Raw genomic sequence first — 56,048 nt, forward strand, 5'->3', positions numbered from 1 at the left:
TTTCGCGCGGACCCCGCCTGAAGCGAGCACCGCAGGTTGCCCGAAGCGAAGCGCAGGGACGCGCACAGTGGGGTCGCCTTTCTTTTGCTTACTTTTCTTTGGCGACCCAAAGAAAAGTAAGTCGCCCGCCGGGGCGAGTCCCGGCCAACCCCCTCACCAAACCCCCTCACCCCAACACCCACATCACAGTCCCCAGAGGAGGCAAAGTCAGAACAACAGACTCCCCCTGCCCATGCCACCCAACAGCTTCACTACTCACAACCCCATTCCCCACCCCACTCCCCCCATAAATCAAGTTATCGGTATTAATAATCTCCCGATAAACCCCAGCCAAAGGCACCCCCACCCGATACCCATACCGAACTTCCGGCGTGAAGTTGCAAACCACCACCACGAACCCCCCTTGCGCATCCCGCCGCAAAAACGCAAACACCGACTGCTCCACGTCGTCATGACAGAGCCACTCAAACCCCCGCGCCTCGCAGTCCAGCTCATGCAGCGCACCAAAGTGCCGGTACACGTTGTTCAGGTCCTTCACCAGCCTCCGAACCCCTTGATGAGAAGCCTGCTCCAGCAGGTGCCAATCCAGCCCGCGATCGGCATTCCACTCGGCCCATTGCGCAAACTCGCCCCCCATGAAGAGCAGCTTCTTCCCCGGATAAGCCCACAGGTAGCCGTACAGATTGCGCAGCCCAGCAAACTTCTGCCAGACATCGCCCGGCATGCGGCCGATCATCGAGCCCTTGCCATGCACCACTTCGTCGTGCGACAGCGGCAAGACGAAGTTCTCCGAATGCGCATACATCAGCCCGAAGGTAATGAGCCGATGGTGGAACTTACGAAAGACAGGGTCAGTCCCGGCATAGGCCAGCGTGTCGTTCATCCACCCCATATTCCACTTGTAGTGAAAACCAAGGCCGCCACTCTCGGGAGGACGCGTCACGCCCGGGAAGCTGGTCGATTCCTCGGCAATGGTCGCGGTGCCGGGCCGCTCGACGCCCACGACATGGTTCATGCGGCGCAGGAAGTCGATGGCTTCGAGATTCTCGCGGCCGCCCTGTGCGTTGGGCACCCATTCGCCGGGTTCGCGGCTGTAGTCGCGGTAGAGCATCGAAGCCACTGCATCCACACGCAAGCCGTCCACGCCATAACGCTCCAGCCAATACAACGCGTTGCCGACAAGGTAGTTGCGCACCTCCGTTCGCGCGTAATTGAAGATGAGCGTCTGCCAATCGTTATGAAAGCCCTCGCGCGGATCGGCGTATTCGTACAGCGCGGTTCCGTCGAAGGTGCCGAGGCCGTGCGAGTCGGTCGGAAAATGCGCGGGCACCCAATCGAGGATCACGCCGAGTCCGGCCGCATGTGCCGCTTCGACGAAGGCGCGGAAATCACCGGGCGTCCCAAAGCGCGACGTCGGCGCGTACAAGCCGATCGGCTGATAGCCCCATGAACCGTCGAACGGATGCTCGCTGATCGGCAAGAGCTCGATGTGGGTAAAGCCCATGTCGTGTACGTAGGGCACCAGCGTTTCGGCCAGCTCGCGGTAGTCGAGCCATTCGTGGCCGTTCTTGCGCCGCCAGGAGCCCATGTGCACCTCGTAGATGCTGATGGGCGCGTTGCGCGCATTGGCCTGGGCGCGGACGATCGGCACTTTGGCGGGCGGCGGCAGCGGCTGAACGACGCAGGCGGTGTCGGGGCGCAGGCGCGCAGAGAATGCAAAGGGATCGGCCTTGCGCAGCACATGGCCGTGGGCCGACAGGATTTCGAATTCGTAGCTGTCGCCCGGCGCGACATGGGGCGCGAAGATCTCCCATACGCCGCATTCGCGCCGGAACCGCATCATGTGGCGACGCCCATCCCATTGGTTGAAATCGCCCACCACCGAAACGCGGCGCGCGTTCGGCGCCCACACCGCGAAAGCGACGCCGCGCACGCCATCCATTTCGCGCAAATGGGCGCCGAGTTGCTCGAAAGGCCGCAAATGCGTGCCTTCCGCCAGCAGCCAGACGTCCGTTTCGCCCAGGACGGGCGGAAATCGATAGGGGTCTTCGAGCAGCGAGGTGTGCCCGCCCCAGTCGATGTGAAAGCGATAGCCGAGCCGGGCTTCCGATGCAGGAACGAGCCCGGCGAACAGATCGCTGCCGCCCTGCCGGACCAGTTCCGCCAGCGGCCAGCCTGAGCCCGACTGCATGACCGTCACGAACTTCGCGCCCGGCAACAGCGCGCGAATCTCGAGCCCCTCGTCCGTCTGGTGCGGACCGAGGACGGCGAAGGGGTCGCCATGCTCGGCACGCATCAACGCACCGACTTCGGCATCAGGTGTCATGGAGCGGCTCTCCGGTTCGTAAATCATTGTGGCACGCGAGAAGTGCGCCATGCCTCTAGCCGCGATAATCCGCCTTCCCCGGCCGCCTGGCGCCGGCCTTGCCCAAGCCTAATGAATCCCAGCTACAAACCCAGTGACGTCGAGTCCGCAGCCCAGGCCTACTGGACCGCTGCCGACGCCTATCGCGTGACCGAGGACGCGCGCAAAAAGAAGTACTACGCCTGCTCGATGCTGCCGTACCCCAGCGGCAAGCTGCACATGGGCCACGTGCGCAACTACACCATCAACGACATGCTCACGCGCTACCTGCGCATGAGCGGCTACAACGTCCTGATGCCGATGGGCTGGGACGCCTTCGGCCTGCCGGCCGAAAACGCTGCGCTCAAGAACGGCGTGCCGCCCGCGCAGTGGACGTACGAGAACATCGGCTACATGAAGACCCAGCTCCAGGCGATGGGCCTGGCGATCGACTGGAGCCGCGAGATCGCGACGTGCGATCCGAGCTACTACAAGTGGAACCAGTGGCTGTTCCTCAAGATGCTCGAAAAAGGCATCGCCTATCGCAAGACGCAAGTCGTCAATTGGGACCCGGTCGACCAGACGGTGCTTGCCAACGAACAGGTGATCGACGGCAAGGGCTGGCGCACCGGCGCCACGGTCGAGCGGCGCGAGATCCCGGGCTACTACCTCAAGATCAGCGACTACGCCGAGGAACTGCTGGAGCACACGCAGAACAAGCTCCCTGGCTGGCCGGAGCGCGTCAAGCTGATGCAGGAAAACTGGATCGGCAAGAGCGAAGGCGTGCGCTTCGCGTTCAAGCACAAGATCAAGGACGAGAAGGGCCAGTTGATCCAGGGCGGCCGCATGTACGTCTTCACGACGCGCGCCGACACCATCATGGGCGTCACTTTCTGCGCCGTCGCGCCGGAGCACCCGCTGGCGCTGCACGCCGCCAAGAACAATCCCGAGCTCGCCGCCTTCATCGAAGAGTGCAAGAGCGGCGGCACCACCGAGGCCGAACTCGCCACCCAGGAAAAAAAGGGCGTACCGACCGGCCTGACCGTCACGCACCCGCTCACCGATGAAGAGGTTCCGCTCTGGGTCGGCAACTATGTGCTGATCAGCTATGGCGACGGCGCGGTGATGGGCGTCCCCGCGCACGACGAGCGCGATTTCGCGTTCGCCAACAAATACGGCATCGAGATCATCCAGGTCGTCCTGGTCGACGACGAGCCGCATTTCGACTACCACCGATGGCAGGACTGGTACGCCGACAAGCAGCGCGGCGTCACCATCAATTCGGACAACTTCAGCGGCATGTCGCACATCGAGGCCGTCAAGGCCGTGGCGCACGCGCTCGAGCAGAAGGGACTGGGCGCCCTTCAAACCACCTGGCGACTGCGCGACTGGGGCGTGAGCCGCCAGCGCTACTGGGGCACGCCGATCCCGATCATCCATTGCGAAGAGCACGGCGCCGTGCCGGTGCCCGAGCAAGATCTGCCGGTGGTCTTGCCGACGGACTGCGTGCCGGACGGATCGGGCAATCCGCTCGCCAAGCACGAAGGCTTCCATGCCGGCGTCGTGTGTCCGGTCTGCGGCAAGGCCGCGCGGCGCGAAACCGACACGATGGACACCTTCGTCGACAGCTCGTGGTACTTCATGCGCTACTGCGATCCGAAGAACGACGACGCCATGGTGGCCGAGGGCGCGAAGTACTGGATGCCGATGGACCAGTACATCGGCGGCATCGAGCACGCGATCCTGCACCTGCTCTATGCGCGCTTCTGGACCAAGGTGATGCGCGACCTGGGGCTCGTCAAGGTCGACGAGCCTTTCAGCAAGCTGCTCACGCAGGGCATGGTGCTCAACCACATCTTTTATACGCGCGGCGAGAAGGGCGGCAAGGACTACTTCCCGCCTTCCGACGTGACGCCGGTGCTCGACGCGCAGGGCCGCATCACCGGCGGCACGCTGGCTGACGGCACGAAGCTGGAATACGGCGGCGTGGGCAAGATGGGCAAGACCGAGCGCAACGGCGTCGATCCTCAGGACCTGATCGAAAAATACGGCGCTGACACCGCGCGCCTGTACACGATGTTCACGGCGCCGCCCGAAGCGACGCTCGAATGGAACGACGCGGCAGTCGAGGGCAGCTATCGCTTCCTGCGTCGAGTCTGGAATTTTGGCGTGGCGCTTCAGGGCGCGGAGCCCGCCGCCGCGACCGGCAAAAAGGAAAAGGCACCGGTCTTCGGCAAGGGTGCCAAGGAATTGCGACGCGAAGTGCACACGGTGCTGCGCCAGATCGACTACGACTACCAGCGCATGCAATACAACACGGTGGTGTCGGGCTCGATGAAGCTGCTCAACGCGCTCGAAGGGTTCAAGCCCGAGGCTGCGGACGCCGGCGACCGCGCGGCAGTGCGCGAAGGCATGGGCATCCTGTTGCGCTGCCTCTATCCGGCGACGCCGCACATCGCGCACCAGCTCTGGCACGAGCTTGGCTACGACAAGGACATGGGCGATCTTCTCGACGCGCCTTGGCCGGCGGTCGACGTCGTTGCGCTGGAGCAGGACGAAATCGAACTGATGCTGCAAATCAACGGAAAGCTCCGGGGATCGCTGCATGTTCCTGCAACGGCCACGAAGCCGGAAATCGAGAAGCTCGCGCTTGCCAGCGAGATCTTCGTCAAGCATGCGGAGGGCGCGCCTGCCAAGCGGGTCATCGTCGTGCCGGGGCGGCTCGTGAACGTGGTGATATGAGCGGCATGACCCCGCGACACGTTTTGCCGCGCCGCGGCTTCCTCGCGGCTGCTTCGGCCGTGTTCGTGCTGGCCGGATGCGGATTCGAGCTGCGCAAGGCGCCGACCTTTTCGTTCAAGACCATCGCCGTGGTGCCGAGCACCACGCCGTTTGCCAATTACGTGCGTCGCAATCTTCGAGCGACCGGAACCGTCGAGGTGCTGCCGGCCGACCAGGCAGAGAAAGCCGAGGCCGTGCTCGACATCCTGGCGGAGAACCGCGAGAACGTCGTGATCTCGACCAACTCGGCGGGCCAGGTGCGGGAGATGCAACTGGTCCTGAGGGTGCGCTTCAGGTTGCGCGGAAAGGGCGGCAAGGAATTGCTGCCACCGTCCGAGATCCAGCAGTCGCGCGACATCACCTACAACGAAACCGTGGCGCTGGCGAAAGAATCGGAAACCGAACTGCTGTACCGGGACATGCAGACGGATATTGCTCAGCAGCTTCTTCGGCGTCTCGCTGCAGCTAGACAGATATGACCCCCCAGGCTGCGCGCACTGCGTGTCGCTTCGCCTACCCCCCGCGGGGGGCAACACCAGCGGCCCGGCAAAGCCGGTTCCGCGGTGTTCTGCGGGATCGGCTCGCTTCACTTTGCTCTTGGATATGCAACTGACCAGCGCGCAGCTTTTGGGGCATCTGGCTCAGCGGGTGGCGCCGCTCTACGTCATTCATGGGGACGAGGCATTGCTGGCTCAGGAGGCTGCGGACGCCATTCGGGCGGCGGCTCGGGTGCGGGGATACACGGAGCGGAGCGCCTATACGGTGGCTGGGGCGCATTTCGATTGGAGCGCGGTGCTGGCGGCGGGAGGCTCGTTGAGCCTTTTTGCGGATCGGCAGATTGTCGAAATACGCATTCCTTCGGGGAAGCCGGGCAAGGACGGCAGTGCGGCCCTTCAGCAGATCGCGGAAGCAGCGCAAGCGAATGACAGCACTCTTACTTTGGTGATGCTGCCTCGTCTGGACAAGGCGACGCGGACGGGCGCCTGGTTCTCGGCTCTGGAGAACAACGGGGTCAGCCTGCAGATCGAGACGATCGAGCGGGCCGCTTTGCCGCAATGGATCGCGCAGCGGCTTGCGCAGCAGGGGCAGCGGGTCAAGAGCGGGGAAGAGGGTCAGCGGACGTTGCAGTTCTTTGCCGATCGGGTGGAAGGCAATCTGCTCGCGGCGCATCAGGAAATCCAGAAACTGGCGCTGCTCTACCCCGAGGGCGAATTGAGTTGGGAGCAGGTCGAAGGTGCGGTGAACAACGTCGCGCGCTATGACGTGTTCAAGCTGTCTGAAGCCGTGCTGGCCGGCAATCCGCAGCGCGTCGCGCGGATGCTCGAGGGATTGCAGGCCGAAGGCGAGGCCGAGGTGCTGGTCCACTACACGCTTGCAGAGGACATCCGCGCGCTGAAGCGGGTGAAAGACGCCATGGCCGCCGGACGGCCCTTGCCCATGGCGCTGCGCGAAAACCGGATCTGGGGTCCGCGCGAGCGAGCTTTCGAGCGCGTGTTGCCGCGGGTCGATGATCGCGCGCTGACGCGTCTGCTGCGTGCAGCGCACGTGGTCGACGGCATCGTCAAGGGACTGAAGCAGCCGGACTGGCCGGCGGACGGCTGGCAAGCCCTCCAGCGGCTGGCGCTGATGCTTTGCCGCGCGTGCGCAAATCCATAAGCGCACAGGAATGGTGCGGACTCGTCCCTTCATGCCCATTGCTCTTCATGGGCGCGGCACAATCCTCAAATGAACATGCTGAATGTCCCCGACTACGTGCGGGCCCTGGGTGCGCAGGCCAAGCACGCCTCGACCCTGATGGCGCGCGCGGACGCCGCCACCAAGAACAAGGCTCTGAAGGCTTTGGCGCGCCGTTTGCGCGCTGCTGGCGGCGTGCTCGCCGAAGCCAATTCCAAGGATCTCTCCCGCGCCGAAGGCGCCGGCCTTTCTGCACCCATGGTTGACCGGCTCAAGCTGACGCCAAAGGTGATCGAGACCGTCGCCCTGGGCTGCGAGCAACTGGCAGCCATGCCCGACGTGATCGGCGAAGTGATCGGGATGAAGCAGCAGCCCAGCGGCATCCGCGTCGGCCAGATGCGCGTGCCGATCGGCGTGTTCGGCATGATCTACGAGAGCCGTCCGAACGTGACCATCGAGGCGGCGAGCCTGGCGATCAAGAGCGGCAACTCCGCGATCCTCCGGGGAGGTTCGGAGGCCATTGAATCGAACAAGGCGCTGGCTTTGCTCGTCGCCGATTCGCTTGCCGAGGCGGGCCTGCCTGCCGAGGCCGTCCAGCTCGTGCAGACCACTGACCGCGAAGCCGTCGGCCAGTTGATCGCGATGCCCGAATTCGTCGACGTGATCATCCCGCGCGGCGGCAAGGGGCTGATCGAGCGCATCAGCCGCGATGCCAAGGTGCCGGTGATCAAGCATCTGGACGGCAATTGCCACGTCTACGTCGACGACACAGCCGAACTCGACATGGCCGTGAAGATCGTCGACAACGCCAAGACGCAGAAGTACAGCCCCTGCAATGCCGCTGAGGGCCTCCTGGTGGCGGCATCGATCGCCGACGCCTTCCTGCCCGAGATCGGCGCCATTTTCGCGGCCAAGGGCGTCGAGATGCGATGCGACCCTGCCGCCGCGCGGATCCTGCGGGAAAGCCTGGAGACGAGTGGGAAGGCCGTAGTGGATGCGGTCGAATCGGATTGGTCGGAGGAATACCTCGCCCCAGTGATCAGCATCAAGGTCGTCGAGGACGTCGACGAGGCGATTGCGCATATCAATCACTATTCGAGCCATCACACCGACGCGATCGTCACGCGCGACCACATGAACGCACAGCGCTTCCTCCGCGAAGTGGATTCGGCCACCGTGATGGTTAACGCCAGCACGCGATTCGCAGATGGTTTCGAGTTCGGACTCGGCGCTGAAATCGGCATCAGCACCGACAAGTTCCATGCTCGCGGGCCGGTAGGAATCGAGGGGCTGACGTCCCTCAAATACGTGGTGCTGGGCCAAGGCGAGACCAGAAGCTGACCCCCAGGCTCGCGCCCGGCAAAGCCGGTTCCGCGGTGTTTCTGGTCTGGTTCCCGGGGCGGGATGGGTTGTCATTGGGGCATTGGGCCCCAAATCTACAATTCGCTCTTAGCTCAAGCTGCAAATCAAAGAAGGCCGCCGCATGGTCCCCCATCTCGTCACCGCCCTGAACGGCCCGATCAACGAACTCGAGCAACGCATTCTCGATTCAACCCCGGCCATCGAGCGCTGGTTTCGACTCGAATGGATGGAGCACACGCCGCCGTTCTACAGCTCGGTGGACATTCGGAACGCCGGCTTCAAGCTGGCGCCGGTCGACACCAACCTGTTTCCGCGCGGCTGGAACAACCTGACGCAGGAGATGCTGCCGCTGGCCGTGCAGGCGGCGCAGGCAGCCATCGAGAAAATCTGCCCCGAAGCGCGCAACCTGCTCGTGATCCCCGAGAACCATTCGCGCAACACCTTCTATCTGGCGAATGTTGCTCAACTCGTACGCATCTTCCACATGGCTGGGCTCAATGTCCGGGTCGGCTCGATTGACCCAGCCATCAAGTCGCCCAAGAAGATCGAGCTTCCGAACGGGGAGACGGTGTGCCTGGAGCCGGTCGTTCGCAGCAAGCGCCGTCTCGGGCTCAAGCATTTCGATCCCTGCACGATCCTGCTCAACAACGACCTTATCGCCGGCACGCCGGGCATTCTCGAAGACCTGCACGAGCAGTACCTGTTGCCGCCGCTGCACGCCGGCTGGTCGGTGCGGCGCAAGAGCAATCATCTTCACAGCTATGAAGAAGTGTCCAAGCGCTTCGGCAAGTTGCTGGGCATCGATCCGTGGCTGATCAATCCGATGTTCGCCAAGGCGGGCGAAATCAATCTCTCGACCGGCCAGGGCGTTGACGTACTGACCAGCCACGCGGACGCGCTTCTGACCAAGATTCGCCGCAAGTACAAGGAATACGGCATCAACGAGAAGCCCTTCGTGATCGTCAAGTCCGACAACGGAAGAGACGGCTTGGGCGTCGTGACGGTGCGCGATGCCAAGGAAATCGAAGCGCTCGCCCGCAAGTCGCGCAGCAAGACCGGCTCGGCCAAGGAAGGGCAGGAGCCGAGCGAACTGATCGTGCAGGAAGGTGTGCTCACGAACGAACGCGTGCATGACGGCGTCGCCGAGCCGGTCGTCTACATGATGGACCGCTACGTGGTCGGCGGCTTCTACCGTGTTCATGCAGAGCGCAATCCCGACGAAAACCTCAAGCTGCCGGGCGCGAGCTTCGTGCCGCTTGCCTTTTCGGAGAGTGCGCACTTACCGCAACCGGGGGCAAAGCCCGGCGCCAGCGCACCCAACCGCTTCTACATGTACGGGGTGATCGGGCGCTTGGCGATGGTCGCGGCGAGCTACGAACTCGAGGCCACGAACCCCGACGCCGAAATATATGAATGATTTCGGAGTACATATTGCAGGCCCCTGCGGCGGCGGCAAAATAGCGACCCCATAGCAACGCAAAACGAGGGCGGAGGCGACCGGCGACCATCAACGTCGCTGGCGCGCACGGGTGCAGCACCCCAACGCCCTCTGCATCGACTTCGTGTCCGCCCCAAAATCCTCCTCCCTTGCGTTGATCCTCGCTGCGATCGGCGTCGTCTACGGCGATATCGGCACCAGCGTTCTCTATGCGGTCAAGGAGGTCTTCGGCCACGGCCACGTCCCTTTCACCATCGAGAACGTCTACGGCATCCTGTCGATGTTCTTCTGGACCCTGACCGTCATCGTCTCGATCAAGTACGTGGTCCTCGTGCTCAGGGCCGACAACGAAGGCGAAGGCGGGCTGGTCGCGATGCTGGCGCTGGCATCGCAGGCGGTGGTCGACAAACCGCGGCTGCGCAGCGTGCTGCTGGTGGTCGGCATCTTCGGCACTTCGCTCTTCTATGGCGATGGCGTCATCACCCCGGCCATCTCGGTGCTCTCGGCGGTCGAGGGCCTGGAGGTCGTGTCGCCCGAGTTCCGGCACTATGTGATCCCGATCACCCTCGTCGTGCTGTTCTGCCTGTTCGCGGTGCAGAAGCGCGGCACCGCAGGCATCGGCCGGTTTTTCGGGCCGATCACGTTGACGTGGTTCCTGGCGATCGCGCTGCTCGGCGTGTCGCAGATCGTGACCCACCCCGAGATCCTCAAGGCGATGAGCCCGCACTATGCGCTGCGCTTCATGTGGGGCAATCCGCTCACCAGCTTCATCATCCTGGGCGCCACGGTGCTCTGCGTGACCGGGGCCGAGGCGCTTTACGCCGATCTCGGGCACTTCGGCAAGCGGCCGATTCGCGTCGCATGGTTCTCGGTCGTGATGCCGGCGCTCACGCTCAATTACTTCGGACAGGGCGCCCTGCTGCTCGAGAACCCCGAAGCGGTGAAGAACCCCTTCTTCATGATGGCGCCCGAATGGGCGCTGTTGCCGCTGGTCTTTCTTGCAACGGCGGCCACGGTGATTGCATCGCAAGCGCTCATCACGGGCGCCTTCAGCGTCACTCGCCAAGTGATCCAGCTTGGCTATCTGCCGCGCCTGAACATCGAGCACACCAGCGTGCGCACCACCGGGCAGATCTACATGCCCTTCGTCAACTGGGGCCTGTTCGTCGCCATCGTGCTGGCGGTGCTGATGTTCCGCTCGTCCAGCAACCTGGCGGCTGCATACGGCATCGCCGTGACGACCGACATGCTGATCACGACGGTGCTGACCTTCTTCGTTATCCGGTATGCATGGAAGTACCCGCTGATCCTGTGCATCGGCGCGACCGGGGCCTTCTTCGTGGTCGATTTCATGTTCTTCGCGTCGAACCTGCTCAAGCTCTTCGAGGGCGGCTGGTTCCCGCTGCTGATCGGTGGGTCGATCTTCATGCTGATGTTGACCTGGAAAGAAGGCCGGCGGCTGATGGGTCAGCTGCAGTTGGCCGAAGCCATCGACCTGCGCAGCTTTCTCGACTCGGTGTTTGTCAGTCCGCCGGCGCGCGTCGATGGCACGGCGGTGTTCCTGACGGCGGAGCCGGGCGTCGTGCCGAATGCGCTGCTGCACAACCTGAAGCACAACAAGGTGATGCACGACCAGAACCTGTTCGTCACCGTGCGCAACCACGAGGTGCCCTGGATTCCCATGGACAAGCGCATCGAGATGGAACCGCTCGGGCATCACTGTTGGCAGATCATCGTCCACTATGGTTTCAAGAACGACGTCGACCTGCCGCGCGCGCTGGAACATGCGCGCTTGCGCGGATGCCAGCTGGAGGCGATGACGACCAGCTACTTCCTGTCGCGCGACGTGGTGATCCCCACGCTGGGCAGCGGCATGGCCCCATGGCGCGAGAAGCTCTTTGCGCAGATGCATCACAGCGCCAGCGGCGCTGCGGACTTCCTTGGGTTGCCTAACAACGCTGTGGTGGAGCTGGGCTCGAAAATCGAGATTTGACTCGCCCCCAGGCTACGCGCACTTCGTGTCGCTTCGCCTACCCCCTGACCGGGGGCAACACCAGCGGACCGGCAAAGCCGGTTCCGCGGTGTTTCTGGAATGGGCTCGGGGGCCGGCACAATCTCTGCCATGCGATTTTTCAAGGACCTTAGTCTTTCGGCTTTTACTGCGGGGTTTGTTGCGGTGCTCGTGGGGTTCACGAGTTCGGTGGCGATCGTTTTTCAGGCTGCGCAGGCGTTTGGGGCTACGCCGGAGATGATTTCTTCGTGGATGTGGGCGCTGGGGCTTGGGATGGGGTTGGCTTCGGCGGCGCCTTCGCTTTGGTGGCGGAAGCCGGTCATGATTGCCTGGAGCACGCCAGGGGCGGCCGTGCTGGCGGTGGCAGGGGCGGGGTACTCGATGAATGAGGCGGTGGGGGCGTTCATCGTTTGTGCAGTGCTGATGACGGCTGCGGGCGCCACCGGATGGTTCGAGCGGGTGATGAACAAGATTCCGATGGCGCTGGCTTCTGCCTTGCTGGCGGGGGTGCTGGCGCGGTTTGGGCTGCAGGCCTTTGTGGCAGCGCAGACGGCTTTGCCGCTGGTGCTGCTGATGCTGGGCACTTATCTGGTGGGCAAGCGGGTGCTTCCGCGCTATGCGGTTCCTCTCACGTTGTTGGTGGCGATTGTTTTCGTTGCCGCGCGCGGCGAGCTTGCCTGGGGCGCGGTGCATTTCAGCGTGGCGATGCCGGTGTTCACGACGCCGGTGTTCAGTTGGCAGGCTGTGGTCAGCCTCGCGCTGCCGCTGTTCGTGGTGACGATGGCATCTCAAAATCTCCCGGGCGTCGCTGCCATTCGGGCGGCCGGCTACGAATTGCCAGTGTCCAAGCTCATCACGATCAGTGGACTGACGACGCTGGTTCTGGCGCCTTTCGGTGCGTTTGCGCTCAATCTCAGCGCCATCACGGCGGCGATCTGCATGGGGCGCGAGGCGCACGAAGATCCGGCACGCCGCTACACAGCGGCGGTGAGTTGCGGCGCGATCTATGTGGTGATCGGCTTTTTTGGCGCGGCGGTCACGGGGCTGCTGACGGCGTTTCCGAAAGAGCTCGTCGCCGCGATCGCCGGCTTGGCGCTCCTCGGCACGATCGGCGGCGGGCTTGCTGCCGCCGTGAAGGACGAATCGCATCGCGAGGCGGCGCTGATCACCTTTCTCGTCACGCTCTCGGGTGTGACGTTGCTTGGCATCGGCTCGGCCTTCTGGGGCGTGGTAGCCGGGGCGATCGCACTGGGCATTCAGCAATTGGGGCGCAGACCTTTCGCGGGCAAGGACATCGCCGCTGCCCGCAAGATCGAGTCCGACAACGTTCGAAAGACTTCCTGAATGCCAGCACTTTCCCAGATTCGCCCACTTCGTCGGGTCGCTACCTTCTCTTCAAAGACAGCCGCTGCGGCGCGGCAAGGCCAATTCGTGCGCGTCGCGCAGTGGAGCAACTGACATGCACATTCTTTTCGTCGCCGATCCGCTCTCCCAGTTCAAGATCTACAAGGACACGACCTTTTCGATGATGCGGGAAGCGCAGCGCCGCGGCCACGCCATCTCGGTCTGCGAACCGCGCGACTTGGGCTGGCAGCGCGGCCGGCCGGTCACTGCCAAGGCGCGTGCGATCACACTGACCGGCTCGCCGGACGACTGGTACCGCGAAGAATCCGTTGAAGAGCGCCCGCTGCACGGCTTCGACGTCGTTCTGATGCGCAAGGACCCGCCCTTCGACGCCGAATACATCTACGCGACGCACCTGCTCGAGCAGGCCGAGCGAGAGGGCGCCCTCGTCGTCAACAAGCCGCGCGCATTGCGCGATCACCCGGAAAAGCTCGCGATCATGGAGTTCGCAGAGTTCACCACGCCCACGCTGGTGACCCGCGATGCAGCCGCGGTGCGTGCATTTCATGCTGAGCACAAGGACATCATCCTGAAGCCGCTCGACGGCATGGGCGGGATGGGCATCTTCCGCGTCACGTCAGACGCGCTCAACCTCGGATCGATCATCGAGACGCTCAACAAGGACGGCGCGCAGACCATCATGGTGCAGCGCTTCGTGCCCGAAATCTCACAAGGCGACAAGCGCGTGCTGGTGATCGGCGGGCAGGCGGTACCCTACAGCCTCGCGCGCATTCCTCAGGGCACCGAAGTGCGAGGCAATCTGGCCGCGGGTGGCAAGGGTGTGGCGCAGCCGCTGACGGATCAGGACCGCCGGATCGCCGAGGCCATCGGACCGGTGCTGAGCGCGCGCGGACTGCTGCTGATCGGCCTGGACGTGATCGGCGGCTCGCTGACCGAGATCAACGTGACGAGCCCCACGTGCTTTCAGGAGATCACGGAACAGACGGGCTTCGACGTGCCGGCGATGTTCATCGACGCGCTCGAAGCGGAGCTGAAGAAGGCTTGACCGAGTCGGCGGCCCCGGCGGCCTTGGTCGCCGCTCGCCGTGCGCCCGGCCTTCCATGCCCAAGCTGCGCCTGGAGCAGGCGGGCCCGGCGTTTGCGCGCCCAGATGACGATGCCCGTGACCGACAGCATCGCCACCATCACGCCCATGAACGACATGAGAATGCGCCCGGGCAGCCCAAGGATGCGTCCCGAGTGCAGCGGGAACTGCAACTGCACGAAGATATCGGCCGCAGTTCCTTCCCATGGACGGTTCTGGCTCAGCACGCGGCCGTCCTGCGCGTCGATGTAGAGATTGCTCAGGCCCATGCCGGCCTCGCCGTGGTCATCGTCGGCTTGAAAGAACGACACGTTATAGAAGCCGCTGCGCTTCTCGTAATAGATGCCGCCGAGCGGCGTCGTCCATCCGCGTGCCCTTGCTTCCGCGTCGGCGATGCGCACCACCTCGGCAAAGCCGAGCTTCGGCGTCACTTCCTGGCCCAGTGGCACCATCGCGCGCGTCTCGTAAGGGCCGGGTGTGGTCTTGGACACCAGCGACAGCACGGGATAAAAAACTTCGCGGTAGAGGTTGAGCGAAAAAGAAGTGAAGGCGATGACGATGATCGCCAGCCAGATCCACAGCCCGCCCGCTCGGTGCAGATCGAAATTGAGCTTGTAGCCGCCGGCGCGCCAGCGCATCAGCCAAGAGGGCTTCCATCGCGCCCACCAGGTCGCTGCGTCGCGATGGTGCGGTGCACGGGAGCCCGCCGGAACACGCCGGCGTCGCGGCATGGTCAGGTAGAGCGCCACGAAGCTGTCGAGCAGCCACACGAGCGCGACGGTGCCCATGATCCAGTAGCCGATGCGGTCCGTGCCCCACATCGCCGGAATGTGCAGGCTGTAGTGCACGGTGCGAAGGAAGGGCATCAGGTTCTCGCGCGACAGCGAGACAGCGTGCGTGTCGCGCCGCCCCTTGATCTCACCCGTCACCGGATCGACGTGGACCTTGTCGTAGCCGAGCAAGTAGGGCTGGCCCGTGGCCGGGTCCATGCGCGGCTCGACAAAGTAGCCTGCGGTATGACCTTTCTCGAAGCCGAGCGAAATGTAGGAGACCTTGGCGCGCGGATCCGATGCCTCGACGGCGGCGGCAAGCGCCATCGGATCGCGGAACGGTCCCTGGCTGTCGGTCAGATACAGATCGCTGTTGAGCCACTCGTCCAGCTCGTGGTCCCACGAGGTGACCGCGCCGGTGAGGCCGGCGACGATCAGGAAGAGCGCGACCGCCAGTCCCAGCCAGCGATGGACCACCGTCCAGAGTGCGCGCATGGCCGTGCCCCTTCGCTGATCAGAACTCGACGGAAGCGGTCAGGCTGAAGGTGCGCGGGTTGCCCAGCACCAGGTAGCCGGCGCCTGGGTAGCCGCCGACGGACGCCCAGTAGTCGCGATTGGCGACGTTGTTGACGCGCGCGCGCAGCGTCACGAGTTTGCCGGCGACGCCCGTGACATAGCGGGCACCCAGGTCCAGGCGGCCCCAGCCGGGCACGCGCAGCGTGTTCAGATCGTTCGCATAACTGCCGCCGGTGGCGATCACGCGGCCGTCCAGCGTCAGGCCGGGCACGCCCGGCACGTCCCATTCGAGCCCGATGGTGCCCTGCTGGTCCGGCACGCCGATGACCTTGTTGCCGTTGGTCGCGATGTCGCCGGTGTTTCGCTGCACGGCGTCGAGGAAGGTCACCCCGCCAAGGACGCGAAAGCCCTTGACCGGTTCGCCAAACACCGTGAATTCGAGACCTTGGTGGCGGTCCTGGCCCTCCGCTACGAACAGGCCGGCCGAATTGCGCAATGCGCGCGGCTTTTCGATGGAGAACAGCGCTGCCGTGGCGCCGAGGCCGGCGCCTTCGTACTTGACGCCGATCTCCTGCTGCTTGGCGACGTAGGGGTCCAGCGTCTGGCCCACGTTGACCACGGGAAGCCCGCCGATCTGCGCGGGCGCCGTTTCGCCCGGAGCGAGGCTTTCGACGTAGTTCGCGTAGGCGGACACTTCTTTGCTGAACTTGAAGACGACGCCAGCGGCAGGGCTGGTATGGCTTTGGTCGCTGCCGCCTGCCGCGGCGCCGGTGTCGTATGCGAAGTTGTCGACGTTGATCGTCTGGCGGCGTGCGCCCAGGGTGAACAGCAGCGTGTCATCCATGAAGGACATGGTGTCGCCGAGAACATAGCTCGTCAGCCGCTTTTCTTGCGTGAGCGCGGGAGAAGCCAGGTTGTTGCCGCCAAGCGAGAGAGGGCCGAAGGCCGGCAGCGGCGAATAGACAGGGTTGTAGAGATTGGTCGCCTGCGTGTTGAGGAAGTCGAAGCGATAGGCGTTCTTTCGCTCCGAGTTGAAGTAGTCGTACGACGCGACCAGCGCGTGCTTGACCGGGCCCGTCTTGACGGTGCCGCGAATGCCGACCTGGCCCGCCTTCACGTCTTCTTCGCCCGTATTGTCGAAACGGTACGTGGTTCCTGCGCCGGTGAATGCGTTGTCGACGGTGATGTTGGCGAGCGAATTGGCTTCGCTGCCGCTGCGCGCGCCGGCGGCGAACCAGCCGGTGACGTTGTCGCTGAAGTCGTACTCGCCGCGCACCGTGCCGAAGGTGTCGCGTTCGTTCGAATAGGTCCAGGGCTGTGCCCAGTTGGTCTTGGCGTCCGGCGGTGACGGCACGCGGGTGAGGCCGCTTGCCAGCGTGACATTGGTGCGGGTCTGGCTCAGGCGATGATCCTGATAGCCGACGTCGGCGGAAAGGCGCGCATTGCGACTGCGCCAGTCGAGACCGACGGATGCGACGTCGAGGTTCACGCCTTCGTTGTCGACGCCCGTGCCGCCCTCGCGATGCGCGGCGTTGACCCGGATGCCCGTGCTGTCGTCAGGTCCGAAGCGGCGCGAAATGTCCGCCGCGCCATAGAACTCCGAGCCCGTGGCGCCTCCCAGCGTGATCTGCGTGAGAGGTTCGTTGCCCGCTCGCTTGGGCGACAGGTTGACCGAGCCGCCGATGCCGTCTCCACCGGGCGCCGAGCCGTTCAGGAAAGCGCTGGGGCCGCGCAGCACTTCGACACGCTCGAAGAGCTCGGACGAGATGTATTGGCGCGGCAGCAGGCTGTAGATGCCGTTGTACGCGATGCTGTCGGAGCCCAGGAGGAAGCCGCGGATGAAGTACGTCTCCTGGAAATTGCCGAAGCCGCGCGCAACGCGCACCGAAGGGTCGTTTAACAGCACGTCGCCCACGCTGCGTGCTTGCTGGTTCTGGATCAGCTCGTTCGTATAGCTCGTCGCGCTGAAGGGCGAATCCATGTTGTCCAGCGTGCCCAGAACCCCGAAGCGTCCACCGCGCGCGACCTGCCCGCCGGCGAACGGCTTGGCCAGGCCGGCAGCCGATGCGTCTGCGCTGGCTTCGACCGTCACCGTGGCCAAAGTCCCGCCCGATTCGGCCGGTGCGGCTGGCGTCGTTTGCGCGGTTGCGATCAGCGCCTGCAGGGCGAGAGTGGTGGCAAGAGCGGCGGGACGGAGGGGAAACCTGACTGGAAGCATGAGGGGGCTCGTTTTTGGCTACGGAAATGAGAATGATTATTATCTCCGCCGACTTGCGGACGAAGGATCCCACCCGCCCCAAAAGAGCCGGACACGTTGTTTTCATGTCAAAAAGAGTTCGGCGCAGCCGCGGACGCCGACCTCAGCCGTTGCGGCGGCCGTCCACGAACACCGCCAGCTCCTGCGGCGCAAAAGCCGTCCAGGTCTCGTTGGTCGTCAGCGGCGCCGTCACCACGACCGCGACGCGATCGTTCGGGGTCGTGTGCTCGGCGAAGTCGATGCTCAGATCTTCGTCCGACAGCTCTGCCGTCACGAACGGATGCTTGCGCTCCACATACCAGAGATGCGTTGATGCGTGCGCCCACAGCGCCTGTCCGTTCGAGAGCATGAAATTGAAGGTGCCATGGGCCGCAAGGCGCGGCGCCAGTTCGCGCAGCGTGAGCGTGAGTTCACTGACGCTCGGAACGCCAGCATGGGACTTGGCAAGCTCTTGCATGATCCAGCAGAAGGCGTGTTCGCTGTCGGTGCTGCCAACGGGATGGAAGTTGCCGTGCAGGCGGGGCCTGAAATCCTTCAGGTCGCCGTTGTGAGCGAAGACCCAGTAGCGGCCCCACAGCTCCCGCACGAAGGGATGGCAGTTCTGCAGGTTGACCGCGCCCTGCGTCGCCTTGCGGATGTGCGCGATGACATTGCGGCTCTTGATGGGATAGCGCCGGATCAGTTCGGCCACGGGTGACGCGCAGGCCGGCTGGTGATCGACGAAGTGCCTCAGCCCGCGATCCTCGAAAAAGGCAATGCCCCAGCCGTCCGCGTGATGGTCGGTTCGCCCGCCGCGCTGCGCGAAGCCCGTGAAGCTGAAGGTCACGTCGGTGGGCGTGTTGCAGTTCATTCCCAGGAGCTGGCACATGGGGTCTAGCTTACCCGCGCGGCCATGCGATTTACTGCACCGGCTGCTCGCTCAGCGCCTTGGGAGCTTTTTCGCGCAATTGCAGCGCGGCGCAGATGGCCAATGCGCAAAGTGCGGCCAACATGGCGAATACCTCGTCGAAGGCGGCCAGGCGGGCGGCGCTGCTCACCGGATTGCTGAGCGAATCGCCATGAGCGGCCAAGCGCCACTCGAGAACGATCGCGCAAAGGCTGACGCCGGCGGCGCCGCCCAGCATGCGCAGAAAGTTGATGGCGCTGGCGCCTTGCGGGATCAGCGGCTTTGCGAGCGGGCGCATCGATCCGAGATTGAGCGACGGAAGGATGAACCCCAACCCGAGGCGGCCCACGATGGCAAAGGCGACCAGCAGCCAGATCCCGCTGTCGAGATGCAGCACCATCATCAGCGCGAACGACGCGGCCAGAAGCACCAGGCCGATGCTGACCAGCAGATAGGTCGGATGCCGGTCGGCGAGCCGGCCTACGCCGGCAATCGTCAGGGCGAGCACGATGCCGGCGGGCAAGAGGATGGTGCCGACGTGCGATGCGGAAAGCTGCAATCCGACCTGCATATAGACGGGCAGCAGGTAGGTCGATCCGAACAGCGCAGTGCCGTAGATGAAGGCGACGATGCTTCCCATGGCGAACTGCCGGTACTTGAACAGCGCCAGGTTCATCAGTGGCGCCCCGCCGTTCGCCCCCAGCCGGGCCTGCCAGGCCAGGAACGCCGCGAACGACACGGCAGCGGCCACCAGCAGCGCGGCCGCTTGCAGTGGGGCGTCGCCGCGCAGTTCAACCAAGCCGTTCAGCAGGCACAGCGTGCCGACGGTGCCGAGCGTCAGGCCTCGCCAGTCCAGCCCGCTGCCGCGCTCCGCGGCCACCCCGCCCGGCGCCGTGGTCGGCACGAACTTGAAGGCCAGCCAGATCGAGGCGATACAGAACGGCACCACCATGAAAAAGATCGAGCGCCATCCAAAGAGGTCCACCAGCACGCCGCCGATGCTCGGCCCGATCGCCGGCGCCAGCACCACGCCCATGCCGAAGATGCCGCTCGCACGGCCTTGCTCATGCGGCTCGAACGCGCGCAGGATGATGATGGCCGGGATCGGTTGCACGACGCCCGCAGCCAGCCCTTCCGCGACGCGTGCGAGCAGGACGAGCGAAAAGCTGCTCGCCAGCCCGCCCGTCAATCCGCCCGCCAGCAACAGCACCATCGTCCCGACATAGGTTCGGCGGTAGCCGTAGCGGGACAGCAGCCACGGCGTCGTCAGCATCGAGACCGTCATCGCCACCATGAAGCCGGAGCTGACCCACTGCGCGCGCTCCTGCCCGAGCGCAAAGTGGTGGCTCATGCCCGGAATGGCCACGTTCACGATGGTGGACGACATGATCGAGGCCATCACCCCCACCATGACTGAGATCAGCAACAGCCAGCGATATCGCTTGCCGTAGCGGATGCTGAGGGCGTGGGGAGGTGGGGAGGTCATCAAGCTCAAGCGGGGCGATTCAGGCGTCCTACAAGGATATCGGCGTTTTGGTGCCGATACGCTTCCGACGCCCCGGCCACAATGGGCCATGCAAACCCAAGACCAGCAAGACCAGCAAGACCAGCAAGGTCGGCTTCAGGTTCAGGCAGGCCAGGCGCTGGAACTCCATGCCCCCACGCTCACCCGCGCCTATCAGTGCCAGTGCGGCCGACCGGTCTTCCTGCGCAACAGCGAGTGCCTCGCGTGCCACACGCCCCTGGGCTATGTGATCGAACGGCTCGGCGTGGTCCCACTGGCGCCGGCCACGCACGAAGGCGCCGAGCCGGACACCTTCACCCTCTTCGGAGACCCCGAGGGCAAGGCATACCGCCGCTGCGCCAACCTCTTGACTCCAGCAGCCTGCAACTGGATGGTGCCCGCGCCGCGCGAAGGCGACGATCCCGCCTTCAACGTCGAGGGGCTCGCGCCGGGCTTCTGCCTGTCATGCAGCGTCACGCGCACCATCCCGGATCTTTCGGTCGAGAACAACGGCAATCTGTGGCGGAACCTCGAACTCGCCAAACGCCGGCTGATCTCGCAACTGCTCGCGCTGGGCCTGCCAGTGGCCACGCGCTTGAGCGACCCGGTGCATGGCCTCGCGTTCGACTTTCTCAGCAACACGCCCGGCGGGCCGCACGTATTGACCGGGCATGACACAGGGGTCATCACGCTCAACGCCGAAGAGGCCGAGGACTCCGTTCGCGAGCGCATCCGGGCCGAGATGCGAGAGCCCTATCGCACGTTGCTGGGGCACTTCAGGCACGAAATCGGCCACTATTACTGGGACCTGCTGGTCGCGCCGACGCCGTGGATCGACAGCTTTCGACAGCTGTTCGGCGATGAGCGCGCAGACTACGCTGCGGCGCTGCGCAACCACTACGACAACGGTCCGCCGCCGGATTGGGCGGTGCGTTTCGTGACCAGCTATGCGAGCTCTCACCCATGGGAAGACTGGGCCGAAACCTGGGCGCACTATCTTCATATGGCCGACACGGCCGACACGGCCATGAGCTTCGGCATCGATGCGCACAACGTCGAACTCGCCAGTGACCTCTTCGAGCCCGCGGACCTTTGGGAGCCCGATCATCCGGACGCTGCCAAATTCCTGGATTTCCTCAACGGCTGGGTGCGGCTCACGAATGTGCTCAACGAGCTCTCGCGCAGCATGGGGCAGCCCGACTACTACCCGTTCGTGCTGCCGCGCGCCGCCGTCGGCAAGCTCCAGTTCATTCACCGGGTGATCACCGAACAGCGTGAGCGCGGCGACCAGCCGCCGAAGGCGCCAGCACCCGCACCGTCAGCGGCGACAGAGGCCGCCCCTCAGTCCTGAACGATGGCGACCGCAGCGCAGCTTGCGCAAATGCAAGCCAGCCCGCGCCTTTCCAAAGGCACCTTGTCGAGAAGCTCGGCGCTGAAGTCGGCCTGCATGCACCAGCACGAAGCCTGCTTGCGGCCGGTTTCGCGTTCGATTTCCAGCGCGCAGCGGTTCGCTTGCCCGCAAAGCGGACAGCGCGAGGGATCGATTGGCGCGGTCTCGCCCATCACGCGATCTCGAAAGCCTGGAGCTTCTTCGGCACAGTGTGGTTTTGCAGCGTCACGTACACCGGAAGGCCATCGCGGTAGGCCGGATAGTCCTCCCCCTGAATCAGTGGCAGCAGATACCGGCGACATTTTTCAGTGATGCCGTAACCGTCTTCCGAGATGAAGTCGCGCGGCATGAATTTCTCGGCATTGGCGACCGCATCGAGCGGCGCCGTGCCGATGCGGTACGAGTAGGGCACGTCGGAGAGGCGTTCGATCGTGGGCATGACCGAGTTCTTTCCTTCGATGGCGAGCTCGACCGCCCGCTGCCCGAGTTCATAGGCCTGCTTCACGTCCGTCGCCGATGCGATGTGTCGTGCAGCGCGCTGCAGGTAATCTGCAACAGCCCAATGGAACTTGTGCCCGAGGGCTTCCTTGACCATTTGCGCCACCACAGGCGCAGCGCCGCCGAGCTGTGCGTGCCCGAAGGCGTCCTTGGAGCCCTGCTCGGCGAGGAAGGTGCCGTCCGGGTGATGACAGCCTTCGGACACCACGACCGTGCAGTAGCCGTGGAACTTCACGAGCGCATCGACGCGGGCCAGGAAAGCCGGCTGATCGAACGGGATTTCGGGAAAGAGGATCACGACTGGAATGCCCTGATCGGCCACCAGCCCGCCCGCCGCAGCGATCCAACCCGCATGGCGACCCATGACCTCGATCACGAAGACCTTGGTGGAAGTTGCCGCCATCGAGCGCACGTCCATCGAGGCTTCCAGCGTCGACACCGCCACGTATTTCGCGACGGACCCAAAGCCAGGGCAGCAGTCGGTGATCGGCAGGTCGTTGTCGATGGTCTTGGGCACGTGAATGGCCTGCAGCGGATAGCCCATCGATTGCGACAGTTGGCTCACCTTGAAGCAGGTGTCGGCCGAGTCCCCGCCGCCGTTGTAGAAAAAATAGCCGATGCCGTGCGCCTTGAAGACCTCGATCAACCGTTCGTACTCGCGACGGTTCTTCTCGAGCGACTTGAGCTTGTAGCGGCACGAGCCGAAGGCGCCGGACGGCGTGGAGCGCAGCGCCGCGATGGCCTTGTCCGACTCGCGGCTGGTGTCGATCAGGTCTTCGGCCAGTGCGCCGAGGATGCCGTTGCGGCCCGCGTAAACGGTGCCGATACGGTCGGGATGGCGGCGCGCGGTCTCGATCACGCCGCAGGCGGAGGCGTTGATGACCGATGTGACGCCGCCGGACTGGGCGTAGAAGGCGTTGAGAGCGGGCATTGCGGCATTCTCCTGCAGCACCCGCCAGCGCGCCAGTGGCCCGTCAGCGTCCGGGCAGTCCCATCGATCGCGTGATCACCTCTTTCATGATCTCGTTCGTGCCGCCGTAAATGCGTTGCACCCGCGCATCGGCGTAGGCGCGCGTGACCGCGTATTCCCACATGAAGCCATAGCCGCCATGCAACTGCACGCATTCATCGGCGACCTTGCATTGAAGATCGCTGGTCCAGTACTTGGCCATGCTCGCGGTCGCGGTGTCGAGCTTTTCCTGCATGAGCAATTCGATGCACTTGTCGACGAAGACTTGTGCGACCTGCACTTCGGTTTGCAATTCCGCCAGCGTGTAGCGCGTGTTCTGGTAGGCGCCCACCGGCTGGCCGAAGACCTTGCGTTCCTTCACGTAGGCCACCGTCTGATCAATGACCGATTGCGACGCTGCCACTGCGCTGATGGCGATCTGAAGCCGTTCCCACGGCAACTGCTCCATCAGGCAGACGAAACCGCGGTTCTCCTGGGCGACCCCGCCGAGCAGCGCATCGGCCGGCAAGCGCACGTCGTTGAAGAACAGCTCGGACGTGTCCTGCGCTTTCAGGCCGAGCTTCTTCAGCCGCTTGCCTTTCTCGAAGCCGGGCGTGCCGCGCTCCACCAGGAAGAGGCTCGTGCCCTTGGCGCCGCCGGCCGGATCGGTCTTGGCGACGACGATCACCACATCGGCGTGCCATCCGTTGGTAATGAAGGTCTTGCTGCCGTTGAGCAGATAGCTGCCGTCCGGCTGCTTCAGCGCGGTCGAGCGCACGGCCTGCAGGTCGCTGCCTGCGGACGGTTCGCTCATCGCGATCGCGCCGATCATCTCGCCGCTCGCGAGCCTGGGCAGATAGTGCTGCTTCTGCACTTGCGTGCCGTAGCGAAGGATGTAAGGCGCGACGATCTCGCTGTGCAGCCCGTAGCCGATCCCGGTGTAGCCCCGCGCCCAGAGTTCCTCGAACTGGATCACCGAATAGAGCAAGTCCGCGCCCGAGCCGCCGTATTCCTCCGGGAGTGACATGCAGAGAAAGCCGTTGTCGCCGGCCTTGTTCCACACTTGGCGGTCGACGTAGCCCTGCTCTTCCCAGGCTTCGTGAAAAGGAGCGATCTCCTTGTCCATGAAACGGCGAAAGCTGTCGCGGAAAGCCTCGTGGTCGGGCGTGAAGAGTGTGCGTTCGATCATTGCCGTCACCCCTTCCGTCAGCGCTTCTGGAACACCGGCGCGCGCTTCTGCAGGAAAGCCGTCACGCCTTCTGCGAAGCTCGGCTGCTCGATCAGCTCACGCTGGCGCTCGCTCTCGTAGTGGAGTTGGTCCGGCAGTGAATGGCGCTCCGACGCCTCGAAGGCCTTGCGTGCTTCGGTCACGGCATGTGCCGGCAAGCGGGCAAGCCGCTGCGCGATCTTCTGGGCTTCGAGCAGCAGCAGGTCGTCTTCGACGCTCGCCCAGATGAGGCCCCATTGCGCGGCAGTCTCGGCACTCAGCTTTTCGTCCAGCAGTGCCATGCCCATCGCCCGCGCGGGCCCGACGCGCCGAGGAATGAACCACGTGCAGCCCAGGTCCGGCACGATGCCCAGCTTGGGCAAGAACGGCAGGTAGAAATACGCACCGCGCGCTGCGATGACGATGTCGCAAGCAAGCGCCAGCCCCACGCCGGCGCCAGCCGCCGGGCCGTTCACCGCGCAGACCACCGGCACCGGAAGCGAACGCAGTTCCTCGATCAGCGGATTGCTCATCGACTGCATCCATTCGGCGGTCTGGTCACCCAGCGTCTGCCCATCGGCGGGCGGCCGCATCGCGCTCAGGTCCGCGCCCACGCAGAAAGCCTTGCCCGCGCCGGTCAGCACCACGGCGCCCACCTCGCGGTCATTTCGGATGCGCGCGAGTGAATCCCGAAGCTCGCGTTGCAAATCGATGGCGACGGGATTCAGCTTGGCCGGAAGATTGAGCGTGAGCGTCGCAACGCCGTCTTCGACTTCATGGAGGACGAAGCTCATGTCAGAGGCGCTCGACGATCGTCACATTGGCCATGCCGCCGCCTTCGCACATGGTCTGCAGGCCATAGCGCTTGCCCCGCTGGCCGAGCGCGTTCACGAGCGTCGTCATCAGCTTGGTGCCCGATGCGCCCAGCGGATGGCCGAGCGCAATGGCGCCGCCATTCACGTTGAGCCGTGCCGGATCGGCGCCCAGCTTCTGCAGCCAGGCCAGCGGCACCGGCGCAAAGGCTTCGTTGACTTCGAAGAGATCGATGTCGTCGATCTTCATGCCGGCCTTGGCGAGCGCTCGCTCAGTCGCGGGAATCGGCGCTTCCAGCATGATGACGGGGTCGTGCCCCATCACGCTCAGATGATGGATGCGGGCGAGCGGCTTCACGCCCAGCGCTTTCAGGCCGCGCTCGTTGACCACGAGCACGCCGCTTGCGCCGTCGCAGATCTGGCTTGCCGTCGCGGCCGTGCAGCGCCCGCCTTCGGCGATGAGCTTGACGCCGGCGATGCCCTCCAGCGTGGCATCGAAGCGGATGCCTTCGTCGATCGTGTGCATCTCGCCGCTGGCCGAGCCGTCCGCGAGGCGGATCTCGATCGGCACGATCTCGTCCTTGAACACGCCTTCACGCGTGGCCGCAATGGCGCGCTGGTGGCTTTCGAAGGCATAGCGGTCGAGCGCTTCCTTCGAGATGCCGTAGTTCTTCGCGATCATCTCGGCGCCGGTGAACTGGCTGAACTCGATGCCGGGGTAGCGCCGTTGCATCGCCGGGCTCATGTAGGTGCCAAGACCTGCCTTCGCGGGCAGCGCATTGGGCGTGAACATCGGCACGCGCGTCATGCTCTCGACTCCGGCGGCGATCACCGCGTCCATGGTGCCGGACATCACGGCCTGCGCCGCGAAATGCAGCGCTTGCTGCGACGAGCCGCACTGGCGGTCGACGGAAGTGCCCGGCACGGATTCGGGCAGCTTCGATGCCAGCACGACGTTTCGCGCAACATTGGTAGCCTGTTCGCCCACCTGGCTCACGCACCCGAGGATGACGTCCTCCACGGCTGCCGGGTCGATGCCGCTCCTTGCCACCAGTGCGTCGATGACCTGTGCCGCCAGATCGACGGGATGCCAGCCCGCGAGTTTGCCGCCGCGACGGCCACCCGCTGTGCGCGCGGTGGCAACGATGTATGCCTCTGCCATGGAAAGTCCTTCGTCCGAAATGAGAAGGGCCGGCTCAGTATGTCCATGGCCCCGGACGTCGATGGTTCAACGCCGGGTACTTTCGGTCAAGCCGGGGACATCCCGTGTGACCACAGTCGCCAAGGCGACGACGAATGCTGCGAACGCTCCGGGGTCGCGGCGATGGAAAGGCCTTCGGCGCTGAAGCGCACGCACGACGGCTCCAGCGCGGCGACCAGCGCGCGCCGATGCGCATCGCTGCGAAAGCGCTGGCCGCGTTCCAGCACGATGTCGCGCCGGTCGTGGTCGAGCGTGATCCACACCGTGCCGCTCTGGCATTCGATGTCGACGTCGTGCGAGTCGGGCAGGGTGAAGATGGCTCTCTTCGGCAGGCTGAGGCTCAGGCGTTGCGTTGTCATGGGAGCTCCTTGGCATTCGTTGTACGAATGAATATAGTCACCGGCAATACCTCTGTCATACGGTCATTCGGAACTCGTTGCATGCGTCTGGAGAATGCGAAACCACTGTCGGCCGCCGCTGACCTGCCGCCCCTCGAATTGCTCAGGAGCTTCGAGGCGGCGGCGCGCACGCTGAGCTTCACGCAAGCAGCGGGCGAGTTGTTCCTCACGCAGTCGGCCGTCAGCCGACAGATCCAGCAACTCGAAAGCAGCCTCGGCGTGATGCTTTTCGAGCGTCGCCATCGGGCGCTGGCCCTGACCGAGTCGGGCCACGTCTTCCAGCGTGCGGTGGTCGAGAGCCTGGAAAGGCTGCGGGATGCCGCAGCGAGAGTGCGCGAGGTGTCGGTGCTGCGCCAGGTGGCGCTCACCACCACGCCGGGCTTTGCGTCTCTGTGGCTCATTCCGCGTCTCGCGCGCTTCACGGCCGACCATCCACTGGTCGACGTGCGGGTGTCAGCCACGCTCGACGTGCTGGATCTGGAGCGCAGCCGCCTGGACGTCGCTGTGCGCTTCGTCCCGGTCGGGCGCGGCACCGGCCCGACGCTTTTTGAGGAATCTGTCATGCCCGTGTGTGCGCCGCGCATTGCGGCAGCATTGCGGGCGCCTGGCGATCTCATCGCGCAGACCCTGCTCACCGTCGACCTGCCCAACCATGCCGAGGCGCCCACGGCAGACTGGGAACCCTGGCTCGAAGTGATGGGCCTCACCGATCTGCGCATGAAAAACGCCATGCGCTTCACGCAATACGCCGACGCGGTGGCCGCCGCCGTTGCCGGACAGGGCGTCGTGATCGGCCGCCTCCCATTGCTTCGCGAACTGGTGCGGACGGGGCAGCTGGTAGCCCCTTTCGGCGAGAGTGCCGCGTCGCGCCGGGGCTATTTCATCGAGACTTCGCGCCGAGCGGCTGCCAATCCCGATGCACAGGACTTTGTACGTTGGCTGCGGGCGGAAGCCGAAGCCGCGCAACGAAGCTGAAGGCCCCGGGGCATTAAAGTCGGGGGCAACGCACCTCCGACGTGCACCGATTCCGTAGACAAGAAATTCCGATGACCTCGACGACCGAAAACGCCCCCGCGCCCACCGCTGCCAAGAGGGGCGGCCGCGAACGGCAGAACACCAACCCCAAGGGACCCCAGCGTCCGCGCAAGGTCAACCCGGTGCTCGAAAAGCTCTTCGAGCTCTATCCCAAGATGTTCGGCGCGCGCTTCCTGCCGCTCAAGCTCGGCGTGTACCAGGATCTGCTGACCCTGCATCCGGACGAGTTCAAGAAGGAAGACCTCAAGATCGCGCTCGGCCTGCACGCACGTTCCACGCGCTATCTGGAGGCGGTGGCCGCCGGCGAGAAGCGGCACGACCTCAACGGCGTGCCGGTGGAGCCCGTTGCCCCGGAGCACGTGCATCACGCAATCCTCGAAGTCTTCAAGCGCCGGCAGGCGCGCACCGAAGAAGACCTGCGCCCCAAGTTGCGCGCACGACTGGTCGACGCCATCGAATCGTCGGGCCTGACGCGCGAGGAATACATGCTGGTCGTCCGCACCAACGACGAAACATCGAACGCGGTGCTCGATGAAGCGTTTGCCGAAGTCGGCGCACGAACAGCCAAGCGCGAAGCCCTGCTCCGCGCTTTCGAGGCCAGTGGCCGCACGGTCGCCGAGTTCGCCGAAATGTACGGCATGGATCCGGCCGAAGTCGACCGGACCCTGGCGCGCGCGCGGGCTGGTCGGCCAGCCTGATCAGGCTGCGGCGGCTTTCACCTTCAGGCGCCATGCGTGCAGCAGCGGCTCGGTGTAGCCGCTGGGCTGCTCGATGCCCTTGAACACCAAATCCTGCGCCGCCTTGTAGGCGAACGAGGTGTCGAAGTTGCCGGCCATGTTCTTGTAGAAGGGATCGCCGGCGTTCTGCTGGTCGACCACCGCGGCCATGCGCTGGAAGGTGGCGTCGACCTGCTCGCGCGTCACCACGCCGTGYAGCAGCCAGTTGGCGATGTGCTGGCTTGAAATGCGCAGCGTGGCGCGGTCTTCCATCAGGCCGACGTTGTGGACGTCTGGCACCTTGGAGCAGCCTACGCCCTGATCGATCCAGCGCACGACATAGCCCAGGATGCCCTGCACGTTGTTGTCGAGCTCCTGCTGACGCTCGGCGTCGGTCCAGTTCACCGACGGGGCGACCGGCACCTTCAGCAGGTCATTGAGGATGTTGTCGCGCTCGGCATTGGCGTCGGTCTGTTCCAACTGCTTCTGCACGTCGGCAACGTTGACCTGGTGATAGTGCAGCGCGTGCAGCGTCGCAGCCGTCGGCGAAGGCACCCAGGCGGTGTTTGCGCCGGCCTTGGGATGGCCGATCTTCTGCTCGAGCATCGCCGCCATCAGGTCGGGCATGGCCCACATGCCCTTGCCGATCTGCGCCTTGCCGCGCAGACCGCAGGACAGGCCCACCAGCACGTTGTTCTTTTCGTAAGCCTGGATCCACGGCGTGGATTTCATGTCGCCCTTGCGCAGCATCGGGCCCGCCTGCATGGCCGTATGCATCTCGTCGCCTGTGCGATCGAGGAAGCCGGTGTTGATGAAGGCCACCCGCGAGGCCGCTTCGGCGATGCACGCCTTGAGATTCACGCTGGTGCGGCGCTCCTCGTCCATGATGCCGAGCTTGACCGTGTTGGCCGGCAGGCCGAGCAGTTCTTCGACGCGGCCGAACAACGCGCTCGCGAAAGCCACTTCGGCGGGGCCGTGCATCTTCGGCTTGACGATGTAGACGCTGCCCGCGCGCGAATTGCCCTTGCGCTTGAGGTCGACGGTGGCGATGGTCGTGGTGATCACCGCGTCCATGATCCCTTCCGGGATCTCCTTGTCGCCCGCGTACAGGATGGCCGAGTTGGTCATCAGGTGGCCGACATTGCGCACGAACATCAGCGAGCGGCCGTGCAACTTGACCGGCTTGCCGTCGGCGCCCGTGTATTCGCGATCGGGATTGAGGCCGCGCGTGAAGGTCTTTCCGCCCTTGGCAACCTCTTCGGTCAGCGTGCCCTGCAGGATGCCCAGCCAGTTCGAATAGGCGAGCACCTTGTCCTGGGCGTCGACCACGGCGACCGAGTCCTCGAGGTCGAGGATGGTCGAGAGCGCGGCTTCGAGCACCACATCGCTGACACCCGCGGCATCGCTCTTGCCGATGGGCGTGCTGCGATCGATCTGGATGTCCAGGTGAATGCCGTTGTGCTTGAGCAGCACCGAAGTCGGCGCGGCCGCATCGCCCTGGTAGCCGATGAACTGCGACGGGTCCTTAAGGCCGGTGCTGCTGCTTTGCAGCGCGATCACCAGCTTGCCGTGCTCGACCTTGTAGCCGGTTGCGTTCTTGTGCGAGCCGTTTTCGAGCGGCACTGCCTGGTCGAGCACGTTGCGCGCGAATTCGATGACCTTCGCGCCGCGTGTCGGGTTGTAGCCCTTGCCCTTCTCGGCACCACCGGTTTCGGGAATGGCATCGGTGCCGTAGAGCGCGTCGTACAGCGAACCCCAGCGAGCATTTGCCGCGTTGAGCGCATACCGCGCATTCAAAATCGGCACCACGAGCTGCGGGCCGGCCTGCAGCGCGAGTTCGGCGTCGACGTTGGTCGTCGTCGCCTTCACGTCCTTCGGTTGCGGCAGCAGGTAGCCGATCGATTCGAGGAAAGCGCGATAGGCGGGCATGTCCGTGATCGGGCCGGGATGCGCCTTGTGCCACTTGTCCATTTCAGCTTGCAGGCGATCGCGCTCGGCCAGCAGCGCCAGGTTCTTGGGCGCGAATTCGCTGACGATGGCGTCGAAGCCCTTCCAGAAGACGTCGCTCGCCACGCCGGTGGCGGGCAGGACCTTTTCTTCGATGAAGCGATGAAGTTCACTGGCGACCTGAAGGCCGTGGACGTTGGTGCGGGCGGTCATGTTCGTTTCTCCTTGGATGCAGGTGCAGCCGGTGACTTTATTCGATACCTGGTTAGAGAGTAATGACGAAAATCGAGTTTTATCAATGACCAAAATGGAGGTAATCGCCGCAGCGCTGCGACGATCCGGCCATTGAGAAGTGTCAAACTTCCCATTCATGGAGACAAGAAACGTGACAGTGCCCGAAGTGCTCATCAGCGAGGTAGGCCCGCGCGACGGCCTGCAGTCGGTCAAGGCGACCATGCCGACGGCCGACAAGCTGCGCTGGATCGACGCGCTCTATGACGCCGGCTTGCGCGAGATCGAAGTGGCCTCCTTCGTGCCCGCGCGCCTTTTGCCGCAGATGGCCGACGCCGGCGAGGTGGTCCGGCACGCCATCACCTTGCCGGGACTGACGGTGATGGCCCTGGTGCCCAACCGCAGGGGCGCCGAAGCCGCGATCGCTGCCGGGGTGCACAAGCTGACGATGCCTGTTTCGGCCAGCGCCGCGCATTCGCTTGCGAACGTGCGCAAGACGCGCGAGGAGATGGTCGAGGAGGTTCGCGCCATCGCGGACCTGCGCCGCCAGATGGCGCCGCACGTCAAGCTCGAAGCCGGCATATCCACCGCCTTCGGCTGCACGCTGCAGGGCAACGTGCCCGAGGACGAGGTCATCCGCCTCGCGATTCAGTGCGTCGCCGCGGGCGCCGACGAGTCCGGCCTCTCGGACACCGTGGGTTACGCCAATCCGGCGCAGGTGAGGCGCTTGTTTCGGCGATTGCGCGCGGAGCTTGGCGACAAGGCCGGCGCCGCTCACATGCACAACACACGGGGCCTGGGTCTCGCCAATTGCCTCGCCGCCTACGAAGAGGGCGTTCGCACGTTCGACGCATCGCTCGGAGGCCTCGGCGGATGTCCGTACGCCCCGGGCGCATCGGGTAACGTCGTGACCGAAGACCTCGTCTTCATGTTCGAGGCCATGGGCGTGCGCACCGGCATCGACATCGACAAACTCATCGCGGCGCGCGCGCCGCTCATCGCCGGCCTGCCGGGCGAACCGGTCTACGGCATGACGCCCGAGGCAGGTCTGCCCAAGGGATTCGCGCAACGAAAACAACGAAAGCAAGGAATGCAAGGAATGCAAGGAATGCAAGGAACCGCTCATGACTGAATCCACCCCGCTGCCCTACGCCGGCATCCGCGTCGTCGAGTTCACCCACATGGTGATGGGGCCGACTTGCGGAATGCTGCTTGGCGACCTGGGCGCCGAGGTCATCAAGGTCGAGCCGGTCGAGGGCGACAACACGCGGCGGCTGCTGGGCTCCGGCGCGGGCTTCTTTCCGACCTTCAATCGCAACAAGAAGAGCATCGCGCTCGACCTCAAGAAGCCGGAAGGGGTGGAAGCCGCCCTGCGTCTCATCGCGACGGCCGATATCGTCAGCGAGAACTTCAAGCCCGGCACGRTGAAGAAGCTGGGGCTGGACTACGAGAGCCTTCGCAAGCTCAACCCGCGCCTCATCTACGTGAGCCACAAGGGCTTCCTGCCCGGCCCGTACGACCATAGGACCGCCCTGGACGAAGTCGTGCAGATGATGGGCGGGCTCGCCTATATGACGGGCCGCTCGGGTGACCCGCTGCGTGCCGGCACGAGCGTGAACGACATTATGGGCGGCATGTTCGGCGCCATCGGCGCGATGGCGGCCTTGCGTCAGCGAGAGCGCACCGGCGAAGGCTCCGAAGTGCAGTCGGCATTGTTCGAGAACAACATCTTCCTCGTCGCGCAGCACATGATGCAGTTCGCCGCCACGGGCAAGGCCGCCGACCCGATGCCGAGCCGCATCTCTGCCTGGGGCGTGTACGACGTCTTCACCGTGAAGGACGGCGAGCAGATCTTTCTCGCGGCAGTGAGCGACAAGCAATGGGCGATCTTCTGCAAGGCCTTCGGGCTCGACGAGATGCTGGCCGATCCGCGCCTGAAGACCAACAACGACCGCGTGCTGGCGCGTGAATGGATGATGCCGATCCTGCGCTCGCACCTGGCCAATCACAGCGCGGCCGAGCTGAGCGCCGTGTTCGAGAAGAACGAACTGCCCTTTGCGCCGATCACGAAGCCGCAAGAGCTCTTCGACGATCCGCACCTCAACGCAACCGGCGGCCTCGCGCCGGTCCGCATGAACGACGGCAGCGAGTCGAAGGTGCCGCTGATGCCCTTCACGCTGGGCGGCGAACGTCCGGGAATTCGCCTGCAGCCCCCGCTGCTCGGCGAGCACACGAGCGCGTTGCTCAAGGAAGTGGGTTACAGCGACGCGCAGATCGCCGGGCTGAAGGCGCAAAACATCGCCGCCGGAGACTGAACCGTCAGGCGAGGTCTTTATTCGATGTCTTCATGGAGGCAAAGGATGTTGCCTTCAGGATCCTCGAACCACGCCGCCTTTTCGGAACCGAGCACGCAGACATGCTCGACTGTCTTGAGCCCCGGCAGGTCGTAGTCGGCAAAGCGAACGCCGCGCTCCTTCAGTGCGGCGACGGATTCGCCGATGTGGGTCACCCGAAAGCTCAACGCGGTGTGCTCGGCCTTGGTGCCCTCTGGCTTCGGAAAAAGTGCCAGTTCAGTCCCGCCGCACAGGTAGATGAACTTGCCGTCGGGTTTCGCGCCGAGCGGCTCCAGGCCTAGAGCGTCTTCGTAAAAACGTCGCGCCCGAGCGAGGTCCTTCACGGGCAGCATGCAAGTGACGTGGCTGGAGGCAAGTGGGCTCATGGTGAACGCTCCGCACAGTTCTCGACCCTCGTTGTAGGCCCTTCGCGCCGGCTTCGCCATGCGAAAGAAGGCCTAGGCCCATCGGTCGATGCTTTCTCACCGGGAGCCGGGGACCAGCAGAGTCAGCGCCAACCCTGCAAGCGCGCAGATGCCGAGCAGCGGCATCACGCCGAGCTTGAGCCGGAAGAGTGCAACGAGCGCCAAGGCTGCAATCACGGCCGAGGACACATCGAAGCTCCCGCCAAAGCCTCTGGGCCAAAACACGTGGTACGCGAAGAACAGCGCCAGATTCAGGATCACGCCCACCACCGCCGCTGTGATCGCCGACAGCGGTGCGGTAAAGCCGAGCTTTCCATGGGTGGCCTCGACCAGCGGCCCGCCGACGAGGATGAAGATGAACGACGGAAGAAAGGTAAAGAAGGTCACCACGGTCGCGGCCAACGCGCCGCCCAGGAACACAGCATCCGGGCCCAGCACGCGATGCGTCCAACCGCCCACGAATCCGACGAACGCCACCACCATGATCAGAGGTCCGGGCGTTGTTTCGCCCAGCGCGAGCCCGTCGATCATCTGCGTCCCGGAGAGCCAGTGATGCTGTTCGACTGCGCCCTGGTAGACGTAGGGCAGCACGGCGTAGGCACCTCCGAAGGTCAGCAGGGCCGCCTTGGTGAAGAACCATGCCAGCTGAGTGAGCGTCGCTTGCACGCCCTGTGCGGCGATGAGTGCGCCCATCGCCGCGAGCCAAAGTCCGATGCCCGCAGTCAGCAGCCTTGCCAGGTGGCGGCGCGAGAACCGCGCATGCGCAGGCGGCGGCGTGTCGTCGTCGATCAGCGCGCGGCCATAGCTCTTCTGTTCGCTCCCATGGCCGCCGCCGAGCGCAAATATCCCCGGCGCCCGGCGTGCGCCGAAGTGGCCGATCAACCCGGCCGCGGCGACGATGGCCGGGAAAGGTGTGTCGAAGACAAAGATCGCGATGAAAGCCGCCGCTGCGATGCCCCACATCCACGCATTCTTCAGCGCCCGGGTGCCGATGCGGTGCGCGGCATGAAGAACGATGGCTGTCACCGCCGGCTTGATGCCGTAGAAGATGCCGGCCACGATCGGCACGTTGCCGAATCGAAGGTAGATCCACGACAGCCCGATCAGGATGAACAGCGACGGCAGGACGAACAGCGCGCCAGCGACGATGCCGCCCCAGGTGCGATGCATCAGCCAGCCGATGTACGTCGCCAATTGCTGGGCCTCGGGGCCGGGAAGCAGCATGCAGTAGTTGAGCGCATGCAGAAAGCGCTTCTCGCTGATCCAGCGCCTGCGCTCCACCAACTCGGTGTGCATGATGGCTATTTGCCCGGCCGGTCCGCCAAAGCTGATGAATCCGAGCTTGAGCCAGAACCTGAAAGCCTCCGCGAAGCTGACGGGGGCTGGCGCATCGCGCGTCGAGGAAAGAGGCTGCATGCGCCGAGCCTAAGCGACATAGCTGACGGCAAGGCATTGAAGGCATCATTGGCGCCTGCCATGGACCGACTCAAGCAACTCGAAACCTTTGTCTCGATCGCAACGCGCGGAAGCCTCACGGCAGCGGCCAAGGCGGAGGGGGTCGCGCCAGCCATCATCGGTCGCCGCCTCGATGCGCTCGAAGAGCGCCTGGGCGTGAAGCTGCTGGTGCGCACCACTCGGCGCATCTCGCTCACTCACGAAGGAAGCGCCTTCCTGGAGGACTGCCAGCGCCTGCTCGTCGAACTCGCGAACGCGGAGGCCAGTGTCAGTGCGGGCGGCGTGAAGGCCAGCGGCCATCTGCGGGTGACTGCGCCTGCGGGCTTCGGGCGGCGGCACGTGGCGCCGCTGGTGCCGCGATTTCATGAACTGCATCCGGAAGTGACCATCTCGCTCAACTTGAGCGACCGCGTGGTCGACATGGCCGGGGAGAGCTTCGACTGTGCGGTGCGCGTCGGCGATCTCCCCGATTCATCGCTGGTCAGCCTGCGCCTTGCCGACAATCGTCGCCGCTGCGTCGCGACGCCAGAATTCGTGCGCCGGCATGGCGCGCCTCGCCATCCTGGCGAACTGGTGCGCTTTGCGTGCCTCAGCCTGTCGAGCGACGCATCGCAGACTCGCGGGTGGGCGTTTCGTGTACCGACCGACGGCGGGGAGCACGAGGTGATCCACCTCAAGCCAACCGGGCCGCTCGATTGCTCCGACGGTCAGGTACTTCATGACTGGTGCCTGGCCGGCCACGGCATTGCGTGGCGCAGCACCTGGGAAGTCGAGGCGGAAATAGATGCTGGACTGCTCGTGCCGCTGCTCGACGAATATGCCGCTCCGCCGAATGGCATCTATGCGGTCTTTCCGCAGCGCAAGCATCTGCCGTTGCGGGTTCGGCTCTGGCTCGATTTTTTGAAGGCGCAATATGCGCGGCCGGAGTTCTGGGGCGGCACAATCGCACCGCCGTCGACAACCGAGGAACCCCACCGATGACGCTTGAAGCGATCCTTGCATACCTGCATCTCCTGGCCATTCTCACGATGGTCGTTTTCATCGCGAGCGAGGCTGCGCTCTGCCGCGTGGAGTGGCTCAACGCCGCTGTCGTGGAGCGACTCGCCAAGGTCGACATGATCTATGGCATTGCCGCCATCAGCGTGCTCGCCACCGGCGTCGCGCGCACCTTGTGGGGCATCAAGGGCACCGCGTGGTACTGGACCAATCCGCTCCTGCACGTGAAGCTCGCGCTCTTCATCATCGTGGGCGCAATCTCCATCTTCCCGACCCTCACCTATTTCCGCTGGCGCAAAACCCTGCGCTCCAGCGGCTCGCTACCCGCAGAGGCCGACATCCGCAAGACCCGCAAACTCGTGATGATCCAGGCGCACATCATCGCCGTCATCCCCCTCGTCGCAGTCTTCTTCGCCCGCGGCTTCGCCGCAAGACCCTAAACCCCACCAACCCCACCGCCCCGCCCAATCCGTGGAACACCGCGGAACCGGCTTCGCCGGGCCGCCGGTGTTGCCCCCAGCAGGGGGGGTGGAGAGCGACACGAAGTGCGCGAGCCTGGGGGGTTAAGTGTTTTCACACTTTTTCATGAAGCTGTTCTTGGCCGCCCCAGCCAGCGCCTTGCCATTCTTGTCGATCGCCTTCGCCGCGCAACTCGACTCCACGGCTGCCTTCGCGTCTTTTTGGCACTTCTTGACGAAACTCGTCTTGGCGGCGCCGTTCAGCTTCTTGTCCGCAGCCTGAGCATCACAAGTGGATTGCGCATGCGCGGCGCCGAAGGACAGCGATGCGCCCAGAGCCAGCAGGGAAAGGAGTTTTTTCATGGTGTTTGGAATCCTTGACGACAGGTTGTGACTGGTTCCCCCACCCCGGGGCTGTCCACTCTAACGGGCGACCTTCACGGTTGGATGACCTTCATTGACGAACGTGACGTATCCCGGTTTTGCCCCCGGTAAAATCCCGCGATGCTATTGGTCAAACAGGAGCTGCTCGCGGCGCTCGCGAACACGCTCGAATCCCTCTCGCCCGGCGCCGGCAACAAGGCCGCGTTCGAGTCACCCAAGGTGGCCGCACATGGCGATCTCGCCAGCACAGCCGCCATGCAGCTCGCCAAGCCACTCCAGCGCAAGCCGCGCGAGCTGGCCGAAGAACTCAGCGCCGCCTTGCTCGCGACGCCGGCCTTCACCCAGTGGGTGGAGTCGATCGAAATCGCCGGCCCTGGTTTCCTCAACATCCGCCTCAAGACGGCCGCCAAGCAACAGGTGGTGCGCGAAGTGCTGAATTCGGGCGGCGCCTTCGGTAACCAGCCCGCCAGCGGCGAACGCGTCCTCGTCGAATTCGTTTCGGCAAACCCGACCGGCCCCCTGCATGTGGGCCATGGGCGCCAGGCCGCACTGGGGGACGCCATCTGCAACCTGCTTGCAACGCAGGGCCAGAGCGTCTATCGCGAGTTCTATTACAACGATGCCGGCGTGCAGATCCAGACGCTTGCGACCAGCACGCAATTGCGCGCCAAGGGGCTCAAGCCGGGCGAACCGGGATGGCCCGAGCAGGCCTACAACGGCGAATACATCGCCGATATCGCCGAGGATTTCAAGGCGAAGAAAACGGTCCGCTCGGACGACCGCGAATACACCGCCAGCGGCGACGTCGAAGACATCGACTCGATCCGCCAGTTTGCCGTTGCCTACCTGCGCCATGAACAGGACCTGGACCTGAAGGCTTTCCAGGTGAAGTTCGACAACTACTACCTGGAGTCCAGCCTCTACACGAGCGGGCGCGTCGAGGCGACGGTAAAGAAGCTCATCGAAGCCGGCAAGACCTACGAGCAGGACGGCGCGTTGTGGCTCAAGTCGACCGACTACGGCGACGACAAGGACCGCGTCATGCGCAAGGGCGACGGCACCTACACCTACTTCGTGCCCGACGTGGCCTATCACATCGCCAAGTGGGAGCGCGGCTTCCACAAGGTCGTCAACATCCAGGGCACCGACCACCACGGCACGATCGCGCGCGTGCGCGCCGGCCTGCAAGCAGCGGGAGTCGGTATCCCGGCCGGCTACCCGGACTACGTCTTGCACACCATGGTGCGCGTGATGCGGGGCGGCGAAGAGGTCAAGATCAGCAAACGGGCGGGCAGCTACGTCACGCTGCGCGACCTGATCGAATGGACCAGCACCGACGCCGTGCGCTTCTTCCTTCTGAGCCGCAAGCCCGATACCGAATACACCTTCGACATCGATCTCGCGCTGGCGCAGAACAACGACAACCCCGTCTACTACGTGCAGTACGCGCATGCGCGCATCTGCTCGGTGCTGGCGGGCTGGGGCGGTGACGTCGGCACACTGAAAGACGTCGACCTCTCGCCGTTGCAGAGCGCCGCCTCGCAGGCGCTGCTGCTGCAGATCGCCAAATATCCAACCATGCTCACGGCAGCGGCCAAGGATTTTGCGCCRCACGACGTGACCTTCTACCTGCGCGAACTGGCCGCGACCTATCACAGCTATTACGACGCCGAGCGCATTCTGGTCGACGAAGAGCCCGTGAAGCTGGCGCGCCTGGCCCTCGTCGCCGCGACCGCACAGGTGCTGCACAATGGCCTCGCTGTTCTCGGCGTGAGCGCGCCGAGGAAGATGTGATTTGACTTCCACCATGAATAAAAGACAAAGCGGCAATATCGTCATCGGCCTGATCATCGGCCTCGTGCTCGGGCTCGGTGTGGCGCTGGGCATCGCGGTCTATGTGACCAAGGTGCCGATTCCGTTCATGACGAAAACCCAGCGCAGCGGCCCCGAGCAGGACGAGGCCGAGGCGCGCAAGAACCGCGATTGGGATCCGAATGCGCCGCTGGCAGGCAAGTCGGCGCCGGCCGCCCGTCCGCCGGCCGCGCCAGCCAATGCCGCCGCGACGCCATCCCAGCCGGCCACCGTCGGCCCGTTGAATCCGCCGAGCTCGGCGCCTGTCCCCGTGGTGGTGGCGCCGGCAACGCCGACGCGTCCGCCGCGCACCGCACCCGTGCCAGCCGAGGCGAATGCAACGCCGTCCAGCGACCCCCTCGGTGATCTGGCCCGCGCCCGATCGGGCATCGGGGCATCGAGCACCACTGCGAGCGCTAGCGCGAATTCGTCGGGCGCCAGCGCCGATCCCTTTGTCTATTTCGTCCAGGCCGGGGCCTACCGCACGCCGGAAGATGCCGAAGCCCAGCGCGCCAAACTGTCGCTGATGGGTGTCGAGGCCCGCGTGACCGAGCGCGAGCAAGCAGGGCGCACCGTTTATCGTGTGCGTGCGGGTCCATTCAACAAGAAAGACGACGCCGATCGGCTCAAGGAGCGGCTGGACAGCGGCGGTCTCGAGTCCGCCCTGGTTCGCGTCCAACGTTGAGCTTTGCCAACCTTCACTTGGCGCTCCGGGAACTCCCCCCGGAGGCCGGGCTCTTTCAGCCGCATAGGAGAATTCATATATGAAACGTCGTGACTTTTCGCTGGCCGCAGCTTCGCTGGGTCTTCTTCCGCTGGCCGCACCTTCGCACGCTCAGCAGCAACCTCCCAAAGCTGGCAAGGACTACATCGTCCTGGGCAAGCCTGCGCCGGTCGACACGCCGGCTGGCAAGGTCGAAGTGATCGAATTCTTCTCGTACAACTGCCCGCATTGCGCAGCGTTCGAGCCCCAACTGGAAGCATGGGCCAAGAAGCTGCCCGCGAACGTTGCTTTCAAGCGCGTGCCCGTGCCTTTCGTCGGCAACGACACCGAAGCCAAGCAGCGCCTGTACTACACGCTGGAAGCCATGGGCAAGGTGGACGAATTCCAGCCGGTGCTCTTCGATGCCATCCACAAGCAGCGGCAGCCGATCTTCGGCGACGCGGCCATCCTCGCTTGGGCAGAAAAGCAGCAAGGCCTGGATGCCAAGAAGTTCGCCGAACTGTTCAAGTCTTTCTCGGTGGTCGGCAAAGCCAAGCGCGCCGCCCAACTCACGAACGACTATCAGGTGGCCGGAGTACCCGCATTCGGCGTGGCCGGGCGCTGGTATGTTGACGGTGAAACAGCCGGTTCGATGGAGCGCGCGCTTCAGGTCGTGGATTCGCTGGTTGCCGAAGCCCGCAAGGGCTGACAAGGTCGGGCCGGCCCGACTTCCTTCCCCCGAAAGGCCCGCTTTGGCGGGCTTTTTCGCTAGGCCTGCAGGGCCGCGCCAACCCGGGGGCATACAATCACAGAGCAAGTTTCGTGCCTCTATGCAATCGCCCCTTACCTTCATTCCCTTTCGTCATTCATGTCGCGCGCTGTTGCTGGCGCTGGTCTTCACCGGCATCGCATCGTTTGCGCAAGCCGAGCAGGCCGACCGCGCCAAGCCCATGAACATCGAGGCCGACTCGATGCGCTATGACGATCTCAAGCAGACCAGCGTGTTCACAGGCAACGTGGTGGTCACCAAGGGCACGATCCTCATCCGCGGCGACCGCATCGACGTCCGCCAGGACCCGGAAGGCTACCAATATGGCGTGGTCACCGGCGCACCAGGAAAACTTGCGTACTACAAGCAAAAGCGCGATGCCGGTACGGACGAGTGGATCGAAGGCCAGGGCGAAACCATCGAATACGACAGCCGCGCCGACAACGTGAAGTTCATCCGCCAGGCCGTCATGCGCCGGCTGATCGGCGCGACCGTCAACGACGAAAGCAGCGGCCCGATGATCGTCTACGACCAGAGCAACGACACGTTCACCGTCAACGGATCATCCGTGCCTCCGAATGCCGGCGTGGCCACTCAGCCCGGCGGACGCGTCCGAGCCATCCTGACGCCCAAGGCCGCCGCGGCCCCAGCGCCTGCCGCTGGCGGCAAGCCGGCGCCCGCCGCAGCCGCCAAGCCCGCCGAGGGCAGGGGCCTGCGGTCCACCACCATCTTGGGCGGAGAGGCAAAGAAGTGATCGAGACCGCTGGCATGAGCACAGGCGTTGATATGGCGGGAAGCCGCCTGGAGGCGCGCGGCCTGCAAAAAAGCTACGGCAGCCGTACTGTCGTCAAGGACGTCTCGCTGGGCGTGCAAAAGGGCGAAGTCGTCGGCTTGCTTGGCCCCAACGGCGCCGGCAAGACGACGTCTTTCTACATGATCGTCGGCCTCGTTCGCGCAGATGCCGGCGAGATCACCATCGACGGCGAGCCCATCGCCCACATGCCCATCCACCGCCGCGCGCGCATGGGGCTCAGCTACCTGCCGCAGGAAGCATCGATCTTTCGCAAGCTCACGGTCGAGGAAAACGTCCGGGCCGTGCTCGAACTGCAGTACGAGCCCGATTCCCAGGGGCGGCTGGCGCCCCTGAGTAAGCAACGCATCGAGGAGCACCTGGCCGAACTGCTGGCCGATCTGCGCGTCGACCATCTGCGCGATTCGCCTGCGCTGGCCCTGTCCGGCGGTGAGCGCCGTCGCGTCGAGATCGCCCGCGCCCTGGCCACGCAGCCGCGCTTCATCCTGCTCGACGAACCGTTCGCGGGGATCGACCCCATCGCCGTGATCGAGATCCAGCGGATCATCAGTTTCCTGAAAGAGCGCGGCATCGGTGTGCTGATCACCGACCACAACGTCCGTGAAACGCTGGGCATCTGCGATCACGCTTTCATCATCAGCGATGGGCACGTGCTCGCCCAAGGCACGCCCTCGGAAATCGTCGACAACGCCGAGGTGCGGCGCGTCTACCTCGGTGAGCATTTCAGGATGTGACCATGTTGCTCCCCCTCTGGCTACGCACTTCGTGCTCCGTGCAGGCGAGGGCTAACGGTTTCCTATGAAGCAGGGTCTCTCGCTGCGTGTTTCGCAGCACCTCGCGTTGACGCCCCAACTGCAGCAGTCGATCCGTCTGCTTCAGCTCTCCACGCTCGAGCTTTCGCAGGAAGTCGAGCAGATGCTGGACGACAACCCATTCCTGGAGCGCACCGCCGAGGAAGCTGCGCGCGAGGAATTCGGCCTGGATGCCGCTGACGCACCCGTTCGGGACGACGACCGGATGGCCGAGGGTGGGGGTGAAGGCGACTTCGTGGCGGGTCCATCCAGCTCGACGGCGGAATCTACAACCACGTCCAGCGCCGACACCGAGGCTGCCACCGGCGAAGGTACCGACAGCGAACCCGATTGGGAGGGCGACGGCACCACCGATCTCGCGCCGGACGACAGCGAATGGGGTGGCGATGCCCCGGCCCGTGCCAACAACCTCGGCGACGACGAGCGCACCGACGCGACCGAACTCGCGCGCAGCCAAGAGTCCCTCCAGTCGTTTCTGCATCGCCAGGCGCTGGGACTTCGGCTGACGGATACCGACCGTGCGGCGCTGCGCTTTCTGATCGAATCCCTCAACGACGACGGATACCTCGAAGACTCGCTCCCCGCGCTCGCGTCCGGCCTTGCCGGCGACGACAACGACCAGTTCGACGACCTCGTGCATCACTTCCAGGTCGCGCTCGGCCTGCTGCAGAGCCTGGAGCCGGTGGGCGTCGGCGCGCGCAGCCTTGGGGAGTGCCTCAGCATCCAGTTGCGCGCACTGGCGAGCGAGGACGAAAGCGATGAAGAAGCGCAGATCCGCAAGACTGCCATCGCCGTCTGCAAGCAGCCGATGGAATTGCTGGCACGGCGTGACATCAAGCGCCTGGTCACGCTCACGCGAAGCAACGAGAACGAAGTCCGCGCCGCGCTGCAGCTCATCGCCAAGCTCGAGCCCAAGCCCGGCCGCCGCTTCGTCGACGTGGAGCGCAACGTGGTCATTCCGGACGTGATCGTTTCGCGCGTCGGCAACGGCACGAACACCAAGTTCCGCGTGATGCTCAACCCCGAAGTCATGCCGCGCCTGCGCGTGCACGACATCTATGCCAGCGCGCTCAAGCAGCACAAGGGCGAAGGCAGCCAGGCACTGTCGCAGCGCCTGCAGGAGGCGCGGTGGTTCATCAAGAACATCCAGCAGCGTTTCGACACCATCTTGCGCGTGTCCAATGCGATCGTCGAGCGGCAAAAAAGCTTCTTCGTCCATGGCGAACTCGCGATGCGGCCGCTGGTGCTTCGCGAGATCGCCGACGAACTGGGCCTGCACGAATCCACCATCAGCCGCGTGACCACGGCCAAGTACATGGCCACGCCCTACGGCACCGTGGAGCTCAAGTATTTCTTCGGCTCGGCACTTGGTACTGAAACCGGCGGCAACGCCTCCAGCACGGCAGTTCGGGCGCTGATCAAACAGTTCGTGAGTGCGGAGGACCTCAAGAAGCCGCTGTCGGACAGCCAGATTTCCGAAATGCTCAAGGAGCAGGGCATCGAGTGCGCTCGCCGCACCGTCGCGAAGTATCGCGAGGCCCTGCGCATCGCGCCGGCCAATCTGCGCAAGGCGCTCTAGGGGACCGGATCGCGCTGCGCACGCAGCAGCAGCGTGCGCAGCGCTGAAGTCTGCACAGGCTTGCGCAGCGCCTGCCAACCGCGCTCGCGGGCCAGTTCAAGCGTGGCGTCGTCGATGTCTGCCGAAATCAATGCAATCGCGAGGCGCGGATTTCGCCGTTGCAGCTCCTGGGCGAGCGCGATGCCGTCGAGCTCGCCGGGCAACCGGATGTCGCACAGGGCGATTTCGAAATCGGGGAGGTAGGGCAGCGCCAATGCTTCCGCCGCGCAGGCGCAGACATATGGACGCGCACCCCATAGACGCAGCAGCGCCGCCACGCTGTCGGCCACGACGGCGTTGTCCTCGACCACGAGCACTGCGAGACCCGGCCGCAGTGTGGCCGGGGTGGCGGCGGCATCGGCGCCCAGGTCCACGGAGGACGCGGCTCGTGTGCCTTCTGGCGCGACCGGCAATTCGAAGCCGAACACGGATCCGCGCCCAGGCGCCGAACGCAGCGTGACCTGGACGCCCAGCCGCTCGGCAAGCCGCCGCACGATGGCGAGCCCCAGACCATGCCCGCGCTGCAGGTTGCGTTCGATGTTGCCGACCTGTTCGAAGTCGCCGAACACGCGCTCCTGCGCTTCCGGCGCAATGCCGATTCCGGCGTCTCGCACCTCGATGCGCCACCCTCCAGGGCGCCGCCGACAAGCCAGCAGCACGCGTCCCTTGGGCGTGAACTTCAGCGCGTTGTCGACCAGGTTTCCCAGGATGCGCCGCAGCGCCACGGCGTCGGTCCAGACCAGCACATTGGCGGGGCACCGCACACGCACGCGGCCGCTGCCGGCTTGGCGTGCCAAGTCGTTCAGCAGCGGCGCCAGAGCCACGGCAACCCGCGCGATCGGATCCACCGCGGCCTCGATGCGCCCGATCTCGAGCAACTGATTGGTCAAGCCTTCCAGCGCCTGCTGCGCCCGCGACAGCGCAGCGACGGTGTTCTGCACCGTCGATCGATCTTCGCCGACATCCAACTGGTGCCGGAGCACCTCGGCTTGGAGACCCATCGCCATGACCGGCTGGCGCAAATCATGATTGGCCGCCGAGAAGAAGCGCAAGCGCTCGGCCTGCGCCTGTTGAGATTCGCGCAGCCCCGCCAGTGCCTGCGCGCGCAGTGCGCTTTCGTTGTGGCGCAGGCCGATGTTTTCCTCGAGCTGCCGCGCACGCTCGGCCACCAGGCGCCAGACCATGGCGAGCAGGCCGATACCCAGCAGTGCCAGCACCATCATGGACGGCGCGCCGAATGCCAGGCCCATGACGATCACCGGCGCCAACAGCAAGGTGATCGCCAATTGCATGGCAGGCGTGTAGTACGAGACCGAAAACACCGACGACAGCGTCATCGCCATGACCACCAGACCGATCATCAGCTGCGAGGTGGCATCGGCACGATCGAAGAGCAGCACGCCCGCCGCGCCGTGGGCGCCCTCATGCACCGCGATGCGCAGGGTGTGCAGGCGCAAGGCCGGCCGGATGTTCTCCGGCGTGAGCGGATCCGGCAGCCGTTGCGGAAAGAAGCCGCGATACGCGGTGGTGGCCGCGATCATCGCGATCCAGATGGCCGCATGCTGCACCGAGTACTGCCATGCGAAAAGGGCTGCCACGCCGCAGTCGAGCAGAAACTGCACGAGCAGCACCGGCCCGCTCGGCTGGGTGCTGAGCCGCAGAACCTCGCAATGCACAGCGAACCGATCGGCTGTGGAAGCCTCTGCGACGGCTGTGGTGGGCAAGGAACTCATCGGCGGCCCACTATAGAGCAGCATCGAGACAAGGCGACAATCGGGCCGTGAATGATCTTTCGCTTTTTCTTCCCTGCGCCGCCGGTGTCGAGGATTTCCTTGCACAGGAAGTGCATGCGCTGACCGGCCGCGTCGGCCAGGATCTCCTGACGCTGCGCGGCGGCGTGCGGGTGCGAGCCGACTGGCGCGACGCCTTGAAGCTCAATCTCCACAGCCGTCTGGCGCAGCGCGTGCTGATCGAGCTGGCCCATGCGCCTTATCGCAGCGAGAACGACCTTTACGCCATCGCGAGCGGCGTGGCTTGGGAAATCTGGTTCACCCCCAAGCAGACCTTCAAGATCGAGACCACCGCCCAGCACAGCCCGTTGCAGAGCCTGAACTTCGCCACCCTGCGCATCAAGGACGCCATTGCCGACCGCTTTCGGGCCAAGGCAGGCGGCGTGCGGCCGAGCATCGAAACCCAGTGGCCCGACAGCCGCGTGTTCGCGCACCTGACCACCGACGATTGCACCCTCTACATCGACACTTCCGGCGAGCCGCTCTTCAAACGCGGCTGGCGGCAGGACAAGGGCGATGCGCCTCTCAAGGAAACGCTTGCGGCAGCCATGCTGGCTGCCAGCGGCTGGTGGAACCCCGAAACCGGCGCGGTGTCGACCCAGCCCCTGTACGACCCCTGCTGCGGCAGCGGAACCATCGCTATCGAGGCGGCGCAGATTGCGTCCGGCATCGCCGCGGGCTCGCTGCGGCGGTTCGGCTTCGAAAAGCTGCTGCCTTTTCAGGCCCACGTCTGGGCCGCCCTCAAAGCCGAGGCGGCGCCGAAGGAGCCGAAGCAGGCGCCCGCCGTTTTTGGCTCCGACGTCTCGCACCGCATGGTGGACTTCGCCGAACGCAATGCCGAGCGTGCCGGCGTCGCGCAAGCCATTCAGTTCCGCGGCGGTGACGCTTTGCAGCGAATGCCGCCCGCCGAATCTGGCGTGATCGTGCTGAACCCGCCTTACGGTGAACGCATCGAAGTCGGCGGCGTATCGCGCGGCCGCGAACAGGCGCAGACCGAAGACGGCGGACAGTTCTTCAGTCAACTGGCCACCCACTGGAAAAAGAACTTCGCAGGCTGGACCGCCTGGGTGCTCACGCCCGATCTCCAATTGCCCAAGCGCATGCGGCTCAAGGAATCGCGCCGCGTGCCGATGTGGAACGGTCCCATCGAATGCCGTTTGTTCCGATTCGACATGGTTGCGGGCTCGGCCCGCGCACGGCCTGCGCCGGAGCCGCCTGCCAAGGATTAGCGGCTGGGACAGAATGGCGCCCACGTCATTCCGTCAACCAAGTCCCAAGTCACATCGCACCATGACAGACCTGTCCGCTTTCCCCATCACCAAGAAATGGCCCGCGCAGCATCCCGAGCGGCTTCAGCTCTATTCGCTGCCTACGCCGAACGGCGTGAAGGTGTCGATTGCGCTGGAAGAAACCGGCCTGCCGTATGAGCCCCATCTGGTCAGCTTCGAGAAGCAGGACCAGATGTCGCCGGAATTCCTCTCGCTCAATCCCAACAACAAGATCCCGGCCATCATCGATCCGAACGGCCCCGGCGGAAAGCCGCTCGCATTGTTCGAATCCGGCGCCATCCTCATCTACATCGCTGACAAGACCGGCAAGCTGCTCCCGAAGGACCCGGCTGCGCGCTATGAGGCCATCCAGTGGCTCATGTTCCAGATGGGAGGCATCGGCCCCATGTTCGGGCAGCTCGGCTTCTTCAACAAGTTTGCCGGCAAGGCCTATGAAGACAAGCGGCCGCGTGACCGCTACGTCGAAGAGTCCAAGCGCCTGCTGCGCGTGCTGGACCAGCGCCTGGAGGGCCGCGCCTGGCTCATGGGCGACGACTACACCATTGCCGACATCGCGACCTTCCCGTGGGTGCGCAATCTCGTCGGCTTTTATGAGGCAGGCGACCTCGTCGGGATCTCCGACTTCCCGCACGTGACGCGCGCGCTGGAGGCTTTCATCGCCCGGCCCGCGGTCGTTGCCGGCCTGGGAATCCCGCGCCGCGATTGAGCCCGCTTGTGCCGCCTTCCGCGCCCATCGGCAGCGTCGTCCTCGACACCAACATCGTGCTGGACCTGCTGGTGTTCGATGATCCTGCACGCGCGCCGCTCGAAGCCGCGCTCCAGGCCGGAGGACTGTGCTGGCTTGCCACCGCAGACATGCGCGGCGAACTCGCGCGAGTGCTCGGCTATCCGCTGATCGCGAACCGGCTGGCCTCGCAGGGTCGCGAAGCCTCGGAGGTGCTCGCCGCCTTCGATGCGCGTTGCCGCATGGTCGATGGCACGCCAACGCGGGCGCCATGTGTCTGCAGCGATCCGGACGACCAGATGTTCATCGACCTTGCTGTGGCGCATCGCGCACGGCTCGTGAGCAAGGATCGCGCTGTGCTTTCAATGCGCAAGCGGCTGGCGGCTCTTGGCGTCGACGTCGATCGGGCTTAGCTTTCAGGTTTTGAATTTCTGTGCCGGAATGCGGCATCCGGTGGTACACCCCTTTCTTGCGCTCAACACGCAATGGCGTGCCGAGCGCGACAACCGGAAGCGAACCGTTCATCATCAAGGAGTCCATGACCATGGCAGATCTGAAAAACGCGAAGGATGCAAAGAAGCGGCGGCTGGCGCCCCTGAAGACACCGAGTCCCCTGGGCGCCGAGGCAGTCCGCGACATCTCGGCGGAGCTCAATGTGCTTCTTGCCGATACCTTCGCGCTGTATTTGAAGACCAAGAACTTCCACTGGCACATGTCCGGTCCGTACTTCCGCGACTACCACCTGCTGCTGGACGATCAGGCCGACCAGATCTACGCCACCATCGACCCCATTGCCGAACGCGTGCGCAAGCTCGGCGGCACCACGTTGCGTTCCACCGGCCAAATCACGCGCCTGCAGCGCATCGCGGACAACGATGCCGACTTCGTGACGCCGGCCGACATGCTGGCCGAACTGCGCGAGGACAACCAGCGCGTGGCCGCCTTCATGCGCGAGACCCATTCGATGTGCGACGAATACGGCGACGTCGCCACGGCCAGCCTGCTGGAAATGTGGATCGACGACGCTGAGCGGCGGACCTGGTTTCTCTTCGAATCAGGGCGCCAGACCTGAGCTAGGTGCCGTACCAGCGGGCCATCAGGCTCGCCACGGCACGCACTCGCTGCGTGTCGCGCCCCCAGCGGCGGCCGGACGGCAGGTGCCGCAGCCAGCGGGTGCGCCGCGCAGCCAAGGCGAGCCGTGCCCGCACTTCGTCGCTCGCATCGGCCAGCGTCCTGTGCCAGTGCGCTCCGGCGGCGTGCGGTGACGCAGCATCGACCAGCATCGCGGTGGAGTGCAGGTAGCTGAGCCAGTCCCGGGCCTGGCATTCGGCCAGCGGCAGCGTTTCGCCCGGGTCGTCCTCGAAATCGATATAGCCGATGGTGCCGTCGGGGCACTGCACCAGATTGCGATCGAAGGCCTGGCTCAGATAGGCATCGCGGGAATGGACGAGCGCGATGGCCGCAAGGCCCTCGCTCCATACCGCGAGCAGCGATGCGGGGCCCGCCGCCGCTGCATGGTCGAGCTTTTCCTGCAGCACCACGGCCGGCCGGCCGCTTTCGCCCAGGTCGGAGATCATCAGTCCATCAGGCTGCTGTGCCAGCACCGTCGGAACACGCAGGCCCGCCAATGCGAGTTGCTCGAGCCTGCGCGCCTCGATCACCAGCGCCGCCTCGCCGCCCGGGTTGGGCACGGGCGCCAGCACATCGAGCCGCAGGATGGCCGAGATCGCCGCTTGCAGGCGGTAGCGCATCATCCCGTGGCGCGGCCCGGCCTTCTTGATCCACACGCGCTCCGTGCCGAAGCGATGGCTGGCCACCGCTTTCGTCTGCTGCGGCAGCATGGCCCGGAGGAACTCGGCGTAATCGTCGGCCTGGTGTGGCAGCGCGGCCGCTTCGAGCGGCGCCGGCGCCGAGGCAAACCCCTTGCGCATCTGTACGCGGGTCGATATCCCGCCCCTTCTCACAGGATTCATACGGCCAAGGCCAAAGGCTGGAAGCTGCGCGCGCTGGCGAGCGGCCAGTAATTGCGAAACACGGTGTGCAAGCCGTCCAGCGGCCCCAGCAGCGCGCCCGGCTGCACCTGCATCACCAAATTGCTCAACAGGCGAACCTCCGTGTCGGAGATACGGCGCACGATGTGGTGCGCCGTGATTTGCCGGGGATGGTCGAGCCCCGCGGCCTGCACCAGTTCCTTCAGTGCATGCAGCGTGCTGCGATGAAAGTTGTGCACGCGGTCGGCCTTTGTCGGCACCACCAGGGCTTTCTGCCGCACCGGGTCCTGCGTCGTCACGCCCGTCGGGCAGAAGCCGGTGTGGCAGGCCTGCGCCTGGATGCAGCCCAGCGACATCATGAAACCCCGCGCCGCATTGCACCAGTCAGCGCCCAGCGCCATCATCCGCGCCACGTCGAAGGCGGTGATCACCTTGCCGGCACAGCCGATCTTGATTCGATCGCGCAGGCCGACGCCGATCAGCGTGTTGTGCACCAGCAGGAGCCCTTCCTGGAGCGGCGCGCCCACGTGATCGCTGAATTCGACCGGCGCCGCACCCGTGCCGCCTTCCGCGCCGTCGACCACGATGAAGTCCGGCGTCAGGCCCGTCTCCTGCATGGCCTTGACGATCGCGAACCATTCCCAGGGATGCCCCAGGCAGAACTTGAACCCGCAGGGCTTCCCGCCGGAAAGTACACGCAGCCGCGCGATGAAATGCATCATCTCCACCGGTGTCGAGAAGGCGCTGTGCGACGAAGGCGAAACGCATTCGACGCCCACCGGCACACCGCGCGCGGCGGCGATTTCGGGCGTGACCTTGGGCGCGGGCAGCACGCCACCGTGCCCCGGTTTGGCCCCCTGGCTCAGCTTGAGCTCGATCATCTTGACCTGCGGGTCGCGCGCGTTGGCGATGAAGCGCTCTTCGCTGAAACTTCCGTCGTCGTTGCGGCAGCCGAAGTAGCCCGAGCCGATCTCCCAGATCAAATCGCCGCCGTGGACGCGATGATGCGACGAGATCGAACCCTCGCCCGTGTCGTGCGCAAAGCCGCCCAGGCTTGCACCGCGGTTCAGCGCCATGATCGCGTTGGCGGACAGCGCGCCGAAGCTCATCGCCGAAATATTGAACACGCTCGCGCTGTAGGGCTTGGTGCAGACCTCGCCGGCGGCGGACGCCGGATTGGGCGTGCCGCCGATCACGATTCGGAAATCATGGTCGTCCAGGCGGGTGGGCTGCATCGAATGATTGATCCACTCATAGCCGGAGATCGTGACGTCGAGCTGCGTCCCGAAAGGCCGGTTGTCGGGCTCGCCCTTGCTGCGTTGGTAGACCAGCGAGCGCTGTGCGCGCGAAAAAGGCGCCGCTTCGGAATCGCTTTCGATGAAGTACTGCCGCATCTCGGGCCGGATGTATTCCAGCAGGAAACGCAGGTGGCCGATCACGGGATAGTTGCGCAGGATGGCGTGCGGCGTCTGCCGCAGATCGTGCACACCGGTGCCGGTGAGCACCGCGAAGACCACGAAAGCGACCCAACCCGTCCACAGGGTCGGCATGAGCAGTACAGCGGCGAGACTGGCAAAAAAGCCAGTCACGCACAGCACAAAGGCCGTGTAACGCGTTGGAAACGGCGGAATCAGCGGTGTAGGAATAAGGAGTCTCCGGGAACCTTGCTGCATCATAGAGGGCTCCCTGTGCCAGACATGACTACCCTTTCAGACCCCCAGACCCCCCCTCAGCCCGACAACGCACCGCTCGGGCCCGACGATTTCGACGCCCAGGACCAGGCGCTCGATGCAATGCGCGAGCAGGACGAAGAGATCCCCCAGTGGGAATTCTGCGAAGGCTTCATGGCCGCGCTGGTCTGCACGCGCCGGCCGATCGAGCCGGCCGAGTACTGGCCTGTGCTGCTCGGCGACACATTCGCACCGGCGCAGCACATGGAATTCGTCTGGCGGTGGAAACGCCGCTGGCGCGAGATCGAGACCGGCCTCGACGCCGATGTGCAATCGCTGGACGACGAACGCACCTGGCAGCCCGAAGTGCTCGACACGCGCGGCGCCATCGCCGCGCTGCCGGAAGAAGAGCGCGCCGAAATGGCGGGCGAGTCCATCCCGTCGTTCGCCCAAGTGTGGGCTCTCGGCTTCATGTATGCGGTCGAGAACTGGCCCGATGAATGGACCCCGCCGCGCGACAAGGAAGGCGCGCAGATGCTCGACGAAGCGCTCGACGCCATCGTCACGCTGACCGAGGACGACAAGGGCACACCGACGGTTTCGATGTACAGCGAAGACGGCCCGCCGAGCGTGAGCCAGGAACGCATCGACGATTTCGGCGCGGCGATATGGGCCGTGTACGACCTGCGCCAGCTATGGCGCAGCATGGGTCCGCGCGTGGAGACCATCCGCAAGGAGGCGACGCCCGGGCGCAACGATCCTTGCCCTTGCGGGAGCGGCAAGAAATTCAAGAAATGCCACGGCGCCTGACCGCTCAGTACGGCGGCGCCTTGCGCGCCCGCTGTTCACGGGCAGCCTCGGTCCACCAGGCAAGATCGTCCGCGAAACGTCCGAACGAACGCACCAGCGCATCGCCAGCGCTTCCGGTGGGTTTGGCATCCGCGTCCAGCGTCTGGGAAATCGGCCCGACCGCCAGCGTGCTCGAAACCACGACCATGCCCATCTCCGACAGGATCGAATGCCAGATCGTGCCCGACCGGACGCCTGAAAAGCGGCCCGCCGAATAGCTCGCAACGGCAGCGGGGCGCCAGAACCACTCCTCCAGAAAGTGGTCGGTGAGGTTCTTCAGACCGGGTTGCGGTCCCCAGTTGTATTCGCCCGTCACGAATACGAAGGCATCGGCCTTGCGGATCTTGTCGGCCAGCGCTTCCATCGCCGCCGGCGCGGTGCCTTTCGGGTACTCCTTGTACATCCGGTCCAGCATGGGCAGGCCCACGGCCTGGGCGTCGATCAGTTCGGGCTCCGCACCGCGCGCTGCGAGACCCCTGACGACGTAGTCCGCGAGGCGAATGCCCATCCGGTCGGACCGGTAGGAGCCGTAGAAGACCAGGACCTTGTCGGCCATGCTCGCTCCCGTTCAGATCTTGAAGGCGCGCTGGATGTCAGGCCGGACCAGGTCGGCATAGTCGCGGTGCTTGCGGATCCAGCCTGCGATGAACTGGCATACCGGAATGACGTGCTTGCCCTCGGACCGCGCCTCGTCGAGCACGTGCTTCGCAATGGCCGAGCCCACGCCCTTGCCTTCGAATGCCGGCAGCACTTCGGTGTGCGTGAACATGATCGCTTCGCTCAGCAGGTTGTATTCGCAGTAGCCGGCAAGCTCGCCACCAATGGTGGCTTCGTAGCGATGCGCGGCGGGATTGTTGGTGATGGTGATATCGGTCATTTGCGGTGTCCAGTGCCCGGTGTCCGGTGTTGGTGTTTCAGGGTCTATGACGTGCGCGCCAGAAAGGTCGCCAGATTGGCAGCGGCAGTCGCGCGCACCTTCTTCTTGAGCATCGGCGACCAGCCGAGCAACAGGCCCGGCGCGCCGAGCGCCTGCCGAGCCCAGCGCCAGAAATCGAATTCGTCGCGCTGCGTCGCGATCAGGCCCTGGGGCGTGAAGGTGAAGCGCGAATCGATGGCGTTGTCGACGATGCGCCCTGTCGCGCTGAAGAGGTAATGCGCATCCCAGTGCGCGCGGCCTGTGGTTGCATCGGCCTGAACATCGCGATAGCTCAGCTTCCAGACCGCCGCGCCCTTGGCCTTGGTTCCGCTGCAGAGCATCTTCCACATGCCGCCGATCTCGCGCGCGCCACGCAGCGAGAACGCTTCGTCATCGAAGGTGGCGTCGGGCGCGTAGCAGGCGGCCATGGTGTCCGCATCAAGCTGCGCAAACGCGTCGTAGAAGCGGCGGATGGTTTGTTCGTTGCGCATCGCGGCATCGTAGCCCAGCGACCACGCGTTTGGCGTTGATCTGCTAGCCGCTGACCAGCGTGGCGAGCACCTGCAGCGCGTACCGAACGGTGGCGGCGCGCACCTCGGCGCGGTCGCCGTCGAAACGGCGGCGTTCGGTGCGCACGTGGCCGTCCACCGACCAGCCAAACCACACCGTGCCGACCGGCTTTTCGGGCGATCCGCCAGTTGGCCCGGCAACACCCGTGACCGCCACCGCGACTTGCGCCTTCGAGTGCGCGACCGCACCTTCTGCCATGGCGCGCGCGACTTCCTCGCTGACCGCGCCATGCGCCGCAACCAACGCCGCATCCACTCCGAGCATTTCGGTCTTTGCCTCGTTCGAATAGGTGACGAAGCCGCGCTCGAACCAGTTGCTCGAACCCGAGACATCGGTGCATGCGCCCGCGATCAGGCCTCCGGTGCAGCTTTCCGCGGTCGCCATCATCCAGCGCTTGCGCTGCAGCAACTCTGCGAGCAGCGTGACGAGGGCGGCCGTATCGAGTTCGGAAGGAGAAGTTGTCGGGTTCATCGTTTCACCATGCACGCAACGCGGCGATCACCAGGAGGGTGCAGAACGCCGCCACCAGATCATCGAACAGGATGCCGAAGCCCGCAGCGCTCCAGCGCATGGTCTCGGGCGTGGCGCCGCGTTGCTTGAAGAGCCGATCAGCCCAGCCGACGGGGCCGATCTTCACCGCGTCGAAGAAGCGAAAGAGCGCAAAGGCGACGACCTGGCCGAAGAGCCCCGCGGGCATCACGATCCAGAGAATGATCCAGAAGGCGACCACTTCGTCCCAGACGATGGACCCCGGGTCGGCGATGTTCATGTTTCGCGCAGTGACCGTGCAGGCCCACCAGCCGACCGGCAGCGACGCCAGGATCACCCATCCGATGGTCGGGGCCGAGAGCCAGTGGCTCATCAGAAGGTAAGCGGCCCAGGCCCAGAGCGTGCCGACGGTTCCGGGCGCGTGTCGCGGCAGCCCTGAGCCGAAGCCCAGCGCAATGACGTGCGCCGGGTGCGTGAGCATGAAGCGCAACGTGGCGCGGCGCGGCGAAAAATCCGGCGCGGCACCGGAGGGAGAAGCAACTGGCATGGGCCGACAGTGTCGCGCATCTCCGGCGATGCCCGTCGCGCGAAAACGTCAGGCGGTGGCTGTCTCTTGCACCGGCTGGCCCCGCAGCCGAGCCAGGAGCTCATCCACGTTGGGCGGAAGGCGGTCGCCACGCCAGGCGACGTGCTGGTCCGCGCGACAGAGCAGCAGCCGATGCCGGTAAGCAGGCGGGATTTCCGCGGCGTCGACGTCCACCAGAGCCAGCGGCATGCCCGACGACTTCGCGGCTTGCACGAGCGCCGAGACATCCGCGCCATGATCAAAACGCAGCAGTGTGTAGCCGGGCCCGAAAGCGTCGTACAGCGAACGGCCGTCCGCGAGCCAGAAATGCGGTGCGCGGCAGCCGGGCACTGTCGAAGGCATGAAGTTGCCCATCGAGTAGGTCGGCGGTTCCTCGCCATCGGTCGCGATGATCGGCGAGCCGGTATAGAAATAGCCGAAGTTGAGCCCGGCGCAGCAGAACTGCTGCACGTTCAATTCATAAGCCTCGCGTCCGACCTCTTGGCGCAGGGTATCCCCTTCAGGGCCTGGCGCTTCGATGTTGGCGGGCACGGCGCGCCGGGCGCGGATCATCTTCTGCGCGTGGTCCATCGCAAAGTGCGACACCTGTTCGGTGATCGGCTGCCGCTCGGCCTCGTAGGCGTCGAGGATGCTTTCGTCAGCCCACCCCTGCACGCGCGCCGCGAGCAGCCATGAAAGGTTGACCGCATCCGCGATGCCGGCGTTCATCCCATAGCCGGCGTAGGGCACCCACAGGTGCGCCGCATCACCCGCGATGAACACCCGCCGGTCCCGAAAGCGGTTGGACAGAAGGCGCCGGCCTACCCAGTCTTCCTTGCTGATCACCTCGTAGCTGAAATCAGGACCCACGCCGAGGATGTCGCGAATCGACTGGTCGCGGTCGACCGAATCGAACTCCGGCTCTTCGGCGTTGAGGTGGTTGTGTACCAGCCAGGTTTCGTGTCCGTCGATGGCAAACATGGTGCCGCAGCGGCGCGGGTTGACCGAGTAGTACGACCAGGCCGGCTTGCCGGGGATCATCCCGCGCAGCCCAGGGGCACGAATGAAGGTCGACTGCACGCGCTGGATCACGGCGGTGCCTTCCAGCCTGGCGCCGATCGCCTTCCGAACGCCCGAGGCGCCGCCGTCGCAGCCCACCATGTATCGGCAGCGGATGGTGCGCGTCGTGCCTTTGTCGAGATCCGTGGCGGTGGCGCGCACGCCCTCGTCGTCCTGCTCGAAGTCCGTCACCTGCGTGCGGTTGAGCAGCGTCACGTTCGGCAGCGCGGCCGCGTGCTCCAGCAGGATCGGCTCCAAAAAAATCTGGTTGATGCGATGCGGAGGCTCCGGTGTGGGCCACCAAGCGTCCGGGCCTTCGGACTCTGTGTAGCGGTCCCGACGGCAGGGAATCGGAATGCGCGTGAGTTCGGTGCCCGTCACGCTCGTGCGAAACACCACGTCGTTCGGATAGTCCGCGGGCAGGCCCGCATCGCGCAGCTTCTGCGCCACGCCCAGGCGGCGGAACACCTCCATGGTGCGCGCTGATACATGGTTGCACTTCACGTTCGGCGGTTCGGCATAGCGGCGGATTTCCGCGATCGCGACTTTCACGCCGCGGGAGGCCAGATCCATCGCCAGCGTCAAGCCCACCGGGCCGGCGCCGACGATGAGGACGTCGGCCTGCAGTTCTTCTTTCGTCATTGCGCTCTCAACTTTTCAGTCCAGCTTGATGCCGGCGGTCTTGATGACCTTGGCCCACTTCTTCGTTTCCGAACGGATGTAGTTGTCGAAGTCCTTCGGCGTGCCCGGCGCCGGTTCCACGCCGAGGATGCGCATCGACTCCTTCACCTTCTCGTCGTTCAGCGCGGCCACGATCTCCGCGTTCATCCGCGCGACGATCGGCGCCGGCGTGTCGGCAGGCGCCACCACGCCGAACCAGCCCGTGGAGTCGTAGCCGGACAATCCGGCCTCGGCCACTGTCGGCACATCGGGCAGCATGGGCAGGCGCTGCGGACTGGTCACGGCATAGGCGATCAGCTTGCCCGCCTTGATCTGCTGCAGCGCAGAAGGCAGGTCGACCACCGCGAGCGGAATCTGTCCGCCCAGCGCGTCGAGCGCTGCCGGGCCCGATCCGCGGTAAGGCACTTCAACCAGCTTCACGTCGGCCATCTGGCTGAACAGCGCCGCCGACAGATGCATGGCCGT

At 64.9% G+C, this 56,048-nt stretch carries 51 protein-coding genes (1 of these 51 running past the window's edge); 26 read left to right on the top strand and 25 right to left on the bottom strand.

Going from position 1 to position 56,048, the window contains the following annotated elements; genetic code table 11:
• Window positions 1-166: 166 nt before the first annotated feature.
• Window positions 167-2,326: a 1,4-alpha-glucan branching protein GlgB gene (gene glgB / locus AC1DMA_RS25765; protein ID WP_478145890.1), complete on the bottom strand. Its 2,160-nt coding sequence runs from the start codon at window positions 2,324-2,326 to the stop codon at window positions 167-169.
• A gap of 111 nt (window positions 2,327-2,437) precedes the next feature.
• On the opposite strand from glgB, the gene leuS reads away from it, so the two are divergent.
• The 8 genes from leuS (at window position 2,438) to gshB (ending at window position 14,020) form a co-directional block, all read left to right on the top strand.
• Window positions 2,438-5,086: a leucine--tRNA ligase gene (leuS, locus tag AC1DMA_RS25770; protein ID WP_478128583.1), complete on the top strand. Its 2,649-nt coding sequence runs from the start codon at window positions 2,438-2,440 to the stop codon at window positions 5,084-5,086.
• Between the two features lie 5 nt (window positions 5,087-5,091).
• On the top strand, window positions 5,092-5,604 hold the full coding sequence (locus AC1DMA_RS25775) for an LPS-assembly lipoprotein LptE (protein WP_478128584.1): 513 nt from the start codon (window positions 5,092-5,094) through the stop codon (window positions 5,602-5,604).
• A 124-nt stretch (window positions 5,605-5,728) separates the two neighbouring features.
• Complete coding sequence (gene holA / locus AC1DMA_RS25780; protein WP_478145891.1) at window positions 5,729-6,781, top strand: DNA polymerase III subunit delta; 1,053 nt, start codon at window positions 5,729-5,731, stop codon at window positions 6,779-6,781.
• 69 nt (window positions 6,782-6,850) lie between these two features.
• On the top strand, window positions 6,851-8,140 hold the full coding sequence (locus AC1DMA_RS25785; protein WP_478145892.1) for a glutamate-5-semialdehyde dehydrogenase: 1,290 nt from the start codon (window positions 6,851-6,853) through the stop codon (window positions 8,138-8,140).
• Between the two features lie 142 nt (window positions 8,141-8,282).
• A complete protein-coding gene (gshA, locus tag AC1DMA_RS25790) occupies window positions 8,283-9,578 on the top strand; it encodes a glutamate--cysteine ligase (protein ID WP_478128587.1) in 1,296 nt (431 codons plus the stop codon).
• Window positions 9,579-9,723: 145 nt separating this feature from the next.
• Entirely contained in the window at window positions 9,724-11,592 is a 1,869-nt protein-coding gene (locus AC1DMA_RS25795; protein WP_478128588.1) for a potassium transporter Kup, read from the top strand.
• 129 nt (window positions 11,593-11,721) lie between these two features.
• Window positions 11,722-12,954, top strand: a complete 1,233-nt coding sequence (locus AC1DMA_RS25800; RefSeq protein ID WP_478145893.1) for a benzoate/H(+) symporter BenE family transporter — start codon at window positions 11,722-11,724, stop codon at window positions 12,952-12,954.
• A gap of 115 nt (window positions 12,955-13,069) precedes the next feature.
• Window positions 13,070-14,020 (top strand): glutathione synthase, encoded by a 951-nt coding sequence (gene gshB, locus AC1DMA_RS25805; RefSeq protein ID WP_478145894.1) that lies wholly within the window; start codon window positions 13,070-13,072, stop codon window positions 14,018-14,020.
• Here gshB and AC1DMA_RS25810 read toward each other — a convergent pair.
• The 4 genes from AC1DMA_RS25810 to AC1DMA_RS25825 all read right to left on the bottom strand — a co-directional run bounded on the left by AC1DMA_RS25810 (window position 13,983) and on the right by AC1DMA_RS25825 (window position 19,973).
• The gene (locus AC1DMA_RS25810; RefSeq protein WP_478145895.1) at window positions 13,983-15,323 is read right to left on the bottom strand and encodes a PepSY-associated TM helix domain-containing protein; all 1,341 of its coding nucleotides are present in this window, start codon (window positions 15,321-15,323) and stop codon (window positions 13,983-13,985) included. The two genes, gshB and AC1DMA_RS25810, sit on opposite strands and share 38 nt — an antisense overlap.
• A gap of 19 nt (window positions 15,324-15,342) precedes the next feature.
• Window positions 15,343-17,562, bottom strand: coding sequence for a TonB-dependent receptor (locus AC1DMA_RS25815; RefSeq protein WP_478145896.1), 2,220 nt, complete (start codon window positions 17,560-17,562; stop codon window positions 15,343-15,345).
• 142 nt (window positions 17,563-17,704) lie between these two features.
• A complete protein-coding gene (locus AC1DMA_RS25820; RefSeq protein ID WP_478145897.1) occupies window positions 17,705-18,469 on the bottom strand; it encodes a class II glutamine amidotransferase in 765 nt (254 codons plus the stop codon).
• 31 nt (window positions 18,470-18,500) lie between these two features.
• Entirely contained in the window at window positions 18,501-19,973 is a 1,473-nt protein-coding gene (locus AC1DMA_RS25825) for a DHA2 family efflux MFS transporter permease subunit (protein WP_478128594.1), read from the bottom strand.
• A gap of 88 nt (window positions 19,974-20,061) precedes the next feature.
• Here AC1DMA_RS25825 and AC1DMA_RS25830 point away from each other — a divergent pair, with 88 nt between their 5' ends.
• A complete protein-coding gene (locus AC1DMA_RS25830; RefSeq protein WP_478145898.1) occupies window positions 20,062-21,342 on the top strand; it encodes a zinc-binding metallopeptidase family protein in 1,281 nt (426 codons plus the stop codon).
• Here AC1DMA_RS25830 and AC1DMA_RS25835 read toward each other — a convergent pair.
• From AC1DMA_RS25835 to AC1DMA_RS25860, 6 genes are all read right to left on the bottom strand, one after another.
• Entirely contained in the window at window positions 21,333-21,554 is a 222-nt protein-coding gene (locus AC1DMA_RS25835; protein ID WP_478145899.1) for a cysteine-rich CWC family protein, read from the bottom strand. The genes AC1DMA_RS25830 and AC1DMA_RS25835 overlap by 10 nt on opposite strands.
• Entirely contained in the window at window positions 21,554-22,810 is a 1,257-nt protein-coding gene (locus AC1DMA_RS25840) for a 6-phosphofructokinase (RefSeq protein ID WP_478145900.1), read from the bottom strand. The genes AC1DMA_RS25835 and AC1DMA_RS25840 overlap by 1 nt, the downstream gene beginning before the upstream one ends.
• Before the next feature lie 43 nt (window positions 22,811-22,853).
• Window positions 22,854-24,017 carry an acyl-CoA dehydrogenase family protein gene (locus AC1DMA_RS25845; RefSeq protein ID WP_478145901.1) on the bottom strand — a complete coding sequence of 388 codons (1,164 nt, stop codon included), beginning with the start codon at window positions 24,015-24,017 and terminating at the stop codon, window positions 22,854-22,856.
• Window positions 24,018-24,034: 17 nt separating this feature from the next.
• On the bottom strand, window positions 24,035-24,829 hold the full coding sequence (locus AC1DMA_RS25850) for an enoyl-CoA hydratase-related protein (protein WP_478145902.1): 795 nt from the start codon (window positions 24,827-24,829) through the stop codon (window positions 24,035-24,037).
• 1 nt (window position 24,830) lies between these two features.
• A complete protein-coding gene (locus tag AC1DMA_RS25855; protein WP_478145903.1) occupies window positions 24,831-26,009 on the bottom strand; it encodes an acetyl-CoA C-acetyltransferase in 1,179 nt (392 codons plus the stop codon).
• A gap of 86 nt (window positions 26,010-26,095) precedes the next feature.
• Entirely contained in the window at window positions 26,096-26,407 is a 312-nt protein-coding gene (locus tag AC1DMA_RS25860) for a DUF2917 domain-containing protein (protein ID WP_478128600.1), read from the bottom strand.
• Between the two features lie 81 nt (window positions 26,408-26,488).
• On the opposite strand from AC1DMA_RS25860, the gene AC1DMA_RS25865 reads away from it, so the two are divergent.
• Complete coding sequence (locus AC1DMA_RS25865; protein ID WP_478128601.1) at window positions 26,489-27,421, top strand: LysR substrate-binding domain-containing protein; 933 nt, start codon at window positions 26,489-26,491, stop codon at window positions 27,419-27,421.
• Window positions 27,422-27,492: 71 nt separating this feature from the next.
• On the top strand, window positions 27,493-28,179 hold the full coding sequence (locus AC1DMA_RS25870) for a ProQ/FINO family protein (RefSeq protein WP_478145904.1): 687 nt from the start codon (window positions 27,493-27,495) through the stop codon (window positions 28,177-28,179).
• Here the strand turns inward: AC1DMA_RS25870 and AC1DMA_RS25875 are convergent, their stop codons facing one another.
• On the bottom strand, window positions 28,180-30,357 hold the full coding sequence (locus AC1DMA_RS25875; RefSeq protein ID WP_478145905.1) for a malate synthase G: 2,178 nt from the start codon (window positions 30,355-30,357) through the stop codon (window positions 28,180-28,182).
• 172 nt (window positions 30,358-30,529) lie between these two features.
• Between AC1DMA_RS25875 and AC1DMA_RS25880 the strand changes: the two genes are divergently transcribed.
• Both AC1DMA_RS25880 and AC1DMA_RS25885 read left to right on the top strand, forming a co-directional pair.
• Window positions 30,530-31,507: a hydroxymethylglutaryl-CoA lyase gene (locus AC1DMA_RS25880; protein ID WP_478145906.1), complete on the top strand. Its 978-nt coding sequence runs from the start codon at window positions 30,530-30,532 to the stop codon at window positions 31,505-31,507.
• Entirely contained in the window at window positions 31,500-32,690 is a 1,191-nt protein-coding gene (locus AC1DMA_RS25885; RefSeq protein ID WP_478145907.1) for a CaiB/BaiF CoA transferase family protein, read from the top strand. The genes AC1DMA_RS25880 and AC1DMA_RS25885 overlap by 8 nt, the downstream gene beginning before the upstream one ends.
• A 17-nt stretch (window positions 32,691-32,707) precedes the next feature.
• Here AC1DMA_RS25885 and AC1DMA_RS25890 read toward each other — a convergent pair whose 3' ends face one another.
• Window positions 32,708-33,094 carry a VOC family protein gene (locus tag AC1DMA_RS25890; RefSeq protein ID WP_478128606.1) on the bottom strand — a complete coding sequence of 129 codons (387 nt, stop codon included), beginning with the start codon at window positions 33,092-33,094 and terminating at the stop codon, window positions 32,708-32,710.
• A 96-nt stretch (window positions 33,095-33,190) separates the two neighbouring features.
• Window positions 33,191-34,549 (bottom strand): chromate efflux transporter, encoded by a 1,359-nt coding sequence (gene chrA, locus AC1DMA_RS25895; protein ID WP_478145908.1) that lies wholly within the window; start codon window positions 34,547-34,549, stop codon window positions 33,191-33,193.
• Between the two features lie 60 nt (window positions 34,550-34,609).
• On the opposite strand from chrA, the gene AC1DMA_RS25900 reads away from it, so the two are divergent.
• Together AC1DMA_RS25900 and AC1DMA_RS25905 are read left to right on the top strand one after the other, a co-directional pair.
• Window positions 34,610-35,569, top strand: a complete 960-nt coding sequence (locus tag AC1DMA_RS25900; RefSeq protein WP_478145909.1) for a LysR family transcriptional regulator — start codon at window positions 34,610-34,612, stop codon at window positions 35,567-35,569.
• A complete protein-coding gene (locus AC1DMA_RS25905) occupies window positions 35,566-36,024 on the top strand; it encodes a DUF2214 family protein (protein ID WP_478145910.1) in 459 nt (152 codons plus the stop codon). The genes AC1DMA_RS25900 and AC1DMA_RS25905 overlap by 4 nt, the downstream gene beginning before the upstream one ends.
• Window positions 36,025-36,147: 123 nt before the next feature.
• On the opposite strand, the gene AC1DMA_RS25910 is transcribed toward AC1DMA_RS25905, so the two are convergent.
• Entirely contained in the window at window positions 36,148-36,405 is a 258-nt protein-coding gene (locus tag AC1DMA_RS25910; RefSeq protein WP_478128610.1) for a hypothetical protein, read from the bottom strand.
• 141 nt (window positions 36,406-36,546) lie between these two features.
• Here AC1DMA_RS25910 and argS point away from each other — a divergent pair, with 141 nt between their 5' ends.
• The 6 genes from argS (at window position 36,547) to AC1DMA_RS25940 (ending at window position 42,951) form a co-directional block, all read left to right on the top strand.
• The gene (argS, locus tag AC1DMA_RS25915; RefSeq protein ID WP_478145911.1) at window positions 36,547-38,220 is read left to right on the top strand and encodes an arginine--tRNA ligase; all 1,674 of its coding nucleotides are present in this window, start codon (window positions 36,547-36,549) and stop codon (window positions 38,218-38,220) included.
• A gap of 13 nt (window positions 38,221-38,233) precedes the next feature.
• Window positions 38,234-38,962 (top strand): SPOR domain-containing protein, encoded by a 729-nt coding sequence (locus AC1DMA_RS25920; protein WP_478145912.1) that lies wholly within the window; start codon window positions 38,234-38,236, stop codon window positions 38,960-38,962.
• Window positions 38,963-39,041: 79 nt separating this feature from the next.
• Window positions 39,042-39,689: a thiol:disulfide interchange protein DsbA/DsbL gene (locus AC1DMA_RS25925; protein WP_478128613.1), complete on the top strand. Its 648-nt coding sequence runs from the start codon at window positions 39,042-39,044 to the stop codon at window positions 39,687-39,689.
• Window positions 39,690-39,810: 121 nt separating this feature from the next.
• Window positions 39,811-40,503: a lipopolysaccharide transport periplasmic protein LptA gene (lptA, locus tag AC1DMA_RS25930; RefSeq protein WP_478145913.1), complete on the top strand. Its 693-nt coding sequence runs from the start codon at window positions 39,811-39,813 to the stop codon at window positions 40,501-40,503.
• A 14-nt stretch (window positions 40,504-40,517) separates the two neighbouring features.
• The gene (lptB, locus tag AC1DMA_RS25935) at window positions 40,518-41,294 is read left to right on the top strand and encodes an LPS export ABC transporter ATP-binding protein (RefSeq protein ID WP_478145914.1); all 777 of its coding nucleotides are present in this window, start codon (window positions 40,518-40,520) and stop codon (window positions 41,292-41,294) included.
• Between the two features lie 64 nt (window positions 41,295-41,358).
• Window positions 41,359-42,951 (top strand): RNA polymerase factor sigma-54, encoded by a 1,593-nt coding sequence (locus AC1DMA_RS25940; RefSeq protein ID WP_478145915.1) that lies wholly within the window; start codon window positions 41,359-41,361, stop codon window positions 42,949-42,951.
• Here AC1DMA_RS25940 and AC1DMA_RS25945 read toward each other — a convergent pair.
• Window positions 42,948-44,723 (bottom strand): sensor histidine kinase, encoded by a 1,776-nt coding sequence (locus AC1DMA_RS25945; RefSeq protein WP_478145916.1) that lies wholly within the window; start codon window positions 44,721-44,723, stop codon window positions 42,948-42,950. The genes AC1DMA_RS25940 and AC1DMA_RS25945 overlap by 4 nt on opposite strands.
• A 47-nt stretch (window positions 44,724-44,770) precedes the next feature.
• Between AC1DMA_RS25945 and AC1DMA_RS25950 the strand changes: the two genes are divergently transcribed.
• The 4 genes from AC1DMA_RS25950 (at window position 44,771) to AC1DMA_RS25965 (ending at window position 47,865) form a co-directional block, all read left to right on the top strand.
• Window positions 44,771-46,009, top strand: a complete 1,239-nt coding sequence (locus tag AC1DMA_RS25950; RefSeq protein WP_478145917.1) for a THUMP domain-containing class I SAM-dependent RNA methyltransferase — start codon at window positions 44,771-44,773, stop codon at window positions 46,007-46,009.
• 61 nt (window positions 46,010-46,070) lie between these two features.
• Entirely contained in the window at window positions 46,071-46,775 is a 705-nt protein-coding gene (locus AC1DMA_RS25955; RefSeq protein WP_478145918.1) for a glutathione S-transferase N-terminal domain-containing protein, read from the top strand.
• An 8-nt stretch (window positions 46,776-46,783) separates the two neighbouring features.
• Entirely contained in the window at window positions 46,784-47,206 is a 423-nt protein-coding gene (locus AC1DMA_RS25960) for a putative toxin-antitoxin system toxin component, PIN family (RefSeq protein ID WP_478145919.1), read from the top strand.
• Between the two features lie 131 nt (window positions 47,207-47,337).
• Window positions 47,338-47,865, top strand: coding sequence for a Dps family protein (locus tag AC1DMA_RS25965; RefSeq protein WP_478145920.1), 528 nt, complete (start codon window positions 47,338-47,340; stop codon window positions 47,863-47,865).
• A gap of 1 nt (window position 47,866) precedes the next feature.
• On the opposite strand, the gene AC1DMA_RS25970 is transcribed toward AC1DMA_RS25965, so the two are convergent.
• On the bottom strand, window positions 47,867-48,766 hold the full coding sequence (locus AC1DMA_RS25970) for a BUD32 family EKC/KEOPS complex subunit (RefSeq protein ID WP_478145921.1): 900 nt from the start codon (window positions 48,764-48,766) through the stop codon (window positions 47,867-47,869).
• A complete protein-coding gene (locus AC1DMA_RS25975) occupies window positions 48,763-50,457 on the bottom strand; it encodes an FMN-binding glutamate synthase family protein (RefSeq protein ID WP_478145922.1) in 1,695 nt (564 codons plus the stop codon). The genes AC1DMA_RS25970 and AC1DMA_RS25975 overlap by 4 nt, the downstream gene beginning before the upstream one ends.
• A 24-nt stretch (window positions 50,458-50,481) precedes the next feature.
• On the opposite strand from AC1DMA_RS25975, the gene AC1DMA_RS25980 reads away from it, so the two are divergent.
• Window positions 50,482-51,264 carry a UPF0149 family protein gene (locus tag AC1DMA_RS25980; RefSeq protein WP_478145923.1) on the top strand — a complete coding sequence of 261 codons (783 nt, stop codon included), beginning with the start codon at window positions 50,482-50,484 and terminating at the stop codon, window positions 51,262-51,264.
• Window positions 51,265-51,268: 4 nt separating this feature from the next.
• Here the strand turns inward: AC1DMA_RS25980 and AC1DMA_RS25985 are convergent, their stop codons facing one another.
• The 7 genes in view from AC1DMA_RS25985 to AC1DMA_RS26015 are tightly spaced (at most 48 nt apart) and all read right to left on the bottom strand, a layout consistent with a single transcriptional unit that may run on beyond the window.
• Window positions 51,269-51,859: an NADPH-dependent FMN reductase gene (locus AC1DMA_RS25985; protein ID WP_478128624.1), complete on the bottom strand. Its 591-nt coding sequence runs from the start codon at window positions 51,857-51,859 to the stop codon at window positions 51,269-51,271.
• Between the two features lie 12 nt (window positions 51,860-51,871).
• Window positions 51,872-52,303 (bottom strand): GNAT family N-acetyltransferase, encoded by a 432-nt coding sequence (locus AC1DMA_RS25990; protein ID WP_478128643.1) that lies wholly within the window; start codon window positions 52,301-52,303, stop codon window positions 51,872-51,874.
• Window positions 52,225-52,710 carry a nuclear transport factor 2 family protein gene (locus tag AC1DMA_RS25995; protein WP_478145924.1) on the bottom strand — a complete coding sequence of 162 codons (486 nt, stop codon included), beginning with the start codon at window positions 52,708-52,710 and terminating at the stop codon, window positions 52,225-52,227. Before AC1DMA_RS25995 ends, AC1DMA_RS25990 begins: the two co-directional genes overlap by 79 nt.
• 43 nt (window positions 52,711-52,753) lie before the next feature.
• Window positions 52,754-53,260 (bottom strand): CinA family protein, encoded by a 507-nt coding sequence (locus AC1DMA_RS26000; RefSeq protein ID WP_478145925.1) that lies wholly within the window; start codon window positions 53,258-53,260, stop codon window positions 52,754-52,756.
• Between the two features lie 4 nt (window positions 53,261-53,264).
• Window positions 53,265-53,825 carry a phosphatidylglycerophosphatase A family protein gene (locus AC1DMA_RS26005; RefSeq protein WP_478145926.1) on the bottom strand — a complete coding sequence of 187 codons (561 nt, stop codon included), beginning with the start codon at window positions 53,823-53,825 and terminating at the stop codon, window positions 53,265-53,267.
• A gap of 48 nt (window positions 53,826-53,873) precedes the next feature.
• The gene (locus AC1DMA_RS26010) at window positions 53,874-55,544 is read right to left on the bottom strand and encodes an FAD-dependent oxidoreductase (protein WP_478145927.1); all 1,671 of its coding nucleotides are present in this window, start codon (window positions 55,542-55,544) and stop codon (window positions 53,874-53,876) included.
• A gap of 15 nt (window positions 55,545-55,559) precedes the next feature.
• Window positions 55,560-56,048, bottom strand: the 3' end of a protein-coding gene (locus AC1DMA_RS26015) for a Bug family tripartite tricarboxylate transporter substrate binding protein (RefSeq protein ID WP_478145928.1). The gene runs 507 nt beyond the window's last position; 489 of the gene's 996 nt are visible here — the last part of the coding sequence; its start codon lies beyond the right edge, outside the window — the gene reads right to left on this strand; it ends in the stop codon at window positions 55,560-55,562.

It is taken from the genome of Variovorax sp. 05N34, assembly GCF_056397405.1.

What these genes read in the sequence shown, in the direction of transcription:
- AC1DMA_RS25800 (WP_478145893.1), top strand. Translation starts at nt 11,722, where the DNA reads ATGCGATTTTTCAAGGACCTTAGTCTTTCGGCTTTTACTGCGGGGTTT.
- AC1DMA_RS26000 (WP_478145925.1), bottom strand. Translation starts at nt 53,260, where the DNA reads ATGAACCCGACAACTTCTCCTTCCGAACTCGATACGGCCGCCCTCGTC.
- AC1DMA_RS25785 (WP_478145892.1), top strand. Translation starts at nt 6,851, where the DNA reads ATGAACATGCTGAATGTCCCCGACTACGTGCGGGCCCTGGGTGCGCAG.
- AC1DMA_RS25855 (WP_478145903.1), bottom strand. Translation starts at nt 26,009, where the DNA reads ATGGCAGAGGCATACATCGTTGCCACCGCGCGCACAGCGGGTGGCCGT.
- AC1DMA_RS26010 (WP_478145927.1), bottom strand. Translation starts at nt 55,544, where the DNA reads ATGACGAAAGAAGAACTGCAGGCCGACGTCCTCATCGTCGGCGCCGGC.
- AC1DMA_RS25945 (WP_478145916.1), bottom strand. Translation starts at nt 44,723, where the DNA reads ATGAGTTCCTTGCCCACCACAGCCGTCGCAGAGGCTTCCACAGCCGAT.
- gshB (WP_478145894.1), top strand. Translation starts at nt 13,070, where the DNA reads ATGCACATTCTTTTCGTCGCCGATCCGCTCTCCCAGTTCAAGATCTAC.
- AC1DMA_RS25980 (WP_478145923.1), top strand. Translation starts at nt 50,482, where the DNA reads ATGACTACCCTTTCAGACCCCCAGACCCCCCCTCAGCCCGACAACGCA.
- AC1DMA_RS25970 (WP_478145921.1), bottom strand. Translation starts at nt 48,766, where the DNA reads ATGAATCCTGTGAGAAGGGGCGGGATATCGACCCGCGTACAGATGCGC.
- AC1DMA_RS25850 (WP_478145902.1), bottom strand. Translation starts at nt 24,829, where the DNA reads ATGAGCTTCGTCCTCCATGAAGTCGAAGACGGCGTTGCGACGCTCACG.
- gshA (WP_478128587.1), top strand. Translation starts at nt 8,283, where the DNA reads ATGGTCCCCCATCTCGTCACCGCCCTGAACGGCCCGATCAACGAACTC.
- AC1DMA_RS26005 (WP_478145926.1), bottom strand. Translation starts at nt 53,825, where the DNA reads ATGCCAGTTGCTTCTCCCTCCGGTGCCGCGCCGGATTTTTCGCCGCGC.
- AC1DMA_RS25840 (WP_478145900.1), bottom strand. Translation starts at nt 22,810, where the DNA reads ATGCCCGCTCTCAACGCCTTCTACGCCCAGTCCGGCGGCGTCACATCG.
- AC1DMA_RS25820 (WP_478145897.1), bottom strand. Translation starts at nt 18,469, where the DNA reads ATGTGCCAGCTCCTGGGAATGAACTGCAACACGCCCACCGACGTGACC.
- AC1DMA_RS25940 (WP_478145915.1), top strand. Translation starts at nt 41,359, where the DNA reads ATGAAGCAGGGTCTCTCGCTGCGTGTTTCGCAGCACCTCGCGTTGACG.
- AC1DMA_RS25910 (WP_478128610.1), bottom strand. Translation starts at nt 36,405, where the DNA reads ATGAAAAAACTCCTTTCCCTGCTGGCTCTGGGCGCATCGCTGTCCTTC.
- AC1DMA_RS25920 (WP_478145912.1), top strand. Translation starts at nt 38,234, where the DNA reads ATGAATAAAAGACAAAGCGGCAATATCGTCATCGGCCTGATCATCGGC.
- AC1DMA_RS25835 (WP_478145899.1), bottom strand. Translation starts at nt 21,554, where the DNA reads ATGGGCGAGACCGCGCCAATCGATCCCTCGCGCTGTCCGCTTTGCGGG.
- AC1DMA_RS25985 (WP_478128624.1), bottom strand. Translation starts at nt 51,859, where the DNA reads ATGGCCGACAAGGTCCTGGTCTTCTACGGCTCCTACCGGTCCGACCGG.
- AC1DMA_RS25965 (WP_478145920.1), top strand. Translation starts at nt 47,338, where the DNA reads ATGGCAGATCTGAAAAACGCGAAGGATGCAAAGAAGCGGCGGCTGGCG.
- AC1DMA_RS25995 (WP_478145924.1), bottom strand. Translation starts at nt 52,710, where the DNA reads ATGCGCAACGAACAAACCATCCGCCGCTTCTACGACGCGTTTGCGCAG.
- AC1DMA_RS25905 (WP_478145910.1), top strand. Translation starts at nt 35,566, where the DNA reads ATGACGCTTGAAGCGATCCTTGCATACCTGCATCTCCTGGCCATTCTC.
- AC1DMA_RS25975 (WP_478145922.1), bottom strand. Translation starts at nt 50,457, where the DNA reads ATGCAGCAAGGTTCCCGGAGACTCCTTATTCCTACACCGCTGATTCCG.
- lptB (WP_478145914.1), top strand. Translation starts at nt 40,518, where the DNA reads ATGAGCACAGGCGTTGATATGGCGGGAAGCCGCCTGGAGGCGCGCGGC.
- AC1DMA_RS25815 (WP_478145896.1), bottom strand. Translation starts at nt 17,562, where the DNA reads ATGCTTCCAGTCAGGTTTCCCCTCCGTCCCGCCGCTCTTGCCACCACT.
- AC1DMA_RS25925 (WP_478128613.1), top strand. Translation starts at nt 39,042, where the DNA reads ATGAAACGTCGTGACTTTTCGCTGGCCGCAGCTTCGCTGGGTCTTCTT.
- AC1DMA_RS25865 (WP_478128601.1), top strand. Translation starts at nt 26,489, where the DNA reads ATGCGTCTGGAGAATGCGAAACCACTGTCGGCCGCCGCTGACCTGCCG.
- AC1DMA_RS25870 (WP_478145904.1), top strand. Translation starts at nt 27,493, where the DNA reads ATGACCTCGACGACCGAAAACGCCCCCGCGCCCACCGCTGCCAAGAGG.
- AC1DMA_RS25955 (WP_478145918.1), top strand. Translation starts at nt 46,071, where the DNA reads ATGACAGACCTGTCCGCTTTCCCCATCACCAAGAAATGGCCCGCGCAG.
- glgB (WP_478145890.1), bottom strand. Translation starts at nt 2,326, where the DNA reads ATGACACCTGATGCCGAAGTCGGTGCGTTGATGCGTGCCGAGCATGGC.
- lptA (WP_478145913.1), top strand. Translation starts at nt 39,811, where the DNA reads ATGCAATCGCCCCTTACCTTCATTCCCTTTCGTCATTCATGTCGCGCG.
- chrA (WP_478145908.1), bottom strand. Translation starts at nt 34,549, where the DNA reads ATGCAGCCTCTTTCCTCGACGCGCGATGCGCCAGCCCCCGTCAGCTTC.
- AC1DMA_RS25825 (WP_478128594.1), bottom strand. Translation starts at nt 19,973, where the DNA reads ATGACCTCCCCACCTCCCCACGCCCTCAGCATCCGCTACGGCAAGCGA.
- holA (WP_478145891.1), top strand. Translation starts at nt 5,729, where the DNA reads ATGCAACTGACCAGCGCGCAGCTTTTGGGGCATCTGGCTCAGCGGGTG.
- AC1DMA_RS25810 (WP_478145895.1), bottom strand. Translation starts at nt 15,323, where the DNA reads ATGCGCGCACTCTGGACGGTGGTCCATCGCTGGCTGGGACTGGCGGTC.
- leuS (WP_478128583.1), top strand. Translation starts at nt 2,438, where the DNA reads ATGAATCCCAGCTACAAACCCAGTGACGTCGAGTCCGCAGCCCAGGCC.
- AC1DMA_RS25775 (WP_478128584.1), top strand. Translation starts at nt 5,092, where the DNA reads ATGACCCCGCGACACGTTTTGCCGCGCCGCGGCTTCCTCGCGGCTGCT.
- AC1DMA_RS25860 (WP_478128600.1), bottom strand. Translation starts at nt 26,407, where the DNA reads ATGACAACGCAACGCCTGAGCCTCAGCCTGCCGAAGAGAGCCATCTTC.
- AC1DMA_RS25890 (WP_478128606.1), bottom strand. Translation starts at nt 33,094, where the DNA reads ATGAGCCCACTTGCCTCCAGCCACGTCACTTGCATGCTGCCCGTGAAG.
- AC1DMA_RS25845 (WP_478145901.1), bottom strand. Translation starts at nt 24,017, where the DNA reads ATGATCGAACGCACACTCTTCACGCCCGACCACGAGGCTTTCCGCGAC.
- AC1DMA_RS25830 (WP_478145898.1), top strand. Translation starts at nt 20,062, where the DNA reads ATGCAAACCCAAGACCAGCAAGACCAGCAAGACCAGCAAGGTCGGCTT.
- AC1DMA_RS25900 (WP_478145909.1), top strand. Translation starts at nt 34,610, where the DNA reads ATGGACCGACTCAAGCAACTCGAAACCTTTGTCTCGATCGCAACGCGC.